Raw genomic sequence first — 57,671 nt, 5'->3', positions numbered from 1 at the left:
ATTTTCCGTAAAGGAGACTGCCGACATTTTACAATGTAGCGAATCGAAAGTAAAAGTGGATTACCATAGAGCCTTGAAAGACCTTAAAAGAAAAATGAATATTGGTATCGAGGAGGTTTTGCCTAATGCAAAATGATAAAGAACTATTTAACATGATTAAAAAAGCATATCCTCAAAATCCAAGTAAAGAATTTATTGCAAAAACTGAAAATAAACTTAGGAGGAAGGCTAGAAGCATGAAAAGTAGAAGAACAGTGAGAAAAGCATCTGCAATATATAGCGGTGTATTACTTTTCACCTTAGCATTCTCATGGTTATTTTTATTCAGCGGCAAAGAAGTAATTACAAATATCTTAAGTAATCATGGAGAAGAATCTTTATCGTCTGCTGCTGCCGATAAGAACAATCCACTAGTGTTTATTTATCAATCGCATAATCAAGAGGCTTATAACGTAAAGAGTTCCAACGAGGCGTATCATGAGACGGATAATGTTACGAAGGTCGGGAAGCAATTAAGTAAAGCATTGAAAGGAAAAAATATATTCGCTATCCATGATGATACCGACATTTTTGTAGTCCTAGAAGAACGAAACCTAACATTTAACGATTCTTATAATATATCGCGGGAAAAATTACAGGAAACGTTAAAGAAACATACGAGTATAGAAATGGTTTTAGATATTCATAGAGACAGCCAGGAAAGAAAGTTTACCACAGTAAACATTAATGGAAAAGACTATGCAAAAATTGGACTTGTTGTATCAAAAAGTAGTGGTCATTATGAAGAAAATAGAGAATTTGCTAACAATCTTCATCAAAAATTGGAAAAGCTGTACCCAGGAATATCAAGAGGGGTAATCGTGAAAGGTGAAAATCCAAGGAACACATATAACCAAGAAATTCAAAAGCAGTCTGTATTATTAGACATTGGTGGTATTGAAAATACATTGGAAGAAGCATTTAGAGCTACGGATGCTTTAGCTGAAGCTATAAAAGAAATTGTAAAGGAGCCATAAAATAATTACTAGGTGTTTGATGAAAAGGCGCGATTCTTCAATAAGGAGATCGCGTTTTTCTGTTTAAGGACCAGATTGTTGTAGATTTCTATTTATAAAAGGTTATTGCCAACCATGTTTGAGGACAGAAATAAGGGAAAGCCAGGGGATTTTTCCTTGACTTTAGCTATTGTTAAATTAAATAGACTTTGAGGAAAAATAAATAATTACATTCTTTGATAATATAAAAGTTCTTTGGACAAAAGGATTTAGAACGTTTATACTGTTTTTTGTTCCTTTATATCTAATTAATAGTAATAATTATAGATTTTATAACAGCTTACTAATTGAAAGGTAAGGACTTAATTGTATTAAAGCATTTTTCAATAGTACAAAGAATAATAAAATAAATGGAATAGCCCTTATTTCATCAGTCGGGTGGGATGGCTATTTCAAGTATAGGAAAATAATTATTTGTTTAATTTACAGCAAAATATGTATTTAATAGTAAGGAAGAGTGTTTTAATATGAAACGTTTTAAATTAAAGCTAATAATAGTGTTATCTATAGTATTAGTCATATTCTTTATTGGAATAAGTATGTATACTTCCTATATAAAGATTGAAGATACAGTGGAAGAGGCGATTGCTAACCAAAATCTTGAAGCCGCCAAATCCATTGCAAAGGCGATTGACCTGGAAACGTATGAGCGATTTTTAAAAGAACGGAATCGTGATGAAGATTATTGGACAATACGACATTATTTGAATGATGCCCGAGAAAAACTAGGTGTATTATACGTCTATACTATGGAAATAGACAATCCTACTACATCGAAAGCTTTAATTGTAGGTGAACCTGAAAACAAGGATAATCCAAATGATTTTCCAATAGGTGAAGCATGTACAGTACCGGAAGCCCAAGTGAAATTAGCGTATGAAGAAGGAAAGCAATTTGTAACAGGGATCCTGGAAGATACGAAATATGGTCATCATTATATAACGGTTGGGACTCCTATTATGAATGGAAATGGGGAAATCATTAGCTACCTTGGCATTGATATTAGTACGGAGACACTTGACGGGATTAAAGAAACCGTTATTAATAGTAATATTTTTCTATTAATACTCAGCGGACTTTTTGTTATTATTGTTATTATTTCTTTCTTACTTTTACAAAAGTGGTATCAAAAAGAAGTTGGAACTACGGAGGATACGTATCAAAAGGAAATTAAAACGTTAATTGCTTCTGTCTCATCATTTAGGCACGATTATATTAATCATATCCAGGTTTTACATGGCTTTCTGCATATAGGTGAGGTAGATCAAGCGACAAAGTATGTAGATTCTTTGTCTAAAGACATACAGACAATTGAATCCATTAAATTGAATCTTGATCACCCAGGATTAGCGATATTACTGCAAACAAAAAAATTAACATGTCAAAATCAACAAATTGATATACAGATAACCGTTGATGACAATCCATTTGATAACATAAAAACGATTGACTTAATCAATATATTATCGAACATAATTGATAATGCGATAGAAGCGACAATGGAGTTGCCAGAGGAACTACGTAAAATTACAGTTAGCTGTAAAGCAGACGAGTTATATTATACGTTCTCGATTACAAACACTGGACAAAAGCTACCAGACAAAAATCAAATTTTTAAACAAGGCTACTCAACGAAAAAAGTAGAGAAAGGAAGAGTTAGAGGACAAGGTTTGTTTATTGTTAAAGAAACAATTAATAAATACAATGGAACGATTACATTTGATAGAATAAATGAAAAAGAGACAATAGCGGTTGTAAAAATCCCTATTAAGTAAATAGTAAAAGGTTATGGTACAAATTCAAAAAACGTGCCATAGCCTTTTTTAGTGGAAAAGAAGTTTTTGCAAAAGATTACGAACTTGATTCTTTCACAAAGCTAAGAGTGTTAGAAGATAAAGTGATTTTATAGGTACTCCATTATAGCGCGCGATTCTTCAATAAGAAGATCGCGTTATTCCGTTTAAGGGCCATATTGTAGAACAACTTTTTGTTATTCTGTTAATAAAAGGAATTGTATATTAAAATTAATATAGGTAATAGAACAACTGGGAGGATCCGTACATTTGAAATTTCTGATGTACAGTAGATTTCTCTAACTATTAGTACTGTTAAAAAGGAGAAAATAATTATGAAGAAATGGCTAATTGCATATGTTTTACTTTTTTGCATTTCAGGATGTAAAAACATAGAAACATTAGAAATACCATATGATAGACAAGAATTAAAAATTGCAATTATAGGTGATACTCCAGATATTCAAAATAAAAATATTACATTTGAACACATTTCTTTAGAGGAGTTAAATAATAAAGTTGACATTCTATCTAGTGAATTTAATGCTATTATGATCACTCCAAGTATGTTTGTGGATGCTTCAAATGATCAATTTTCAGAGGCGTATCATAATGTAGAAATACCGATTGTATTTTGGAATTCTAGTAAAGCACACTATCCCTTTGTAAATAACAAAATAAACTATTTAAATGAAAAAGAAGTTTCTCTAAATAATATTCCACATTCTATGGATAGCATTGAAAAGACACATTCAACTATATTTTTATATGATATTGAGACAGAAAAGGAAAGTGTTTGGTTTTTTCATTTGAATGAACCGAATGAATTGGAAAAGTTATATTCTGAAATATTCAATAAAATTGAAGAGGTCACTATATAATTATTTTATCCATGTTACACAATTATCAACATAAGAAATCTTCTGAAAAGAAAAAGCTCACAAATGCCGATATAACAACGTTTGTGAGCTTAATAAAATAATGGTCCGACTGGTCTCGAATCAGCGCCCCCCACCTTGTACAGGGCAAGTAGTAACTGTGGAGGCAGATCATGCTCCTCCAACCGAGATGGTGAATATTGAACAAGGTCAAGTTATTATAGTTAATCTAACCGACACTGTAAATTTAGAATTTGAAAAAGAACCAACTCAATACGAAATAAGAGTCTGGGACAATAATAATGTGATTGCAACGTATAATACATTTGAAGAAATAAAAGAAAAAGGGAAATATATAGTTGAAATAGTAGGAACATGGGAAGGTAGTACCGCTACTTATGTAACTGCATTAGATATTCAATAAGAAATAGATAATGCTCCACTCCTACCTCAGAATTAACCATTAATATAGACTTAGTTACTCAATTAAAGGGCGCGTTTATTTAGGAACGCGCTTTTGGCATTTTAGGAATGTTAACAAATGATTGGCTTGGGACGACAATGTTGACCGTTTCTTTTTTAGCTTACAAATACTTGTTAAAATCAACCCATTTTGATAGAATCAAGCTAATTAAATGCATTTGCAGGGGGACACATTTGTGTTGAGAAGGTAGAACCTGACCCTTAGAACCTGACCGTTAATACGGACGTAGGGAGCAAAGTACATATTAGTTTTTCTGTACTTACTATGGCTCCGCGTAATTTACGTGGAGCTTTTCTTATGCAAATACTTTAATTGCAGGGGGACACATTCGTGTTGAGAAGGTTAAAACCTGACCCTTAGAACCTGACAGTTAATACTGACGTAGGGAGCAATTATAGGTGTACTATACACTTTTTTGGCGTCTCTATATTAATAGAGACGTTTTTTGCACTTACGTCCATCTAAATCCAGCGAGGAGGAAAACGGATGGAGTTTTGTGAAAAGCTTGAAAATGGCAGATGGCTTTGCTGTTTTCCCATCATTTAATAAAGTCTGGATATTCAAACAATTAAAAAAATTAAGTAGGGGGAAATGATGATGAAATTACATGAACAAACCGTTTTAGTTACAGGCGCAAGTAGAGGCGTTGGAGAAGAACTCGTAAAAGCGTTTGTCAAAGAGGGAGCTAATGTCGTACTGAATTATTATAAGAGTGAGGAAAAAGCGCAAAATTTAGCACAAAGTTTGGGTTCTCAAGTTATCGCTTTACAAGCAGATATCCGCAATCAACAAGAAGTGCAGCAAATGGTTGAAAAGGGAAAGCAATATTTTCATACCCCGATTACAACCATAGTCAATAATGCATTGATTGATTTTGAATTTAATCCACTCACACAAAAAAATGTGTTTGAGCTTCAATGGACCGATTACAATAAGCAATTGGAAGGAACGATAAAGGGTGCTTTAAATAGTATTCAAGCATGCATTGAGGATATGAAAGAACTAGAATTTGGTCGTATTATTAATATTGGGACAAACTTATTTCAGCATCCGGTAGTAGCTTATCATGAATACACAACAGCTAAAGCAGCATTGCTCGGATTTACACGTAACATGGCGAAAGAGTTAGGGGAGTATGGCGTTACAGTCAATATGATGTCTGGTGGACTTTTAAAACAAACGGATGCAAGTAAAGTGACAACAGCAGAAGTATTTCAATTGATTGAAACCACAACCCCTTTACAAAGAGTGACAACACCAAAAGAATTAGCGGAAGTGGCATTATTCTTTGCATCTCCTTGGGGAAGTGCCATCACTGGGCAGAATTTAGTCGTTGATGGCGGTCTTGTAATGGATTAAGAGCAAACTTGTATCTCTCTTTAAGATGAATACTACTGATAGGCATACTGGGATGTGGAGAAAAGCATAATTTTGAAAATATTGATTTACAGTAAGAACTATATATACTACAATGTAAATTATTGAAATACCTGAGTTGTTCAGGAGAGGTTCATAGCTGATACCCTCTATAAAAAACTATGGATACATGTATATTACGCCATGTCCATATTGGATGTGGCTTTTTTTATGCCTCCAATAGTTTGATTAGAGATGTTATAGTTCGCCCTCCTTGGAATACTCCGGTATTAACTTAAGGAGGTTTTTTTATGTCTGGTCGTCACCAAACAGAAGGATTAGAGGATTTAACATTATTAGGAAATCAAAATGTAAAGTACACATTTGCTTATGCACCAGAAGTATTAGAGTCTGTAGACAATTTACATGTAGACCGTGATTATTTTGTGAAGTTTAACTGCCCAGAGTTTACAAGTCTTTGTCCGATTACGCAGCAACCGGATTTTGCAACGATGTATATTTCATACATTCCCGATAAAAAAATTGTGGAGAGTAAGTCGCTGAAATTGTATTTATTTAGTTTCCGCAACCACGGTGATTTCCACGAAGATTGTGTAAATATTATTATGAATGATTTAATTAAACTTTTAGATCCCCGCTATATTGAAGTATGGGGCAAGTTTACGCCACGTGGAGGTATTTCAATCGATCCATGGTGCAACTACGGTCGTCCAGGTACGAAATATGAAGAAATAGCAAACTATCGTTTAATGAATCATGATTTATATCCTGAAAAAATTGATAATAGATAATTTTTTCTCAATACTTTGCTTGCAAAGAGCGGTTATTAACAACCCTCTATAAAAAACTAAGATCAACCAGTACTGCCTCTTAGTGCTGTTTTTGGTTTAAGAAAGAGGAGAAAAAGAATGAAACATGAGAAAGCCGTTGTTGTATTTAGTGGCGGGCAAGATAGTACAACGTGTTTGTTTTGGGCTTTAAAAAACTTTAAAGAGGTTGAAGTCGTTACTTTTGATTATGGACAACGGCATGCACTCGAGATTGAGTGTGCGAAACAGATTGCACAGGAGTTGAACGTACGACATCATATTTTAAATATGTCGCTCTTAAATCAGTTAGCACCGAATGCTTTGACGCGTGACGATATCGAAATACAAGAAGGCGTGGCAGGCGAGCTTCCCTCTACGTTTGTACCAGGTCGTAATTTAGTTTTTTTATCTTTCGCAGGAATTTTAGCAAGCCAAATTGGCGCGAAGCATATTGTGACAGGTGTATGTGAAACCGATTTTAGTGGCTATCCAGATTGTCGCGATGCCTTTGTGAAATCCTTAAATGTCACATTAAATTTATCGATGGACACATCATTTGTTATTCATACGCCACTCATGTGGATTAATAAAGCCGAGACATGGGCTTTAGCAGATCAGCTAGGTGCGTTTGACTTTGTACGTTACAAAACATTGACATGCTATAACGGAATAATTGCGGATGGATGCGGGGGGTGCCCAGCATGTAAGCTTCGTCTGCAAGGAATGGAAGCTTATGAACAATCGTTAAAATAGGAGGATTTTATGATAAGAGTTTTACTTTATTTAGTATCAATTGTTACAGCAAATGTCGTAACCGCGAGATTTATGCCTCTTGAATTCGGGATGTTTCTTGTACCGATGGGCTCCTTCTTTATTGGGGCGACATTTATTTTCCGAGACCTTGTTCAAAATAAATATGGCCGCAAAAAGACATACCTCTTTATTTTCCTAGCGTTAGTCTTATCAGCGGTGGTGTCTTATTCATTAGGAGATACATTAGTCATCGTCGCAGCTTCCGCCTTGTCATTTTTAGTAGCTGAAACGACAGATACAGAAATTTATACACGTTTAAAATTACCGATGGCGTGGCGTGTGTTTTATAGTGGAATTGTAGGCGGCTTGTTAGACTCAGTTATTTTTGTCGTTGTCGGCTTAAGTCCAATGGGTGCAGGCTTTATCCCTTGGGTAGCCGTCCCTGCAGCTATAGTGGGTCAAGTGATTGTAAAAATAGTCATGCAAATGATTGGCGCGGCTTTTTTAGCGCAAGGTTTAGTTTATAAAGAAAAGCGTCTCTCTAAAATGTCCGCCTGATTAATGTAATAATATGCTTAAGTATTTTTACCGTACTTACATTAGTTAAGCTGTACCGTCCCATAAGTAAATAAGGTTTTGAAAAAGCTTAAAGAATACGAATTATTCGTGTTTTTTAAGCTCTTTTGTTATATGCTAACGGTAAAACTTAATGGTTGCAATATTGTTTCTGCGACATCTTCTTTTGAGATTTTTTTGGAAGCATATTGCTGCACGTCATTATCACCTACACATACATCATAAGCTGCTTTTTCGAATAAACATTGGTCGTTGCTATCATTTCCAAACGCAATAAACTCATGGATGTTTAATTTTTCAAGACCCACTACTTTATTAACACCTAACCGCAAAAATGGCCAATACTAAATAAGTAATTTCATAGCTAAAGAGATCAATCGTAATAATAACAATAAGAGGGCCAATTAAATTAGAAATGGAAACACTTTTTAATGGAATATCGCTCATAAGAAAATTAAGGATAATTGTGTTAAAATTTAGGAGTAAATTTAAAGAAATATACTTAAGCGGGACAGGTCTTTAATAAGGGAACATATAGTGAAAGAAGATGGTTTTCTAATTTCAGAAGGGGTAGAAAATGAGGATAAATTTATTTGTTTTAGCATTAATTTCGTTACTTTTGTTAGCTGGTTGTTCACAACAAGAAACATTAAAAAAGACAGAAGATTTAGTTATACCAACCTTTGAATATATTCTAGAGAATGGTTATCCAGTAAATGATAAAGGTGAAACTTATGGACCAGATATGGGAAATATGATGATTATTGATGAACCTGATTTAATACTGGCACAAGGTGAGAACAGTATAATAGGATATGTAAAAAAAGTAGAGATGGATGTTCCAAAGCCAAAAACCCCAGAAGAAGCAGTTAAACTAAATAACCCTCCTCCAAGAGAAGTTACATTATATGATATTGATGGAGAGACTATTATTGGTACGTTTTGGATAGGTAAATAGGGGATGCTCTATTATTGAACAACTTATGGTAAAGGGAATTAGTTATTCAATTAACGAAGGCTTTAGTATAATAACGTCTTCCACAGGAGGGCGCGATTCTTCAATCTAAAATGGCAACTAGGTTATATAGTGAATTATAGAGAAATTTTTGAAGGAGAGAAAAAAGTGTTAAGAAGATATTTGAGTGTTATTTCAATGAAATTACAGGTAGAGAATTGTTGTTGAGTATTGTAAAAAGTCACGCTTCAAATTTTAAATTGGGAATAGATGAAACAATACTCAAATGATGTAAGATTTGAATGATAATTAAAACCGCACTTAGGTCCATTATGAAGAAAACCCCTAAATCCTCTTTGTAGTGACATAGCTTCGTTTGTTATACGAGATCAACGTCCCAACCAGCTTCAAACATGTTTCTACCCCGGCTACCGTTATCATATATCGATATAAAAAATGTTCAAGCAGAAATATTTTCTGGCTGATCTAATAATACGATCGGGCGCGATTCTTCAATAAGAAGATCGCGTTTTTCCGTTATAGGGCCATATTGTTGAATAACCCTTATGACGACAAGAAATGCTATTCAAGTTTTTATGCAAATTTATGAACAAGCTCTGCTAATATAAACGCTACTACTTCAACTGTTTATGCCATATGTATAAAAAACTCTATAATTAATCGTTCAAGCAAAAAGGTACAAATGTTAATTTAACAACATTCGTGCCCTTGTGGTGTATGCCCAAACTTTGATTGAACTGCACCCCATTTGTTAGACACATCTAACAAGGAGGTGCCGTTTTTTTATGGCTAAAATGAGTGCAGAAGAAAAATTAGCAGCGGTTCAAAGATATGTAAATGGAAAAGAAAGTTCAAGGAAAGTAGCGGCTGATATAGGGGTATCCCATCGTTACCTATTAACTTGGGTGAAACAATATGAACATAACGGTGTAGAGGCCTTTGTAAAACGATATACAAATTACACGAAGCAGTTTAAACTAGACGTACTTAACTACATGACTGAACACGGTACGTCCTTATACGAAACCGCTGCTATTTTTAAAATAGCGGCTGCTTCAACGATACGAAATTGGAAAAAACAATTCGAAGCACAAGGAAAGGATGCCCTTCAGCCAAAGAAAAAGGGGCGTCTATCCATGAAAAAAGAAACGGCTAAACAATCTAAGAAAACACCAGTAGAAGGCTCTACTCAAGCACTCCAAGCTCGCATTAAACAGCTTGAAATGGAAAACGAGTATTTAAAAAAGTTGAATGCCTTAGTTCAAGCCAAAGAAAAATCACCACGAAAGACAAAGTAAAAGTCATTTGTGAATTAAGGCATAAATATTCGGTGAAAGCACTTGTGGCATTCGCAGAAATTAAACGCAGTACGTACTACGATATAGTGAAGAAGATGAATCGACCCGATCTGAACGCTGATTTAAAGGTCGAAATTCAAGCGATTTACGATGAACATGAAGGTCGTTATGGTTATCGTCGTATTCGTGATGAGTTAGCGAATCGTGGGCAAAAAGTGAATCATAAGAAGGTTCAACGCATCATGAAAGAGCTAGGTTTAAAGTGCTTAGTACGTATGAAAAAATATAAATCGTATAAAGGCACAGTCGGTAAAATTGCGCCAAATATTTTAAATCGTAATTTTACGGCAGAGGCTCCAAATGAAAAATGGGTAACCGATATTACAGAGTTTAAATTATTCGGAGAAAAGCTTTATTTATCACCTGTTTTAGATCTATTTAATGGTGAAATTATTACCTATACAATTGGTTCAAGGCCGACCTTTTCCCTTGTTTCAGACATGTTAGAAAAGGCGTTAGAATGCTTACCAGAAGACCACCAGCTATTAATGCATTCCGATCAAGGCTGGCATTATCAAATGAAACAATATCGACACAGTCTTGAAACAAGAGGCATTGTGCAAAGTATGTCTCGTAAAGGTAACTGTTACGATAACTCCGTGATGGAGAATTTCTTTGGCATCATGAAATCTGAATTTCTCTATTTAAAGGAATTTGAAAATATCGAGCAATTCAAAAGAGAACTAGAAAAATATATCAACTACTACAATACCAAACGGATTAAGGCAAAATTAAAAGGTATGAGCCCGATACAATATCGAACTCATGCCCAAATGGCTGCCTGAAATTACCGTGTCTAACTTTTAGGGGTCACTTCAACTTTGATTTGGGAACGTTTATTAATTTTAGTTATGTATATGTTATAAATCTTTGTTCCATTAAAGCAACCGTTAATTGAAAAGGAATATTTTTTAGATTGTTTCCAAAATCTCTTTTGCAATCTCATCAAGTTCTTCAGCGAGTTCATTACGTGTAGGTGTTTCAGCAACTCTTGTTAAATACTCTCTAAACTGAACTCTTGAATCTACTGGTAATTCAACAACCAAAAAATGTAAAATAAACCATTTCCAATTTTCGTCATCTGAAGATAAAACATCTTGTACATGGGGGACAATTTCTTCTGGAAAAGTTAAAAGTAATTCTAATACGCTTGGTGCTACAGGCCAATTCATATCTTGAATCCATTCAAGGAGGCTAGGCAGTAAAGGTAATATTTTATCTCTATCCATTTTTTTTATCATTTTTACTCTATCATGATCATGCTTATGTCTTGGTAAAAAATCTTCAAAGTTTTCCATATGCATTTCTCCCTTAGATTTTTATACATGGTAATCTATTTATTGTATCAGTCTTTCTTAAGCTAACCTGTCCTAGCTGCTGGTTCAAACATTCCAAAAGTTTCATTTGGGAACGTTATTTCACCATAGCGTTCTATTACGAAATGAAAATTAAAGAATCCTCTAAATTTTTTTTATAAAATAAGGACCACATTCACTTTCGTGCGTCATAATAAACGTCCAGTTAAAATGCCAATCCATTATGTAGATGTCTCCATAATCCATATGAGAGCTATCATATGTGAAATCGTCTAGATTCAGTGTTCCAGCATTTTGCACAAGATACGCTTCATCTATAAATTGATAAAAGATAGTACATTTAATTTTTGAGTGTTCCTTAAAAGCTGCTATTGCTTCATCTTTCTTTAAACAATTAACTTTTTCCCAACTACATAAATGCCACAGGAATCCGTCCATTCCAATTGATTTCTGTTCCTCATTTGAAAGATGATTTGCAAAATTTATACGCCATTGCTCACGTAAAAAGGTTCCCCATTTCGGTATATCGACTATTCTTAACTCTTTATATCTCAATTTATTACCCCTCTAATATATGGAAATTTTTATTTTTAATTATAACATTAGTTCCCAAAGCGATGTTTGGGCACATTTCGAAATGCTTGTTGCACTAAAATACTTGTTATTTAAATTTAACGAGTATCTTAACATTTACAGCTCGACGTGATTGTTCTTTTAAATTTGGATTTTCTTCAAGGTCAAACGATACTACGTCACCTTTAGTAAGTGATTTAAAACCATCAATTTGAATACTACTAAAGTGTACCCATACGTCATCCTCACCTTCAATTGAAATCCATCCCCAACCCTCTTCTTCGTGATAAATTTTACAGACCCCTTTAATGTTATATCTCATTAAAAAACCTCCATTTTCATAAGTTGAAGTCATTATATAACTAACCGTTAGTTGCGAAGTACAAATATTCCCAAACCGACGTTTGGTAACATTTTTTTGCTTAACAATGTAAATGTAAAAACTGATGCCACCCTTATGCAACAATCGGGCGCGATTCTTCAATAAGAAAAGTGGTCTATTCAATTATAGGGCCATATAGTTGAATAACGTAAATATTAGAATTATTAACAATCAATAACCTGGAATTTTGCTATAATAACAAAGGTGTAGAAAATTTATTTAAGGGTTATAGAAGAATAACCGTATATTAGAACAATCTACAAAATCTAACTTGATAATGATGTTTAAGTTAAAAGTACGAGAGGTTGAATATAAAATTGGACAAACTAACAAAATATATTATTGCAATCGCATTGGTCATTTTAGCTATAAATAGTTTCTTTATATCTGCATATTTAAAGAATATTGTAGAATTAATGGCAGGTCTAGTTAATTCACGCTAAAAAAAACTTACTTGGGGGACACAAACTTCCACAATCGGGCTCTTTCCTTGAATAAGGAGAGGGTCCTTTTCGCCTTTTCCTTTAAATGGCCATATTGTGGAATAAAAGATTTCGTTAAATATTACCAAACGACTGATTGGTAAGGTTATACTTTAATTAATAGAAAAAGTATAGCGTTTTTGATATCGGTGTTTGTCAATATAGTTGTCGCATCGAGCTATTTTACTTTTCTACTAAACTCCTATTCGTTCCAATCAAATCCCCAATTCAATCGAAGCTAGCGCGCTGTGCTTGCTGTCCTGTTGAAGTTCAATGGAAAGAAAATCGCTTTCCATTGAACTTCAACAGGGAAAAGGGGGATTTTTTATTCCTGAACGACTTCTTTTATCGGATTCAGTGCGACTTGTTGTTGCGCTGACCAATTGCGTGTCTGCCCAGCCCAACGTTCTGGATGCTTTTGTTTGGCTTCTTCATACACTAATTTTCTTTTCTCTAAAATTCCGATATGTTTACCAGTATGGCACTGCACCGGCGTCACAAATTTCAAGGCGCTATGTAAATGTACTTCGTTGTACCAGCGGACAAATTTTAATGCCCAAGCACGTGCTTCCACTACGGACTTAAACCCTTTTCGCGGGAAATCAGGGCGGTATTTCAACGTCCGAAACATCGCTTCTGAATAGGGATTATCGTTGCTGACACGTGGTCTTGAATACGAGCTTTGAATGCCCATTTTCTCCAGAAACCCTTGAAAAGTGGAGGCTTTCATCGGGCTGCCATTATCCGAATGAAGGACGAGTGGTGCACCTTGAATTTTTTCATTCAGTACCGCTTTTTGCACCAGTTGCTCCGCATAGTTTGCTTCTTCGGTTTCCCAAACCTCCCAGCCGACAACCTTGCGACTAAATAAATCAATGATTAAATAAAGACGATAAAACATACCTTTCACAGGTCCTGCTAACCACGTAATGTCCCATGTCCATACTTGATTCGGTGCCACAGCAAGATGACTTTCCGGTACCCGCTTCGTCGGTTTTTGACTAAAGCCTCGGTGATTTTGCATCTTTTCTTCGCGTAATACACGGTAAAATGTTGATTCTGAAGCGATGTACGTTCCTTGATCGGCTAACTTTGGGACAATTTGTGTTGGTGGTAAATCGGCATATTCATCCTGCTTCACAACGGTTAAAATCTCTGTTCGTTCTTCTTCGGACAGCTTATTTTTCGGTAGGGGACGCTTAGCGATAGGGCGTTGGTCCCACTGGATTTCCCCGTCCTTTACCCAACGTTCATACGTGCGAACACTAATATGCAATTCTTCACATGCTTTTGCCAATCGCGCCCCGTTTCGGTTCGCTTCTTGAATCAATTCTACTGCGAGTTTGCGATTTGACGGGCAGGTCATTCTTCCTCGTCGTCCCCCCAAATCGCTTGGGCCTTTTTTCGAAGGAGTAATAAGGCTGCCGCTTCTGCCAATGCCTTTTCTTTCTTCTGTAAGTCCTTCTCCAACGCCTTTGCCCGCTGCTTTTCTTCCTTTAATTGCCCATTCAACTGCTTTGCCTGATCAAATGCCTGACCATTTGCCTGAAGACAAACTTCTTTCCACGCTTCGATCTGCTCACGATATAAGCCTTTTCGACGACAATATTCCGCTAACTCAGCTTCATTCATCGAGAAGGTTTCCATTACTACTAAAAATTTATCATGGCTGTTCCATTTGTCGCTTGTTTGACCATTGCCAGGTGTTGCACTACCTGCTGCACGTGCTTCCTTGCGCCATTTATATAGGGTGGCTTCTGTAATGCCTGTTTCCTCATTTATTTTCGCTACCGCTTCGTTTTGTGGTGGCATCATGCGTGCAACAACGGCTTTTTTTTGTTCAGCCGTGTAGCGGATACGTTCTCTTTTCATTGTCATTTGTCTCGACCTCCGTGTTTTTACTTTACTATGCCACGTAAGCTCGGTACGACATCTATCCTAACAGAGGGGGATATGGAGGTATTGATATGTATGTTCAAAAATTAACTTTAACTTTATTTTTATTTATTATTCTTTTAACAGGCTGCGGATTAGAAACGAAAAACTTTACAGAATTTTATAAAAATGACCTTGAAGATGTCACAAAAATTCAAGTAACAGATGGGAGTACAGGTTATTCAAAAATAATAAAAGATAAAAAAGTAATTGGTGAATTTTTGAGTGAAATCAAGGATGTACAGTTTATACCTGAAGAAAACCAAGAAGATAGAGCTGGATTTCGTTATGCCATATCCCTTTATGAAGGTGAACAAATGACTTTTATATTTACGGAAAATGAGGTAACTGACTATTACTATTATACAGAGCCTGATATTTACCCAATAGTAGATAGTCTTTATAAAAACACTAAAATTGAAGAAGAATAAGCATTTTCTTATGCACTAACGATAGAAGTAGAAATATTGGCTGATAACAATCGGGCGCGATTCTTCAATATGAAGATCGCGTTTTTCCGTTATAGGTCCATATTGTTGAATAATATTCTTTTATGAAAGGTCACTTAACGACGCTTAGGGAATGTCTATAAGCAAAATCATTCATAAAATGGTAATATATAAAAATATATAAAGATTGTATAAATTTTTAGGAGAATTTACATATGAAAAAATATATTTTTTTAACAGCCATTTGCGCCCTCCTTATCGTTGGAGCATTTATGGGAGGAAGATTGTATGAAAGCAAACAAAATACCGCTCAAGAAAAAAATGAAAACATATACACCATAAAGGATATTTTAACTGAGGCTGATTTCGATATAGAAGGTACAGAACTGTCTTATCGACCAGATACGTTAGAATCTCATGCGATTGTCATAAATCCAGAGGAAAAGCGCAAACAAATTATTAAGGAATTGCTTGATTTAGAATTTATACCATCTGCTATGATTTACAATTTTAAAGAAGGCGCAACAATGAAATTAAATCTTAACCAAAACTACACTATATATGTGTACGAACACGAAAAAAATATGTACTTCCGTAATGATTCTAATGAACTTCACTCTTACAATATTATTAATCCAGATAAGTTCTTCACCAAATTAAATACGCTTACTAAATTATATTCCGAATAGTAAGTTGATTTCCTAACATATTCCACAATCGGGCGCGATTCTTTAAATAGGAGGATCGCGTTTTTCCGTTATAGGGCCATATTATGAGATAACAATCTAAAAGGAAATTGGATATTTATGTTAGTTTTTAAGTGGGATTGTGAAGAAATATACTTAAAGTAATGGGACAGATTATTCGAACAAACCAGTGGAAAAAGGGGTGTTAATAATGAAGTACATACTAAGATTGGCAAACGAAAATGACTTATCAGGTTTATGCAATATAAGAAATAATAAGGATTTATTTAAAAAATATTTAATGCAATTCGAGAAAAAAGAAGTATATTTGGTGATTGCTGAACAAATTGAACTTATATTAGGTTTTGGAGTTCTTAAATTAAAAGGTACTTTACTCCCCAAATTAAGTGACCTTTATGTAAAAGAAGAGTATCGTGGAAATGGTGTAGGTTCAGATTTAATAAAGTATCGAGAAAATATTGCAAGGGACTTAGGTTATTCTGAAATGTTTGTGAGTGTTGATCCAATTGAGAATCCTAAAATGATAAAGTTAATTAAAAAGCATGGTTATGAAGGAATTTCAGACCCATATTTAAAGGAAGCTGTTTTTTATAATGATGATGGTACTACTTATAATAAAACCTATATAAGAATTGATTTGAAAAAGTTGTTGAACTAACGGAGATTTTAGGTGAAGAACGATCTTCAACAATCGGGCGCAATTCTGTAATAAGAATTGGGCTTTCCTCTTTTTTAAGACCCTTTTATGGGTAGTGAAATACCTATTTATCGCTCTATGTATTGGGAATGTATGGTAGAATTTAAATAATTGTTAGTAAAGGAGGCGGTATATATTATGAAATTCACGAACAAATTAAACGGGGTGAATCAATTTTAAGGGATAAGCGTATAAATCCCCTATAAACTACGTGGTTCCTAAAATCCGGAGGTATATAAGTGATTATTAGAAACTATAGAGTTACTGATGAAACTGGTTGGATAAGATGCCGAACACTTGCATTTTTACAGACAGTTTATTTTGATAATGTACTAAATAAGAAAGAACATTATCAAAATCCGGCAATTGAGCTAGTCGCAGAATTAGATGGTCAAATTGTTGGGCTTATTGATGTAGAGTTTGAAAAAGAAGAAAGAACAGTTTGCTCCAGAGGAGAAGGATTAGGTGGAATGATTTGGCACATTGCTGTTCATCCAGATTTTTCTCGACGAGGAATAGGACAACAACTACTCTATGCTGCCGAAACTAAAGCAAAAGAAATGAATATTAATCGTTTTGAGGCGTGGACAAGAGATGATCTTTGGGTTCAAAACTGGTATGAAAAAATGAAATTTAAAATGGTTGATTCCTATTACCACGTTTATTTTGAGGGAAGCGAAATGAAACATAAAATTCAAAGTAACATACCTAATCTCTATTTAGTTAACACTTTCACTCATTACGTTGGAAACGATATTGACCAATTTAAAAGTAATAACCGTGTTCACAAATGTGTTTGTTTTGAAAGATCATTTTAATAAATATTAAGATTCGAAAGAGATATATCTTATACTATTCAACAATCTGGGCGCGATTCTTCAATAAGGAGATCGCGTTTTTCCGTTATAGGGCCATATTATGAAAAACGTATGAGTAATCAGGGGAATTTTACGATATTAACAATTAAAATAACACATTTAAAAAACGACTATATAAAATAATCTAAAATGGTAATATTAGGATAATAAAGTTGATTGTCAAACTAGTTTAGAAGGAAGTGGATTTTAATTGGATAGCATAATTTTTGATCTTGATGGAACTCTCTGGGATCCAATTGACACAGTACTCAATGCTTGGAACAGCGTTATAAGAAACAATAACCAAATAATAAGTCAATTAACTAGGAAAGACTTTGAAGGTACAATGGGATTACAGATGAATGAAATAAGTAGAAAACTCTTTCCCGCTTTAAGTTATACTGAACGGCAACAACTAGTAAAAGTTTGTTGCGAATTAGAACAATCTTTCTTAGAAAAACACGGCGGAGTCCTCTATCCAAATGTAGAAATTGTCCTAAAAGAGCTTTCTCAAAAATATAACCTATATATTGTTAGTAACTGCCAAGATGGCTATATAGAATCATTTTACAAATATCATAAACTTGAAAAGTATTTTTTGGATTTTGAAAGCCATGGAAGAACCACCATGTCAAAAGGTGAAAATATTAAATTAGTGATTGATAGGAACAATTTATTAAATCCAGTTTATATAGGTGATACGGAAGGGGATTTAAATGCAGCCAGATTAGCTAAAATACCTTTTATATTTGCTAAATACGGATTTGGGCAAGTAAGTCATTATGAGAATGAAATTGAAAGTTTTGATGAACTTTTAAGTATTTTCTAGTGGGAATATTAACAATTTTAAGAAGGATGTTTGGTAACCTAATTAAAGTAAAAAGCAACCAAGACTGTGTCTTAGTCTTAGCTGCTTGTTAAGGTTATTTGGTATGTGATTGTATATTTTTAATCTATGTATTAATAATGCTCGATGTACCTAGAGAGATAATCTAACTCAATACATTCTATAAAACATAACTATTAATGCGGTAACACCTAATAAAAATGGAATTGTAAAGCTAAGTTTTTCACCTTTTTTATAAAACTTGTACGCTAAATTCAAAAATGCAATACCAAAGAAAAAACATAACGGGCTTCGAAGTGTTAGCACATAAACCTTAACAGATTATTAGAAAACTTAGAAAGATATCAAGCGTAAGGTAGGAAATCTCCTGAAAAGAAAAAGCTCACAAACGTTTATATAACAACGTTTGTGAGCGTATGAATTAATGGTCTCGACAGGTCTCGAACCTGCGACCCCCACCTTGTCGAGGTGGTGCTCTCCCAGCTGAGCTACAAGACCGCGATAAGAAACACCTATAACAATGTTCTTACCTGTTATTATAGCATCCACAGTGGGAGCGGTATATAGAAAACTGTTATATTTTTACTTTACTTTTAGAGAAACCTGCAATTTCCCCATAGATCAACGTCTTTTCTTTTTATCGTCTTTTAATAGAGCTTGTTTTTTATTTACTTTTTCCAGGACGACATGGACGTGGTATTTACACTCTTCGATTTGAACAACATTTACAACCTTTCCTTGACGACCTTTTATTTTTAAGTCCTCATCTACTTCAGGAATACGTTCTAAACACTGACTTAGGACAGGCGTATTATTTTCCAAATAATGAACAGCAAACAACATGATTAAGCGCTCCTTGTTAATTCAATTTAAAATTGAGTCAGTTTATGGAGATTCCAAGATATATAGAACCTTCAAAAATTGAGATTGACCAACTTAGTAGAAATGATTTCCGCACTTCAATAATAGGATATGGTAACGACTGAATTGAGGTGTAAAAGGAATGACAAAAAAATGGGGTTTAATGGCTGTTTTTGCATTTGGATTGTATATTGTCGCAATGTATTTGTATTTTTACCATGGACAAAATAGTGGGATTCCATCCGCTCTTCAAGGAACAGCAGCTGATCCAAGCACTTTTCTTACAACACAGGAGTTGTTATTAAGTGAAGAGTTATCAAAAGTAAGAAATTTCCTGTTCTTTATCACAACGCCATTGGAATGGCTGCTTTACTTCGTTATTTTAATTACGGGAATTTCACGTTTATTTGAGAAATGGAGTTCTGAACAATTTAAATGGTCGATATTCAGAACTACAATGTATTTGTTCTTCTTATCCTTGCTATTGTTCATCCTTCAATTCCCACTTGAATATTACCGCTATATGCTTAGCAAAAGCTATGGAATCAGTACGCAAATTTATTCTTCATGGATGCGGGAAAATATAATTGATTTTTGGCTGGAGTTTGGGATGTCGGTAATCATGATAGCAATTCTCTATTGGCTTATTAGAAAAAGCCCGAAAAAATGGTGGCTCTATGCATGGGCTTTAACTGTACCGTTTTCAATCTTTCTAATGTTTATTCAACCTGTCGTCATCGATCCGATCTATAATGATTTTTCTCCTTTAACAGACAAGGAGTTGGAGACGAAAATTCTATCTCTCGCTGAGCAGGCGGATATTCCAACTGACCATGTGTTTGAAGTGAATATGTCGGAGAAAACGAATGCTTTAAATGCTTATGTGACAGGAATCGGCGACAATTCCCGGATAGTGTTGTGGGATACGACTTTAAAACGGTTATCACAAGATGAAATCCTCTTTATCATGGCACACGAGATGGGCCATTATTTACTGAAGGATATTTATATTAACATCGCGGTCTATTTAATTATGACGCTCATTGGACTATGGCTGATCGCAAAAATCATGCCTTGGATGATTCGCCGTTACGGACCGATCCTGAAAATTAAAGAAATGGGCAATTTGAATTCATTGCCATTGTTTTTGTTAATCTCATCATTTTTATTATTCTTTTCAAGCCCATTGTCCAATGCGATTTCCCGTTATCAGGAAATCCGAGCAGATGAATTTGCTATTGAGCTTGTGGAAAACCCTGAAGCAGCGGTCTCATCGTTTCAACAGCTGACGAAAGCAGGTCTTAGTGAAGTAAACCCGCCAGCACTTGTTAAATGGTTCCGCTATACTCATCCGCCAATGTTAGAAAGAATCGATAAAGTTGCCGAAGAAGTTGATGAGGATTAAATAAAAACATGTATAATTAGTTTACTATATCTATAAGCGCTTCAATTTTTTGTAATAAATGTTTGAGGTGTTGAAAGGAACAAGGCTATGGACAAAAATGAATGGATTAAACTTTTCCACAAAGAATTGCGACAAGAAGCTGTAACACCAGGGTTTATAAGAGAAAAAACCGACAATGTTGTTCGACACATTTCAAAGTTTAACGAAAATGGATTTATATTAGCTTCTAATGTAAATGAAAGGTCTGCAAGGGAAGTAATTCGAAATGAGTTAACTTATTTCGGTAACCTTAAGCAAAGTTTTGAATGGAAAGTGTACAGCTATGACAAACCTGATAATTTGACTGAAATACTCAAACAAGAGGGATTTACGATGGATGATCCAGAAGCACTCATGGTCGTGAAATTATCTGAAAGTCATCCTTTCCTTACAAAATTCGATCTGAATGCAGTAAAGGAAATAACAGATGAACAAGGCATCCTGGATGTTATTGCTCTGGAAGATGCTATCTGGAATGGATCTCATACAGAGCTTGGGGAAAGACTTTGGAGAGATAAACAAGATAGTCCTGACTCACTATATATTTATGGGGTTTATGAAGGTGGTCAGCTTGTAAGCGCTGCTTGGATGTACTTAGAGAATAATTCCTCCTTTGCCAGCTTATGGGGAGGGTCAACGCTTCCGCAATACCGAGGCAAAGGTTATTATTCAAAACTATTGGCAGTTCGTGCACAAAAAGCTTTTGAGAAGGGATATTCTTTCCTAACGGTTGATGCCAGTCCAATGAGCAAACCGATCCTTGAAAAGTCTGGTTTTAGTTGTCTAGCATACTCCTATGGTTGCCAATCACCTACTATTCCTGTGGCAGATTAGGATAGTACTATTTACAATAATATGAACAGAAAAGGTGACTGGAAAGTGGAGAATAGGTCAGCATTAAAGAGACATTTATTTCAACTCGAAAACAAATTGTTGTTACCAGAAATTCGAACATCAAAAGAGGAGATAATGAACTTACTTTCAGACAATTTTTTTGAATTTGGAAGCTCAGGGAAAGTATTGTACAAAGATGAGGACATTAGTGAAGCAACTCTTGGAATCGTAAAAATGACAATGAGTGATTTTGAAATACATTCATTGTCTGAAGAAATCGTTCTAGCAACGTATCGAATTTATAATGAGCTAAACAACCAGCATTCATTAAGGAGCTCAATATGGAAAGTAGTCGATGGACAGTGGAAAATGCATTTCCATCAAGGAACAAAAATCCCACTATAGTTTTCAGGCGCTATTCTTTTTAAAGGATTAGCGCTTGATTTTTTTAAACAGTAGGTACAATAGCGGGTACTAAATACATAGATGATTAGGGGATGGAAAAATGAATATTTCCAAAGTTGTAGAGAACATAGAGGATTTGCTTAAACAAGCTGAAATAATCGGAATCGGTTCAACGAGAAAAGTTTATCGTTTCGAAGGCATTGTTATAAAAACATTTTTGCATCCTCTCGGGTATGTCCAAAGTAAAAATGAATATGAAATGTACAAATCATTGGAAAGGCAGGGGCTAGACAAACATATTGCGCCAATTCTTTTTTTAAGTGAGAAATATGTCGTTCAGCCTTTTTATGAGCAACTCCCATTACACAATCACTGCTCTTACGATATCGATTTAGAGAACGACCCAAGAATGATGGAGGATTTAAAAACCGCAATCGAAGTCATCGATCTAGAACTAGACGGATTTGATTTTAAAGATAGTGGAAATTACGGGCTGAATGAAGAGGGGCATCTTGTTTTAATTGACTATGGAATGACTAAAAAACTATATGAAGAACAATGGGTCCCATTAGCAGAAGCTGGTACATTGCCTCAAATACGATTAGAAAAATGTCGTGTCTGTAACCTGGAAAAGGAACTTCGGATGTATGGAGAAAATGATACAGATAATCGCTGTGTGACTTGTGGGAAAGATTATTAATTTCACACTGGATATTTATGTTAAAGTGTAAACAAGTGTTGTTTATAGGAGGAATCTATATTGAATAAAGATCAAGAAACTCCAGAAGAAAGAAGAGAAAGATTAAGACAACAAGAGTTAAAGAGAAATCCAGCAGCGATGCATGGTGGCGGCCTTCAAGATTTAATCGGGGATTTAGGGTGGAAAGGTACAGGCATTCTTTTTCTTATAATCATAATCGCTATTGTAATTTATTTAGCATTTTTTAACTAAAGGGGCATTCTTTAAGGGAGTCGTTTTTATAGAATTGCGGGGAGGCAGAGATATTCTTTTAGGCATATAAAAGAGTGTAGAAGAATTGATTTGGTAAAATTACCTTATATAGATAATACGATTTCTAAAAAGGGGGATTTACCATTTCAATTAAATACTCACCTCGTCTAATTTTATTAGTTCTTGCGGGATTAACGATTATCAGTTTGCCTTTTGTCAGACTAATTTTTCCCGTTTTCTATGTCCAAACATTTTTATATGATCCATCAGCAATCGTCCTTTTTCCGCATCGTTTAAATTTCAACCTGGTTCTAGTTGCAAGTTTGTTATTATTTGTCGGATTCATCATCCCGCTAATCAGACAAAACAAATTCACTTATAGCCTATTAGTTGTTTTTATTGCAGGCGGTTTCTTTGTTTTATATTTATCGGTATTAAGCTATACATATATAGGAAAAGAAAAAGTTGTGTCGCATAATTTATTCGATGGGAAATCGTTTCAATGGACTGAAATTAAAGAAGTAGCGCTTGAATACTACAATGATGGCACGAATAGATATGAAGAATACAATTTTAAATCAGATGACGGTAATTCAATTCGGATACCATTAAACGAGTATTTCCTATATGAAGACAAAAGTGAGATTTATAGAATAGCTAGACAAAACAATGTACTGTTTATTGAACAGGAAAAAAATTAGCGCAGCCACAATAAGTCATAATACCCCTACTTTATTTAATGATATAATAAAAGGATCTATCGAGATGGAGTGATGGAAATGTTGTATGATGGCGGTGGTATAGGCGTGTTTGCTTTATTCGGGTTGTTACCAATTCTAATTAACTTAGTTATCATTATTTTTGTAGTTTATTTTATTGTGAAAGCGATAAAATTTATGGAAATGAAACAAAAATTGGATCAAGAAAAAAATGAAAAAATCGATCAGTTAATTCAACTGATTCATCAAAAGAAAAATGATAACATTTAATTTAAAATGAGGAGCATTACCTTGAGACGGGTAATGCTTTTTTAGTGCCAAAAATGTCGTAAATTTAGCTTGGTAATTTATGTTAATATGAATGGGAGTATAAAATACTTAGTGTGATAAATTTAAAATGTATTCGGAGGAGAGTTATTTGAATAATATGCTGAAAATTAAAGCGTTGAAGTTTCCAGATATACCTCATTATGAATGGGAAGGCGAAATACTAGAAACGACACCTGAATACATACTTGTTTTATGCAAATCAGGGAGGAAGTTAGTGCATCATTCTAAAAATAACGTTTACACAATTAATAATACGTCGATTGAATATTTTCCTTTCAATAAATGGTTTACCGCAGCGTTGGAAGTCGAAGAAGGGGCCGTTGTTTCAGCATATTGTAATGTCGCAATGCCGTCAGTTTTAAATCAAAATGAACTTAGTTTTGTAGATTTGGATTTAGATTTTATAAAAAGGAAAAATCACGATTGGGAAGTTGTGGACGAAGATGAATTTGAAGTGAACAGTATAAAATATCTGTATCCTGAAGAGTTAAAACAAGAAGCAATCATGGCATTAGAACGATTGAAAGCAGAAGTTGATGAAGGGAACTTTCCGTTTATAAAAGAATTTACTTCAATTTTAAATCCATAATAGAACAGATTGTAAATTAGTGAGGATGTGTGAAACAGAATGAAAGATTGTATATTTTGTCATCCAGAATTAGAGCCAACTCAAAAAATTGTTTTAAGCAATGAACATTGTTGGTTTTTACAAGTAGAACAATACCAAAAGAAAGGTATCCAACTTGAAGGTTCTGGCGTAATAGTACCTAAATTACATCGAGAAACGGCGTTTGACTTAACAATAGATGAATGGAATGCCACATATACACTTCTTCAAGATGTGAAAGATTACTTGGATAAGACATACCAACCTCAAGGATATAATCTGGGGTGGAATTGTGGAGAGATTGGCGGACAGCATATTTTTCACGCTCATTTTCATGTTTTACCAAGGTATACAGATGAACCGCTTGCAGGTAAAGGCATCCGGTACATGTTTAAAGGTGAGACGAATAGCAGGGGAAAAGATAATATTCAAGTTTAATAAAAGAGGTTTTAACAATGAAAAGATTAGTAATTATGACAGTGGGCAAAACCCATTCCGGTAAAACTACATTTGCTCATGCTTTAGAAAAACAATTAAGCAATTCTTTTGTAATCGACCAGGACAACCACGCTCAATTTCTTAATACTTATTATAAGAAGTTACAACGAGATGAAGGACCAAATATACTTAAACATTCGCTTTCTGAGTTAATGGTCGATTATGCCAAAGAACATACAGATTTTCATTTTATTATTTGCAACTCGAATCGAAGCCTCAAAGGTCGAAAATATTTACTTGAGGAATTATTCCCAGCTGAAGATTTTGTGCGGATATTGGTTCACTTTGATATATCGCATGATGTACTCCATTCCAGAGTAAAACAAAGTCAAAGAAGTACAAATATATTTAGGGGTCCAATTACAAATTTTGAGGAACTGCTTGTTAGGCAGCATGTAGAATCTCTCAAAGAAGACATAGTGGATCCAACAGAAAAGGAAGCCGACCATTTATTTGTTATTAAGGATAACAATGAGATCGATTTAGTAATACAGAGTATAGTACATATTGCACAAACGAGCTTGTAGGACCAAGCTCGTTTTTTTATAGTAAGCATCTTCAAATTCGATTTGAACTCACCAATTCCAGACCTTCGTCAATTTTCATCATTACTCCATTCGTTAATAAAACCTCAACGGGGAAAACTTCAGCATTCTTATTTGAGAAGAACCATGTGCGCCCCTCATTTACGAATAAAAGATAGGATGCATCTTCACGTGCGCCCATAAATGTTAATTCTTCTGCCGTAATTTCTTTATGGTCTCGTTCAAAAATAGATACTTCATGAAACGCTGATACTGATTTTAATTTATCCTTTACGACAATACTCATCTCCGACATCTTTAGCAGAGATGAAACGGTAAACGGTACCGCACTTTGTTTAGAATCTGAAAGGCGGCAAATAAATTCTACTATATTTCCTGCAGGGTCCTCAAAGTAAATCGATTTCGCATCAATCCCTTCAAAATATACTTCATCTTCGCCTTGTTCTTGCGATAATGTTACTTTTCCTTTAGTCCATTCTTTCGCCTCTTCAAAATGATTTGAAGGGATGTCAAAAGCAAAATGATAGAATGGTTTTTCGTTACAAGGGGCCTCAATGAAAGTGACTGCCGTTTCCCCAACATTCATTGTAAAGCGATCCGGTTCTTCTGATAGTAGAGGGAATTGCAGCTTATTTAAATAAAATTGTTTTGCTGCATCAAAGTTTGAAGCGTACATCGTAACATGTTTAATATTCATACATTTTCCTTCTCTCAATCTGTGATAACTTTAAGTTACCATGTATGCTTCAAATAAGAATCGTTAAATAGACTGAATTTTCGCTTCTCTCGCATGAGAAATTTTATGTTAAAATATGGATATATCATTTGAGCAAGAATTATCAAAAAATTTTTCTCTTCATTCGCTATGATGATGGTGAGGTGAGCAAGTTGTATTACAGTGAAGTAACGCAAAGAGTCATTACATTTATTGAAAGTAATCTAACTGAAGAAATTCAACTGGATACTTTCCCATCAGTCAGAGTGACTTGGTTTAATGTATATAAAATAAGGTTTTTTCTATAATTCTGGTTAAGAAAAGATAATAATGTAAAATAATATAGGGTTGAAAAGGTTTTCTAATATAAAGAAATCCAACTATAAAAGAAAGGAAGCTAGTAAATGAAAAAAAGAATTTTGGCAGCATTCGGTGCACTCATATTTGCATGTAGCTTACCTTTAACGGAAGCATCTGCTGCAAGCACGAAGCAATTTTCAGATGTACCACCTTCAAAATATTTTGCCGAAGCAGTCTATGATTTGGCGGAGCGCAATATTCTGGGAGGCTATCCGGATGGTACTTTCTAAATTTTCAAGCAGGCGTATTTTATATGCCTGCTTTTTTGTGCATACAATAAGAATTTTATGTAAACTAATAATGAAATGAAAAATATAGGGGGTACTCTAACATGCAATATGATGCCAAAAATGCTGAACAATATTTAGAAATGCTCGAAGACGACTGGCGCAAAGAGAAGCTTCTTGCAATAAGGCAAATGATATTATCCTATGGAACTGAATTGGAAGAGTCGATTCGCTATAAGATGCTGAATTTCGGTAGGGATGAACATTATATTTTCGCATTGAACGCGCAAAAACATTACGTCAGCCTCTATGTCGGAACAATCGATAAAATTGAAAACGCTGAGACACTCTTAACTGGCTATAACTATGGCAAAGGATGCATCCGGGTTAAGAAGACAATTAACATGGAAGAGACGGGACTGCGAGACTTTATCCATAAAACAATTGATATGTGGCGTGCCGGGGAAGATACGGATTGTTAAATGAGAGGGACTGTTATAGGCGGTCCTTTTTTATTTGTAGGCTACTATGTTAAAATGAAATTGCCAAGTTTTGTTATTCCGAAAATATTATTCGGGAAATAGTAGTTAACCAGTTTTTATCTGAAATCATTCAAAATTTGAAGGGAAGTAAGATGAAAATGAATATGTTAAATGAAAAAGTACTAGCAGTTATGAATGAAGTTGATTTTTCAGGCAATGTTTTAGTAAAACGAAATAATGATTTATTACAGCAACACAGTATCGGTTTTGCGAATCGTACACATAGCATTTTGAATAATGAGCAAACGCGATTCGGGATTGCTTCCGGTTGCAAAATCTTTACAGCAGTAGCAATTTGCCAGCTTGCAGAGAAGGGAGAGCTTTCATTTGATTCAAAGTTATCCGAGATTTTGGACATTCCGTTTCCACGATTCGATGAGGAAATAACTATCCACCATCTGTTAACACATACAGCCGGGATCCCGGATTACTTTGACGAAGAAGTAATGGAGGATTTTGCGGATTTATGGGTGAGTCAGCCGATGTATTTGATGCGAAACGGCCGTGATTTTTTACCGTTGTTCCAGCATGAACCGATGAAGTTAAAAGTAGGCGAGCGCTTCCATTATAATAATGCGGGCTATATACTTCTTGGTCTAGTCGTTGAACAGGTGAGCGGCAAGGGCTTTGATGATTATGTGACGGAAAATATATTCAAGCGTGCAGGAATGGAGCAATCAGGATACTTTGAACTGGATGCACTTCCTCGAAATACGGCACTGGGCTATATTGAAGAGGAAGACGGCTCATGGAAATCGAATATTTACTCTGTTCCCGTAAAAGGCGGGGCGGACGGTGGAGCTTTTATCACTGTGGAAGACATGCATCGCTTCTGGCAAGCATTGATGAAATTTGAACTTTTAGGCGAAGTGATGACGCAGCAATTGTTAACGCCATATATTCATACGGATGATGACTATGACCGCTTTTACGGCTATGGTGTATGGATTGATAAGAAGGAAGACAGTATCTCGAAATACCATGTGATGGGCTACGACCCCGGGGTGAGCTTTCACTCAGCATATTATCCGGCAAGTGGTTTGGTGAGTGTCGTCTGTTCGAATAAAAGTGAAGGCGCTTTTGACGTCTTTAAGGAAATTGAAAACATCTAGAGTGGAGCCAACTAGCTGAGGCTAGTTGGTTTTTATATTGGGGGTGCGGTTTTCTAATATCCAGCTCGGATCTTCTAATATATCGTGAAAAGTTCTAATAAAATGCCGAACTTCTAATATAATTGTTCGATGTTCTAATAACCCATCAAAATGTTCAAATATCCTCTATAGTTCTTCTAATATCACTCTCAGATTTTCTAATAACCTCAGCATTTGTTCTAATAAAAATAAAATACGATAAGATAGCCCTCAATATTGCCGGGTAATTCACTCGAAATCCTACTCCACACCTGAGTTTTCTAATATCTCTCGGAGAAGTTCTAATAACCAGTTCAACTCTTCTAATATCAGTCGTCAATGTTCTAATAAAAACTAAAACACATTCAGCAAACCCTAATATTGCCGGGAAATTCACTCGAAACCGTACACCACACCCGAGTTTTCTAATATCTCACCGAAAAGTTCTAATAACCCACTCAACTCTTCTAATAACCGAAACAATTGTTCTAATAAAACAAAAAAGCCTTCAGCACCCCGAATATTTCCCGGAAACTAACTTAAAAATCACACCCCTCACCACAGTTTTCAAAACCGCTTCCGAATTCTGCGGCAGATTTCGCAAAAAAAGCGCCCGTACAACCTATGCGAGCACCTCCTATATCAAACGTCTACCGCGTCATCCTCAACCTGATCCCGATCCGCCTTCAACGCTATATAAACCATCATCACCAAGATGAGTGAGGTTCCAAGCCATTGAAATACGCCGAACGGTTCTTTCAGCCATAACACTGTTGCCAGCACGGCAGTCAGCGGTTCAATATTACCAAGCAGGCTCGTTTCCTTAGCAGTAAGAGATTGAAGGCTTTCGATGTAAAACCAGAATGCCAGCATCGTGCCGAAAATAATGACTACAATCAGATAAAATACAGTTGCACCTGTCCATACTGAAACATCCACATCCCATGGAGGCTGCACAAAACTCATTGTCATTCCCGCTATAAACATCGCCCAGCCAACAACGACAAGCGAGTCAAAGCGCTTTAATAGTGGAATGACATAGAGCGTATAAAATGCCAGTGTCACACCGGACAATAACCCCCAAATAATTGCAGGGAGCGGTACGGCAAACGCGGAAAGTGAACCGTTTGTTAATAAAAAGAAGCTTCCGCCAAGAGCTAACACAATTGTTACCGCATCTCTTTTCGTGAATTTGGACAGGCCACGAAACGTCACCCAAATAATGATCATTACCGGTGCCAAGTATTGCAATAAGGTTGCGACCGCTGCATTGCCTTCTTTAATCGAAGCCATATATGTATACTGAACCCCAAGCATTCCAATAATCGCGAAAACGAGTAAGCGGAATGCATCCCGTTTCTCCAGCCAAATCTTGAAAATCTGCCCCCGATCTTTAAATATTGCCTGGGCAATTAAAAGAAGTATACCGGCAATGACAAGGCGTGTTGACACAAGCCAGTTCACTTCAATGCCACAAGAAAACAGTTGTTGTGCCATCGTTCCGCCGATACCCCAGAAAAAACTGCCACACACAACTAATAAAAAGCCAATCATTCGTTTGTTTTTCATGCCAAACCCTCACATTATGTATAATTACTTCATTGTAACGAATTATTATTCTAATTGCTATATCGCTATTAGGGAGATTGCCTTTCACCGTGGTAAAAACCTAACTGCTATTTTAATATAATAAAAAACCGCAATGTCCCTTTTTCGGTACACTAGAGGACATATAGATAGAAAAAGGAGGTGAATTACGATGCTAACAATTAGTGCAGGTCATTACGGAAAGGGGACAGGCGCCTCAGGTTACATGAATGAAGGGGAGGAAACTGTTTCGCTTGTGCAGGAGCTCGGGAAAAAATTGCAGCAAAAAGGTGTGAAGGTCAAAGTAATTATTGACAATCAATCTAAAAGCCAGCAGCAAAATTTGACGTATTTAGTGAAGCAGCATAACGCAACTCAGCGCGAACTTGATGTCAGCATTCATTTTAATTCTGCATCCGCACAGCAAAAAGAAGGAATCGGGACAGAAGTGCTGTATGTAAACCCTACTATGGCAGCATTTGCGCAAAAGATGAGTACCGCAATTGCGAATGCAGGAAAGTTTAAAAACCGCGGGGCAAAACAGCGTACGAACTTGGCATTTTTAAATGGAACAACGAAAAAGGCCATTCTTATAGAAGTATGTTTTGTCAATTCAGAGCAAGATGTAAAGCTATATCGGGCAAATAAAGACCAAATAATTGAAGCAATTGCCGAGACATTGAAAAGCTATTTTCCGAATATAAAAGCACCAACACCAACGCAAGCACCAACACCAGCACAACCAATAAAACCGACACCACCAGCACCAGCACCGGACCCGCAAACGATTACGAGCAAGGCATTACAGCAAAAAGTGGAAGCCATTTTCAACGATAAAGAAGCTGTACGTGAACAGCTTAAGCAAGGTGTTCAAATAGGCGCATTTCAGCCAATATGGTTAGAAAACTTCGATCTTGGCAAATTAACGTTATACGATTATATTGCACTCACGACATTGCAATATCAAAAAAATAACTCGAATATGTAACCTTTTTTTCCTTAAATCGACTAATGTAGTGAAATTACCGAAAGGATGGAACTATATGAAAAAAATTGCACCTTTAGCATTATCTGTACTGCTACTCGGAACCGTTACTGCTTACGCTGATCAGCCAACAACAGAAGGGACTGAAGAAGTGGAAAAAGCAGGTACTTTTATCCAGCACAGAGGGAATATCACTGCAGTCGAACAGAGGGAAAACGCCAAATTATTTACAGCAGAACTTAATGACAATGTGTTCAATTTCTATGTAGATGACAAAACACTTGTTTTTGACGAACACGGCAATGAAGTGAAGCTGAAAATTGGTGATACGATTTCACTTTCAATTTACGCGGATCAGCCAATGATCTTAATTTATCCGCCGCAATATGCACCACCTGTAGTTATTGTGGAAAAAGATGATACTGCCAACTCAGTAAAGGTCGCGCAATTTGACGAAAACTTCTTAAGTGACGACGGAAATTTAAAGCTGAATTTAAATGAGGAATCGGTCATTATTAATACAAAAGGCAAAAAGGTGTCTGCAAAGGAATTGAAAAACTACAGCGCAATTGTATTTTACGGACCAACGACAAAGAGTATTCCAGCACAGACAGCACCAGAAAAAATCATCGTTTTCCCAAAACTTGAAGAAGAAGTAGAAAAACCTGAAATTGCACCAGAATTACAGGAACTAATTGGTGAAGATTATAAAGAAGTCGATGGCAAAATCATGGTACCGTTACGCATTGTCGCAGAAGAACTTGGCTTTAAAGTCACTTCGACAGGAGATGGTGCGGTCATCTCAAAAGATGCTTTGTCGTACACAATTACACGAGGCGAGAAAACTTATGGCCATAATCGTGCACTTAAACATTTTGACGTTGCCCCAGCATTACTGGAAGAAAACAAAACATATGTACAGTATGATTTTGTTAAAGAATTACTGAACTAAAATCAAATATTTTGCCGGGCTAAAATTCATACAACCTATGAATTTTAGTCATTTTTTATATTAAAAAGGTGCTTTGAATTAAAATCAAAGCACCTTGTTTTACTGTATAGAGCGCGGCTGTTTCTTTATTAATATTACAAATAAACTTGCCATGACACAGCAGACACCGGCCATAAAAAATGCCCAAGTATAAGTATTGAAATAAGAATATAACATCCCCCCACCATATGCGGCAGTTGCAGCACCTACTTGGTGAGATGCAAAAATCCACCCGTAAATAATCGCGCTTTTATGTACTCCAAATATTTGTCTTGAAAGATTGATCGTCGGCGGTACAGTTGCCACCCAATCCAATCCGTAAAATACAGTGAAAACAAGAATCCAAGTCAGATTGCCTTCCATTAACGCAAAAGGAAGCAAAACTAGAGAAGCCCCTCTGAACAAATAATACCAAAACAGAAGCCAGCGATTATCAATACGATCGGACAGCCAACCGGAAAGTGTTGTTCCTACCATATTGAAAACGCCCATAAATGATAGCAAGGAAGCCGCAGTCACGATAGGTATGCCGAAGCTGATACAGTATGAAATAAAGTGAGTCCCGACAAGCCCGTTCGTTGAAAAGCCGCAAAAAAAGAAACTTCCTGCCAATAACCAAAATTCTTTAGCGCGTATAGCTTCGGCCAACCCTTTAAATGCCAAAACAATGGGATTGCCTTTTGATTGAACATCCGCGACCTCTAAATCCTCTGTCTGACCATATGGAAGGATGCCGATTTCTTTTGGTGTGTTTCTCATAAACAAAAAGATGAGGAAAAATATTACAGAACTAATCGTTATTATTAAACCGATTGCCCATCGCCACGAGTAATTTTCGATGATTGTGGCTAATACAGGGAGGAGTATTAACTGACCCATTGCCGTACTCGCAGTCAGAATCCCTGTTGCAAGTCCTCTTTTTTCTTTAAACCAGTGATTCGCTACATATGGACTTAAAACCGTTAAAAACAGACTGGAGCCAAGTCCGATAATTACTCCCCATATAATAATCAGTTGCCATGATTGATTCATCAGGAAAATTAATAGAAGACCAATCAATAACGTCCCCATTGAAGCAAGCATCATTTTCTTTAATCCGAATTTTTGAAGTAATGCTGCCATGAATGGACCAGCAAATCCGTAGAAAAACAAGCTGATTCCAAAGGCTAGGGAAATCACTTGACGATCCCAGCCGAATTCTTGTTCAAAAGGAGTCAAGAAAACCCCGGATGATGCCATCGCAATCCCGGCGGCAATAATGGAGCAGAATGATATAGCAAGAATAATCCAGCTACAGTGAATTTTTTTCAACTGAACACCGCCTTTTTTTACTCTATTTTAATTTTAAATAGGATTGTATCATATGTAAAATTATATTTTCAGATTGTTTTGAAATTTATTGTGTGGGGTTTGCTATTTAATGATTCTCTATATGTTTTTATAAATATATTTCTAGGATTGACTGCATATGTTAGGTAACAACACTAGCAAGGATGTGGTTACATTTATGGATAAGGCACTCATTATTATCATTGCTTTAAGAATTATGTCCGGAAGTATAGAATTAACGGCTGCTGCATTAATGTTTAAATTCAATGATTTAGAAAAAGCCTTTTATATTAATACGCTACTAGCCCTAGTCGGTCCGGTTGTTTTAATTGTTACAACAGCACTAGCATTGCTTGGCCTGGCAGAAAAGATTTCACTGACACGTATAATATGTCTTTTCTGCGGGATTTCCCTCATACTTTTCAGTTTAAAATCTGCATGAAACATAAAAAGGACCTATACAGCTATTGCTGTTAGGTCCTTATTTCTATGTTATTTCTTTTGGTACAATATCGTCTACTTTGATGAACTTTATAACGAAAAATAAAAGTATTAACCCTAATATACCTGCAGTAATATAGCTAATATTCAGGTGGTCTTTCATGACAAGTGACATGATAGGCGGACCTGCTGCAACACCGATAAATCTCGCAGAACTATAGAATGAAGATACAGTACCACGTAATTCTTTTCTAATATTATCCGTAATAATGGTGTCAAGCGCAGGCAATAGAGCACCGATCGCTATTCCGACTATACTTGTGACAATCAGCAAAAGGATGAGTTTTTTGCTTGTAAACCCGACAAAGATAATGCTGACAGACATTGCAATCAAGGAAACAATAATAATTTTCTTAATTCTGTTTAAATCTCCTTTAATTTTCCGACCGGAAATAAAAGAAGAAATACAGAGAAGTAAAAGCGGGATGGCCAGTACAAAACCTTTCTTAATCCCTTTAATATCATGAACCTTTTCCAGATTTTCTGATAAGAAGAATAACATGCCGAATAATATGAGCATCACAAGGACCCCGTTAAGGAATACCGTATACAGCCATTTTCCTTCGTCTTTGAAAACTTCTTTTGTATTACGTATAAATTCCTTAAACTTCAAAGGTTCATCCTTATCTTTAGGCACTTTAACAAAGAAGAATATAAGTGCAATGGAAATTAAACTGAGTGCTGATATAGAAAAGAACGGAAGGAACCATAATATAGCAGCAAAAACTGAGCCTAAAATAGGACTCAATACTTTTCCGAATGTATTTGAAGTTTCTATTATCCCTAAAGTTGAACTGATTTTCTCATCATCATCTTGATACAGGTCACCTACAAGAGGTAAAACAATGGGCATCGCTCCGGCGGCACCTATACCTTGAATAATCCTGCCGATAATAATCATTGTGTAAGGGTCATCCATTTTCCATGAAGCAAACCCTGCGATTAGTCCGCCGATTAAAGCTAAGATCAGACTCGGTAATATGACGACTTTCCTGCCAAAGCGATCCGATAAATAGCCTGCTACTGGAATAAGAAAAATTGCTGCGACAGAATAGCTTGTAATAATCATACTTGATTGAAATGATGTAATTCCCACTTTGTCTTCTAGTATTGGGAGCACTGGAATAAGCATTGAATTTCCTAAAGTCATGATGAGAGGAATAGAAGTCAGACTTACAATACACCATATACTTACATGTCCCTTATTTTTGTCCATTACCACACCTCGGCTAATTTTATATTTATTTAGGTATGGTTTCCTTTTGGGATTATTTTATACGCAAGCCTTTTTGTCTATGCTTTCATCAATTAAAATAACAAATGAAAAGCCTGATTTCCAAAGTAGATTCCAAATCCAATCATAAAGATCGATGAAATAACAGTTACAGTTTTCAGCAGCTTAATGGATAATAATTTGCGGGCGACACTGGACAAAAATGAATAGAGAAAATCCACTAAAATAATGCCGAGCAATATGGCGCTGCTAATTATTATGATGTCAAATCCACTAGCGATACCCGCTGTTTTTGCAAGGATTGAGCCATAAATTCCTAACCAAAAAAGGATTGTTATCGGGTTTAACAAAGACATCAATAATCCAGCTAATAATGAATGTCTTAGTCTTACGATCCGGCCGGTTTTTGAATTCATTTCAATTTTATGTAGCGTCAGTAAGCTTTCTATCCCTGTATACAAAAGAACGAAACAACCGAATGACCATAGTATTGTTTGTAAAAGTATTGAATCAATGAATTTTCCAACTCCAAAATAAACAACGAACATATAGACAATGTCAGTAGTCAAAGCACCAAGACTGAAAAACCAGGCATGAAAAAACCCGTTCTTTAAACCTGTATTTAAAAGGACGTTCTTAACAGGTCCAAATGTAGCGGCCATCGTTATGCCTAAAAAGATATAGGTAAATATTGAATTCATAAAATGTCCTCCATTAATTACATATTTGTGCATTTTATTCGATGGTGGGGTTTTTTAGGACTAGTAATAGGCTGAGCTGATTATTTATTTTTGAGGAATTTTTTTCATGGCAATTAAGGAGGAGAAGGTTTATATTCAATAAATAGATTATTAATTGGATTTATTGTTATAATTTTAAAGTATGATGATATTCACAAAATTTAAATTATAGGGAGGCAGTCATTATGCAAATAGATAAAAATATGCAGGAAATGTTTTCGAACTTCATTTTACAACGAGTAAAAGAGGACAAGATGGAGGAAGCAAAAGCTTTACTTGCCGAAAATTTTAAAAAGCAGGATGAAGGTACATTTACTAAAGAGGACGTTGAACAGTTTGTTCCAAAAATGATGGAGTATTTAAAACCGGAAAAAATTGAAGAGATTCGTACAATCGCAAAACAATTTTCTATCAATTTCTAATAAATTAATACGAATTCAAAAAAAATTATAGACTCAAAAAGAATCCATTTGTCCGAAATATTACGGACTGGATTCTTTTTTTTGCTTTTAAAAAAACACCGACAATTCGCTCTATTGCAACAATGTTAAATAGACCATTTACCCTTTATTTCCACTTAACAAACCAAGAATATTATTCCATGTAATCTTTTTGTAACTAGACTGTAACAAGATTTTGACATTAAATATGGATTTACCTCTATTTTTTTCCGGTTTTGTACTATACAATGAGGGGGACAGCTTATGAAAGGATAGGGAACAATGAATCAAAAACTGATTACATTGGTTGTTGCAATCTTCCTCGTTTGTACACTAGCTGTTACACCGACATCAGCTAAAGTAGTATTTGCAGATGTTGCGACAACCGATGCCACTTACGACGAGATCCAGTATTTAATTAGCCTTGGGGCGATTAAAGGATATCAGGAAAAGGGCAAAACGTACTACAAACCCAACATGAGTGTGACGCGTGCACAAGCTGCAAAAATGGCAGTCATTGCTGCAGGTAAAAGTCCACTAAAAGTAAGTAAATCCTCGTACACAGATGTTAAAGTCGGGACTGAACAATCGACATACATCGAACGTGCACGTCAACTTGGATTATTTACTAAAACATCAGGGAATTTTTCTCCTAATGCCACTTTGTCTCGTGAAGAAATGAGTCACGTTTTATCTAAAGCATTTAATTTAAATGTAAGTGACTATAATGATTTACCGGTGTACTTCCCAGATGTATCGAATTCGAATACATATGCTCCGTATATTAAAGCAATCTACTATAATGGGATTACAAAAGGTAGTGACGGCAAATACATGCCAAAAGGCTCGGTAACACGAGCACAATTCGCATCATTTATCGCAAGAGCAAAAAGCGATGAATTCCGACTAGCCTTACCCGAACACCTTGATTCAGTTGATACGACACAAGTAATTGGTCTTGTATCTGTAACAACAGACGGCTTAAATGTTCGTACAAAGCCAACAACATCAAGTGCAGTGATTGGAAGAGTAAATTCGGGCGGTAAGTTATCGGTGTATGCTGTGGAAGGTAATTGGTTAAAAGTTTCTTATCAAGGCTATTACGGTTATATCAGTAAATCATATGCCAAATTCCTTGAACAAGACGGCAATGCCATTGGACCATCAATTAAAGCTGTCAAGACAAATACAATTATAAATCTGTATTACAAACCGACATCGTCATCTAAAAAAATTAAACAAATTTCTGCCGGTTCAACATTGTCAGTCTACAAAGAAATTGACGGTTATTATTTAACAACAGTAGGTGGGATTCCTGGCTATATTGTAAAAAATAGCACGACGGATGTAGGGGGTTCAAATGTAACTCCGCCACCATCAGAAACGGATTCCGATAATAACAATCCTGTCGTAACATCCGGTACAACAGGTAAAGTAACGGTTGCGAGTTTAAACATGCGCAAATCGGCATCAGGATCATCAGCGACAATTAAAAAGTTATCAAAAGGAACAGTAATTGCGGTACATTCCATTAATGGCTATTGGGCAAAAGTAACAGCGGGCAAAGATACAGGCTATGTGCACAAATCGTACATTAAACTAGTGAACGAAAAAGGCAGTCCTATTAAAGACCGTATTATTATTTTAGACCCAGGGCACGGTGGTAAAGATCCAGGTGCTGTTAACTCTGGTAGTACTGAAAAAGCGATCGTTTTAAAGGTAGGCAATCTTGTCAAACAAAAACTTGAAGCGAACGGCGCAACTGTATATACTACACGTTCAGGAGATACGTATCCATCCCTTCAGGACCGCGTGAAATTTACGAAGGACAAGTTTGGTGAAGTTTATGTAAGTATTCACGTAAACTCGGCGACATCTACAAGTGCAAAAGGTACTGAAACGTACTACAGCATTACAACAGGTGACCAGTATGAAGAGGATAAAAAGCTTGCGACGTATATCAACAATGAGATTGTCAAAAATGCGGATATGAAAAACCGTGGTGTAAAAGAAGCACAGTATTATGTGACTCGCAATATGATCATTCCTTCTGTATTAGTAGAACTTGGGTTCATCTCAAATGCTGAAGACCGTAAAAAATTAATCAATGATAAGTATGTAGAAATCTATGCACAATCAATTTATAACGGGATTGTCGATTACTACAGAAAATAAAATATGCTGTTTAATGGCTTAGTTCTTTTAAAAGGACTAAGCCATTTTTATTTAAGCATGATAGAAAAATATGGTAAAATTTATTAAAATTAACTTTTTCATACTGGGGGTTGAAATGAAGCTGTCAATAAAAATAGTCTTATTAATTGGATTTGTTTTAAGTGTTTATTATGTCTGGAATCAATATGAAATGTACCGGCTTTCTAAAGAGTTCGATGAATGGCATACAGTGGACAGTAAAGAATTAACAAAGGGTCACAGTCGCTAAATATCCATCAAATGATTCATCAGTTTCTTACCATATGGATGAAGTGAATGATCTTTACCTTATGCTGGAGACGATGCCATCCGAAAGGGTACGTAAAGCAAAAGAAACCACATCCTATTATACGATTAAATTCTCGGACCAATCGCTCGGGAAGCCGGTCACCTATACGATTTACGATAATGATAGAGTAAAACGGGAAAAAGAGGGAACAAATGTCTGGACAACCGGCTATCTAAAATTAAAAGAACCCTTTGACCGTAATTTGCTGGAAGAGTGGATTAAAAATAATGAATAGTGCGGTGATTTAATTGACATTTAAAATGATAAAAAAAGAATTCAAGTTGGTTGGCTTAAAGGGCAGTGGGGAGTATGAAAACTTTGGAAGTGAAGTACCATTGCTTGCAAAACGGTTATTAAGCCGTTCGAGTGAAATCGACTTCCCGACTGAAAGTGAAATTGCATTGTATGAGCCTAAAAAGAGTGCCGACCATACGACGGGCAATTTCTATGTAGGACTTATCGTTCGCGAGAGAGTGAACAAAATCCCGACAGGAATGGATTATTTAGAGACAGATAACCATTATATCACGACAAGAGGGAACATAATGGAACTGGATAAACTTCATGAAGGTTTGCTGAATTGGGGAACAGCGCAAGGTTATAAAAGAGATCTTGATTCTTATATTATCGAAACTTACCACCCTGTCAACGGAGGGGAAGAAGTAGAAATCTATTTACCAATCATTGCGTAGAACTTAAAAGGGAGAAGAAAAATGGGCGAAAAATTAGTGAGAGTCGGAACAACTTATATACCGGTAACGGATGTGGATCGATCTGCAGAATGGTATGTGAAGAACTTGGAAGCGGCTTTAAGTTACAAAGACACGGATAAAGCCATATTAAACTTTGCAAATCAAAGTTTCTTTCTAGTGAAATCGAATGAAAATGAAAGTGCCAATTTTAAAGATAAATATGGAAACGAACGTTTTTCAATAACATTTGAAGTTGATGGATTTCATGCTTTAGCAAAATTGCATAAAGAATTTCAGCAAAGCGGTGTCGAAGTCGGTGAGATTGAAGACCGCGGGCATGCAGGAAGAAATTTTGTCTTTTATGATTTGGATAAAAATAAATTCGATGTGTGGAGCGAACTGAGCCCTGCTTTTAAAGAAAAATTTAAATAAATTCTCTACGGACTTAGTATGGATGAATTCCTTACTAAGTTTTTTACGTAATAATGAATCTTTTCATGTTCTGTTCCGTACATAAACATAGTGGCGAATGAAATTATTTAGTATTTTTATAAACATTACTTATTACATAATTTTTTACTTATTTTATATTTGGAATAATTGCTATATAATGGAATTCGCTAGTTCTTATAAACAGGAGGTACGCTCATGGTGTTACAACTGAAAGATGTGACGAAACGCTACCGTGATTTCGTTGCAGTAAACCGATTGAACTTTACAATTGAAAAAGGCGAAATATTTGGCTTAATCGGGCAAAATGGTGCAGGTAAAACGACTACATTCCGAATGATTCTGGATTTACAGGATACAACAGAAGGTACCATTACATGGGATGGGCAGCCGATTAAATCGGTAAGCCGTGATTTTTTAGGTTATTTACCGGAGGAGCGCGGTATTTTCCCGCAAATGAAAGTGGAAGAGCAGCTTTACTTTTTCGGCGAGCTGCATGGAATGGATAAAAGCGAGCTGAAAAAAGATATCGACTTTTGGATCGAGCGCTTTGATCTGGAAGAAAAACGAAATGTGAAAGCTGAGACTTTATCAAAAGGTAATAAGCAAAAGGTTCAATTAATCGCCAGCTTTATTCACAAACCGGCATTCTTAATTCTTGATGAACCGTTTAGCGGACTGGACCCGGTTAACATGGAGTTGCTGAAAAATGCAATTCTGTATTTGCGCGATCAAGGAATGACGATTTTATTCTCGAGTCACCAAATGGATAACGTTGAGGAGCTCTGTGATCACTTATGCTTACTTAAACGCGGTGAATCCCTGTTTTCAGGCTCGCTGCTTGATTTGAAAAAGCAGTACGGTAAAACGAAACTGACAGTACGTACTGACAAATCTTTTGAAGTATTAAGCAACTACCCAGGTGTGAATCATGTCAAAATGGAACGGGATTCACAGGCGGTACTGACACTTGAAGATGAAAAATATGCACCTGAAATTTTTGACCTGCTTTCAAACGGCAATTATATCGAAAAATTCAGTTTAGATTATTTATCGCTGCATGAAATTTTCAAAGAGAAAGTAGGTGCCGGCCTTGTCTAAATTTAAAGTGCTTATTAAAAAATTATATAAACAGAAAATTACATCGAAATCCTTTATTTTAACAACATTGCTTTACTTAGTAGTGCTAAGCGGGTTTATGTTCTGGTCTGAAATCAAAGACCTTATATTCTCGGGGGATGCCGATACGATTGCGGTTGTAAATGAAACTGACTTTGATATCGCGCAAGTGCTGCAGGATACAGATGATGTGGAATATGTATATGTTGAATCGGGGGATATCGCGGATAAATTGAAGGACGGAGACTATTATGCGGCCTTTACCTTATCAGATGCAGATGGCAAACTAGCGGCGAAAATTGAATCCTATGATCCGCTTCCGCTAAATGACCAGCAAGATTTCCAAAGTGCGCTAAGTCAAGCAGGTCAGCTGTATGCAATGAGCCAAATGGAATTATCACCAGAGCAGCAACAGCTACTATTATCGTCAGAACCGGTCATCACATTAAATTCTCTGAATGAAGCTGCGGATGACGGTAAATCTGCCGAAGAAAAAATGGCGGGTGTTTGGGTTTCGTATGCGATTGGAATTATCATTTATATTTTTGTTGCATCGTATTTATCAATGATTACAACAGATGTTGCTTCGGAAAAAGGGTCTCGTGCATTGGAAATGTTATTAGTGAGCGTGAAGCCTGAAGTGCATTTCCGTTCAAAAATTGTCGGTGTATTTTTAGTCGCCCTTACACAATTCGTTATTCTTTTCGGAGGCCTCTTATTATTGCTACGCTTCTCGGATGGCGGAAACAAATGGTCCATTGTAACAGATCTGCTTAATTCTCTATCGATCAGTTACTTCTTGTATATTATCGGGTTCTTATTCTTAACGATTTTCATGTATTTAATTATCGGTGCATTATTCGGATCCCTTGTTTCAAAAGTAGAAGAGGCAGGGCAAGTAATGATGCCGGCAATGATGCTGACACTTGTTGGATTCTACGTAATGCTGACAGGTATGGGTAACCCGGATACAATGCTGATTAAAGTATTCTCGTACATTCCATTTACATCAGGTATGGTTATGCCGATGCGTTTAGGTGCAACGGATATGAATGCCATTGAACCAATCATTAGCTTCGTTCTTTTAGTTGTAACAGTACTGACACTTTACTTCCTAAGTCTGTCATTCTACAAACGAAGTGTACTGACATATTCATCAGGCGGTATTATTGAAAAAATGAAAACGGTATTTAAAGTAACAACTTAACTTTTAAATTATGCTCCCCATTATGTGGACAGAAAATCTGTTCATCTTAATGGGGAGCTTTTTCATGCCTTCCATAAAAAATTTCCTTCCTAATATAAGTCAACCTAAATAAAAACATGGTTGACGTAAAAGAATGATTACTTTATATTTACGTTAACCTTATAAAAATATAGGTTAACAAAATGGTTTTATTTTAAATATTGTTTAAACAATTAAAATCTTACTGATCAATAGGGGGAAGTATTAATGAATTGGGTTCAATTAGCTGAAGAAGTTCTCGAAGGAAAAATACTTACGCATGAAGAAGCGTTAGCCATTGTCCATGCACCGGACGATGAATTGCTACTATTAATGCAAGGGGCCTTCCTTATTCGGAAGCACTATTACGGTAAAAAGGTAAAACTAAATATGATTATGAATGCTAAAAGTGGCTACTGTCCTGAAAACTGCGGCTATTGTTCACAATCATCCATTTCTACTGCACCAATTGAAAAATATCCGTTTATAACAAAAGAAGAAATCATTGCCGGAGCTAAAAAAGCATTTGAAAATCAGATTGGAACGTTTTGTATAGTTGCAAGTGGACGCGGACCGACACGGAAAGATGTAAAGGTTGTAAGTGAAGCGGTTCAGGAAATTAAAGAACAATACGGATTAAAAGTATGTGCTTGTTTAGGGCTGCTGAAAGATGAACAGGCAGAACAATTAAAAACAGCTGGAGTCGACCGCTATAATCATAATTTGAATACATCCGAAAAGCATCACGATTATATTACCACTTCACATACATATAAAGATCGGGTCAATACGGTTGAAATTGCTAAAAAATATGGGATGTCACCTTGTTCGGGGGCCATTATTGGAATGCGTGAAACGAAACAGGATGTTGTTGATATTGCCTATGCACTTCATGCGCTGGATGCAGATTCCATTCCAATCAACTTTTTAAATGCAATTGACGGGACAAAGCTGGAAGGTACTAAGGAGCTGGATCCCCGCTATTGCTTAAAAGTACTTGCCTTATTCCGTTATATTAACCCAACAAAGGAAATACGAATCGCTGGAGGACGTGAAATCAACTTAGGTTCGTTACAGCCACTTGGGTTGTATGCTGCAAATAGTATTTTTGTAGGGGATTATTTAACAACAGAAGGTCAAGAGGAAAATGCGGATTATGCATTAATCAGAGATTTAGGCTTTGAAATTGAAATCAATGAGAAGCAGGCAGCACTTCAAATGTAGGCTGGATATGAGAGTTCATCTACCTAATTAATTATAAAAAAGCAATACTAGCAAGCGTCAACTCAACATGCGAGTAGCTATTCGCAAGCATTCGTAGTAAACTGATATTGTACGGAGAGATTTGTATCTAAAACAAGTCTCTCTTTTTTATGAACGAAAAACAGTAGTAAGGATGAAAGCATGAGAAAAAAAACAGAACTACAAGTAGAAAGTAAAGCGATTAAGGATTTGACGAATGGCAATCCATTAATTTTAAAAGATACAGTTGTAATGCCGGAAGTATCGATTGAAGAAGGCAGCCTTCTTCATTTAGTTGATAAAAGCGGCGGCTATATAGCAACTGGCTATTGCGGTATTCAAAACAAGGGAATCGGCTGGGTGCTGACTCGTAAAGAAAAAGAGCAGATTGATGTGAAGTTCTTTACGAAGAAAATCCGTGAAGCTGCTGAAAAACGTGCAGACTTTTTTGCCTCTGAAGATACAACTGCTTTCCGTGTTTTTAATGGTGAAGGTGACGGCATTGGCGGTTTGACAATTGATTTCTTTAACGGCTTTTACATGGTGAGCTGGTACAGTGAAGGAATTTATTCATTCCGCAATGATATCTATGAAGCATTGAATGCGGCAGTGAATACTCGCGGGATTTATGAAAAACTGCGCTTTGATACAAATGGTCAATATATCGATCAGGATGATTATGTATCCGGTGAAAAAGGCGAATTCCCGCTGATCGTTCAGGAAAACGGCATGAACTTTGCGGTTGATCTGAATGATGGGGCAATGACAGGGATTTTCCTAGATCAGCGTAATGTACGTAAAGCATTACGTGACCGCTATTCAACAGATAAGACGGTACTGAATACATTCTCGTATACAGGTGCGTTTTCGGTTGCCGCAGCTTTAGGCGGAGCATCGGGTACGACTAGTGTCGATTTGGCAAAACGCAGCTTACCGAAAACAATTGAGCAATTCAGTGTGAATGGGATTGACTATGAATCACAAGATATTAAAGTGATGAACGTGTTTGACTACTTCAGCTATGCAGCAAGAAAAGGCCTGAAATTTGATGTCGTTGTACTGGATCCGCCAAGTTTTGCCCGTACGAAAAAAATGACGTTCAGTACGTCAAAAGATTATCCGAAATTGCTCAAGGATGCATTAACGATCACAAACAATGGTGGAGTGATTATCGCATCAACAAACAATGCAAGCTTTAATATGAAAAAGTTCAAAACATTCATCGATAAAGCATTTAAAGACAATGGGGCACGCTATAAAATTTTAGAAGAGCACCAATTGCCGGAAGATTTCACTGTGCCGCATAACTTCCCGGAATTCAATTATTTAAAAGTAGTCATCATACAGGTGATGAACTAATCGGAGTGATAAGATATGAAATACAACAAAACAACGATGCTGAAATTAATCAATGAGCATCGCGAACTGCATGACGAACTGAAAAAACTGAAATCGGAAATGGGACTGGAAAAAAACTTCGCGGTTAAAGCGCTGTACCATTCAGCTGTGGCTGAAGATGGCCCATATATGAAAGATTATCAGGACTTGGAACGTTTACGCTAATACAGGCACCGCAACGATTGAATCCAATTGTTGCGGTGTATTTTTTTGAACGTGACCATTAAATTAACTGTAAATAATCATGATACAATACAGCTATAATATGTAAAATTGAGGGGAAGACTATTGAGTATTAGAGAACAAAGAAAACAACAGCGCAGGGAACAAATTATACAGGCAGCAAAGTCTTTGATGTTGGACAGCGGAATTCAGCAAGTTCAATTACAGGACGTTGCAAATGAAGTAGGGATTGGTATTGCAACATTTTATCGTTATTTTGCGAATAAAGAATTACTCGTTTTAGCAATTAATAATGAAATAACTAATGAAATGAAAAATTCTATCAAACAAATTGCAGATGAACCAATGACTGCTTATGAACAAATTGAACGGATATTAACTTATTATATTGAGTTAATCGATGACCCGCAGCATCAGTTTGTGAAGTTTTTTAAAGCATTCGAAGCATATAAACCGATTTCTGAAGAGACATACGAGTACAAGGAATATGTAGATATTCGAAGAGAAATGGCCAATGTTTTGTATTCTATAGCAGAAAAAGGAATGGAAGACAAATCAATACGAGCAGGCATTGATATTCCGGAGTATGTGTTTACTGTCGTACAAAATATAAGTTACTTTACTGTAGAATCCTATTTGACAGAGCATGACCCTAATCTACCCGTGAAATTAGATCCTAAAAAGCAGTTAAAGCTGATTAAAGAGATGTTTTTACAATTCATAGCCACTAAAAATTGACGTACCGATCAAACATTGTTATTGTTAAATCGAGATAGTGATAGTTAACTATCATATTTTTAGGAGGATGATTTTGATGTCTCGATTAACAGGTAAAGTTGCTATTATTACAGGTGCTGCTCAAGGTATGGGTGCCGCCCACGCTAAGGCATTTGTAGAACAAGGTGCAAAAGTAGTTTTAACAGATTTAAATGAAGAAAAAGGGAAAGCATTTGCTGCAGAATTAGGGGAAAATGCAATCTTCGTAAAACAAAACGTTACTTCCGAGGAAGATTGGACAACTGTTATCGCGAAAGCAGAAGAAGCATTTGGTCCTGTAAACGTATTAGTAAATAATGCAGGAATTTCGATGAACAAAAATATGCTGGAAATGTCTTTAGATGAATACATGAAAATCGTCAATATTAACCAAGTATCAGTATTCTTAGGTATGAAAGCAGTAGCGGCTTCAATGATGAAAGCTGGTGGCGGTTCAATTGTCAACATTTCATCAATCAATGGCTTAGTTGGTGGTGCTGTAGGCTATACAGATACTAAATTTGCTGTTCGTGGTATGACGAAAGCAGCTGCATTAAACTTGGCGCCAATGGGTATTCGTGTAAACTCAGTACACCCAGGTGTTATTGCAACACCGATGATCATGCAGGAAGATGCAAAAGCTGCAATCGAAGAATTTGCAAAGCATATCCCGCTGAAACGTGTATCACAACCAGAAGAAGTATCTCAATTAGTAGTCTTCTTAGCATCGGACGAGTCAAGCTACTCAACAGGAGCGGAGTTTGTTGTTGATGGTGGAATAACAGCGCAATAATTTGAAAAAACTGCACTCTAATTGTGTTAGAGTGCAGTTTTTATTTGCTTTATTTTTTCGTTTTCTTCACTAACCATCTCTTATAGCTGTACATCGTTATCACTGCGAGCACAAGCACAATCAGTGTGATGACAATAACAAGCGTCCAAAATGAGCCTTCGTCATTATCATCGGAATTCGTTTCATCCTTTAATGTATCGACAAGTGAATCTACATCGTCGGCAATTTTTTCAGTTGTATCAGCTGCATTATCTTCTTCCTTCTTTGTCTCCGCAGGCGCATTTACTGCAAATGAAAATGAACCTGATAATGGATGTCCATCCTCGCTAATACTATTCCATTCAACTGTATAAGTGTCATTTGGAAGAGGATCAAGCATAATTCCGGATAGGACTCCATCATTTACAGAAATAGAATGAATCTCCATCTCCTTACCATCACTTGCTATTACCTTAAATATACTGCCTTCTTCAATTTTTCCTTCATACGTTAAATCAATATTTTTAATATTTTCGTCAACAGTCTCACCTTCAGCAGGATTAGTTGATACTAAGTGTGTATGTGCGAATGCTCCCGGTACACATAATAAAAATGTAGCAACAAACGATAATAATAATTGTTTCCTCAATGAAAAAACTTCCTTTCGATATTCATTTAGCAGTTCCCATAGCTGCAGAAAAATTAAAAAAATCTGCTGGAAATGGAGTTTTGAATATAGTATGGACAAAAAGATACAGAAATATTGAAAGCGAAAATATAAATGTAAAAACCATTACAAAATCAACAGAGAAAGTTTAATTGAAAAAATAATTCGGAATCCGAAAAAATATTTGTAAAATATATCGGAAAATTAAAATATTTGGTAAAATGGGGGAACTTGAGTAAAAAAGAGGGTGAAAGAATGAAGGTATTTCTTAAATTAGGTTGGTTTTTTAAAGAGCGAAAATACCAATACACAGTCGGGCTTCTAATGCTTGTATTAGTAGCCATCCTGCAGCTCGTGCCGCCGAAAATTATCGGCTTCACTATCGATGAAATCGGTGCACGTACATTAACGAAAGCAGGCTTGTTTAAATGGCTCGCCATCATCATCGGTGTAGCAATTGCCATGTACATACTGCGATATTACTGGCGTCAAATGATTTTTGGATCGTCCAACCTGTTGGCGCGAACATTACGCGAAAAGCTCCACCGCCATTTTACACAAATGTCACCGTCGTTTTATCAAAAAAATCGTGTCGGTGATTTAATGGCACATGCAACAAATGATATTAGTGCAGTGCAGCAAACAGCTGGCGGCGGGGTTTTAACATTATTTGACTCGCTTACAACAGGGGGATTTGTCATTTTGGCAATGGCAATCACAATTGACTGGCGTCTGACATTAATTGCACTCATTCCGATGCCGCTAGTCGCCTTATCGACGAGCTATTACGGCAAGCTTCTGCATGAGCGTTTCCGTCATGCCCAAGCTGCGTTTTCTGATTTAAACGATAAAACACAGGAAAGTATCAGCGGGATGAAAGTGCTGAAAACTTTTGGTCAGCAACAGGAGGACGTTGCGGATTTTACGAAGCTTTCCGATGAAGTTGTGGAAAAAAATATGCGCGTAGCAAAAGTCGATTCATTATTTGACCCGACAATCAGCTTTGTTGTCGGATTAAGTTTTATGTTAAGCCTTGGATTCGGGACGAAATTTATTTTGGAAGATGCGATGACTGTCGGTGATTTAGTTACTTTCACGACGTATTTAAGTATTCTGATCTGGCCGATGCTGGCAATTGGAATGCTGTTCAATATCGTCGAGCGAGGCAGTGTTTCATATGACCGGATCGAACGCATTTTAAATACCCCGATTGAAATCGATGACAAGATTGACGCAATTGAAGAAAATCCTTCAGGAGATCTTATATTCAACGTCACATCATTTACATTCCCTGGAGATGCGGCACCGACATTACACGATGTGCATTTTGAGCTGAAACGCGGCGAAACACTCGGAATCGTCGGTAAAACAGGTGCGGGGAAGACATCGATTTTAAAGCTGCTGCTTCGTGAGTTTGAAGGATATGAAGGAACGATTCAATTTGGTGAACACAACATAAATGACTATAAGAAAAGTTCTCTCCGTCAGGCAATTGGTTATGTACCGCAAGATCATTTTTTATTTTCGGCAACACTTTATTCCAATATTGCCTTTGCCAATCCCCGTGCAATCATGGAGGAAGTTCGTGCGGCGGCAGCATTAGCAAATATTGATGAAGATATAATGAGCTTTACAGATGGTTACGACACGATTGTCGGAGAACGAGGGGTATCTCTTTCAGGTGGACAGAAACAGCGAATTTCCATCGCTAGGGCATTACTGATGAAACCTGAACTGCTAATATTGGATGATTCTTTATCTGCGGTAGATGCGCGTACAGAAGAAGCGATTTTACATGCATTAAAAGAAGAGCGGAAAAATGCGACAACGATTATTACATCACATCGTCTAAGCGCAATCCAGCAGGCACATGTCATTATCGTTGTTGATGAAGGTACAATTATTGAAAAAGGTACCCATGAACAGTTAATGGCACTGGAAGGAAGCTATTATGAAATGTACCAGTTACAGCAACTTGAGCAGTTAGTGGAACAGGGGGGTGACCAAGATGGCGAATGAGACGATTTCAAGTAAAGAACAGCGCCTCGTATTAAAGCGCCTCTTTACGTATTTAAAGCCACATAAAAAGATATTGGCCATTGCGCTGTTTCTGCTTGTTTTAACCGTTCTCGGAGATATTATTGGTCCGTATTTGATCAAAGTGTATATCGACGACCATCTAATGATCGGCAATTTTGATATGACCCCAATCGTCACACTCGGTGTTGGGTACTTTATTATTCAATTGCTGAACGTTATTATCACATATTATCAAAATATTAAATTCCAGGAGCTAGCACTAAAAGTTATTCAGCAACTGCGAATTGATGTGTTTTCAAAAATTCACAGACTTGGCATGCGCTATTTTGATCAGGTTCCGGCCGGTTCAATCGTGTCCAGGGCAACAAATGATACGGAAGCAATTAAAGATATGTTCGTGTCGGTACTCATCAGCTTTGTACAGGCGGCGTTTTTAATTGTCGGTGTGTATTTTGCGATGTTTTTCCTAAATGCAAAGTTAGCATTTTACATGCTTCTTTTGCTGCCTGTTATTATGTACATCATTTGGCTATACCGCAAAATGAGTTCGGTTGTGTATATGCGCATGCGGGAAAAACTGAGTGAGCTTAATGCGAAACTTTCTGAAACATTATCAGGAATGAGCATCGTGCAGGCATTCCGTCAAGAACCTCGTTTCAATGACGAGTTTGACCGTGTTAATGAAGAGCATTTCCAGTCAATGATGGCCAATACGAAAATGAACAGTCTTCTGCTTCGTCCGATTATTGACTTAGTGTACTTTACAGCAATCGTTATTTTACTGTTTTACTTCGGATGGACATCATTTGAAACAGCGGTGGAAGTCGGGGTTGTTTACGCGTTCATAACTTATATGAACCGTTTCTTTGATCCGATTAATCAAGTAATGGAACGTCTCGCACTGTTCCAGCAAGCGATTGTAGCGGCATCCCGTGTATTTGAGCTGATAGATAATGAAGAGCTCGAGCCAGCACAGCAAAACAAGCCGGTTCAAGTTTCAAAAGGCCATATCGAATTTAAAAATGTTTCGTTTAGCTATGACGGCAAGCAAGATGTGCTGAAAAATATTTCGTTCACGGTCAACCCTGGAGAAACGGTTGCGTTAGTCGGGCATACCGGTAGCGGAAAGAGTTCAATTATCAATCTCCTAATGCGTTTCTATGAATTTAAGCGCGGTGAAATTTTAATTGACGGCCAGTCGATCAAAGAATACGAACAGCGGGAACTACGTGAAAAAATGGGGCTCGTGCTTCAAGATCCATTCCTTTTTTACGGAACGATTGATTCGAACATTCGATTGTATAATGAAAATCTCACATTACAGAAGGTGAAGGAAGCGGCAGAGTTTGTGCAGGCAAATGATTTCATTGAATCGCTTCCGGATGGCTATGGAAGTCGTGTGATAGAGCGTGGTTCGACGTTCTCAAGCGGACAGCGCCAACTCGTGGCTTTTGCGCGGACAATTGCGACAAACCCGAAAATCCTAGTACTTGATGAAGCAACGGCAGCGATTGATACTGAAACAGAAGTCGGCATTCAGCAGTCATTGGAAAAAATGCGCAAAGGCCGTACTACGATAGCGATCGCGCACAGACTGTCGACAATTCAGGATGCTGAGCAAATATTAGTATTGCATAAAGGTGAGATCGTCGAACGCGGTACACACCAGCAGCTCATCGCACAAAAAGGGTTATACCACAAAATGTACTTACTGCAAAATGGTATAGTGGAATAATTTAAAAGTGTGCTATTAAGCTACAATTATTTACTTCTCAAATAGGGACATCTATAATGAGAGTATCAAAAATTAGAAGGTGCACCAATGTCAGAACTAAAGAAGGGCGTCATTTTAGCAATCGGCGCCTATTTAATGTGGGGGATCATTCCTCTGTACTGGAAGCAGCTGCAGCATGTCGGCAGTGTAGAAATTTTAGTAGGACGTGTAATTTGGTCCTTTGTATTCACCGTTCTGTTTGTGTTGCTGATCCGTCAGTACAAACAGATGATAGCAGATATAAAAATGCTATGGAAAAATAAGAAACAGTTTTTTTTACTGTTCATAGCATCGGTTTTTGTTTCGCTCAATTGGGGAATCTTTATTTGGGCCGTAAACAATGGACATTTACTACAGACGAGTTTAGGTTATTATATTAACCCGCTTATATCCGTATTGTTCGGGTTGATCTTTTTTAAAGAGAAAATTTCCCGGGCAACTGCAGTAGCCGTCATCATTGCGGCCATCGGGGTAGGGTATCAGGCGATACTAGGTGGAACGATTCCTTGGGTATCACTTGCGCTGGCTCTAACATTTGCTTTTTACGGTGTTATTAAAAAGCAGATTCCGCTCGATGCGACACGCGGACTCGCAATTGAAACATTGTTTGTTTTACCAATTGCCGTTGGGATCTACATTTATTTAATGAATACGTCGGAAATTGCCTTTATGCAAGTGGACTGGAAAACTAATCTATTGTTAATGGGCGGCGGGATCGTAACGGCCTTGCCACTTGTCCTATTTGCAAAAAGTGCGCAAAAAATTCCGCTTTATTTAATGGGTTTCATTCAATTTTTGGCACCAACGATTAGCTTAATGCTCGGCATCTTTTTATACAAGGAGCCTTTTACACTGACGGAATTCATCACTTTCGTATGTATTTGGCTTGCGGTATTCATCTTTTCGGCATCCAAAGTGCTCGAAGCGAGAAAACATCATGCGACGTATAATAAAGAGAATGAAGTTAAAGTATAATCATGCGATCAAAATAAAGAAAGAACGACCATTTTGCAACTTGCAAATGGTCGTTTTTTTATTTATCCGATTATCATTAGGAACGATATCATATTTCTTCTAATACGGAAGTAATAATATATCCTCCGACATTATCACCAGATACTTTGACATTGTTTGATTCAAGCGTGTTCACAGATGTCTTGTTATCTGTATAATGCACGAAATAAGTTGTATCATCTAATTTCATTTTATAAAATTGCTTCTCTTTAAGATAAGCAATATATTCCTCAAAAACGAAGTCATGTTGCTTCATCACCATGCTATGGGGCAAGCCTATGTAACGGAAATGCCAAGGCTCATACTCAATTCCGGTAATGTCGACCTTATGTTTAGGATAGCGTAGAATGTAGCCAAACTCCGCTGCATGTTCTTCCATCCATTTCCCTTCAGCAACATTTTCCATTTTGCCGACAGTTGAACCAATATCAATCGATAAGCCTGTCTGATGTTCACTATAACCAGCAGGCAGGGCATAATCGGCACCGATTTGATCAAAAAGCTGTTTCTGAAGTTTTCCGCTGCGATAGGCACTATTGATTATGAAATGCTCGATTCCATCCTCCGCTGCCGCTTCGAATAATTGCTTGAGAGGTACTATAGCCTGTTCTTCAAGAAAATACTCTGAATTGACGATTACATTTTTAGCAATATCAGCAGGAATAGGGGCTAAATTGCCTGGTTCATTCTGTAATGCGATGTCCCGGTTAACAAGGACGAGATCCCCGTTTGTAACGGAGTTCGATGCTAGTGAAAGCTGCTGAGGTAAGTCGGGAGCACCAACTTGTTCAGTCGTAAAAAATTGAAAGCCAATAACGGCAAAAATAAGTATAAAAATAATCTTTTTCATTAAATAACGCTCCTTCAATCTAAGCATAGCAAATAAAACGGAATTTTGAAGGTTAAAATTGTGGAGATATTCCGAAGAACTTCGAAAATACGGTTGATTGAGCTCCTTTTGAATATTTCCATAAGGAATTATAAACAAAAATAGAAACCGTCTCAAACATTAATGTTAGGAGAGGTTTCTATCATATTTTATAGATATTAATTTTTGGATAATGGCGAGAATTCATTCTTAGTACAAACATTTTGTTTGTTATCTACTATCATCCAAACTAATGTAATACTTGCTGCAATGATTACCATTAAAAATCCGTATAGGGGTGTATTATCCAGTGACTGATAATGAACAATCAAACCGCCGACATATGAACCGAGGAAAATCCCGATATTGAAAGCTGAAATATTTAAAGCGGAAGCCATCGCAGTAGCAGCTGGTACATATTTTTCAGATAGCTGAACGGCATACAGTTGTAAGCCTGGCACATTCATAAACATAAACAGTCCCATTGCTAATACCATTACGAGCCCAATTACTTTGGAATCAAATGAGAAGTATACACCAAGTAACGTTAAGGCTAGTCCAATAAAGAAGATGAATATCGCACGCAGTGGATTAATGTTTGCAAAGTGGCCACCGATTGTATTACCAATAGCGACACAAATTCCGTATACAACTAATATTACGACAATCGCATGAGGAGAGTAGCCCATTTGATTTTCGAGAATAGGGGACACATATGTGTAAACAACAAATACGCCTCCGTAACCCATTGCAGTAATAAACAAAATTAACAGCATACGGAAATTGCTTAATACTTTTCCGATATCACTTAATGAAATCGGTTTACTTTTTGTTAAATTATTTGGTACAAGGAACGCATTGCTGATTAACCCAATTATGCCAATAACGACGATAAAGATGAATGATAGCCGCCAATCCGTTACTTGGCCAATAAATGTTCCTAAAGGTACTCCACTGACAGTTGCCAAAGTTAATCCTGTAAACATAAAGGCGATGGCACTTGCCCGTTTGTTAGGTGCCACAACGTCAGCGGCAATAACCGCCGCAATCGACATAAATACACCATGAGCAAAAGCAGAAATAATGCGTCCGATCAGCAGTAAAGTAAATGTTGGTGCTATCGCTACCCATAAATTACCGACGATAAAAAGTACCATTACGAGCAACAGCAACTTTTTACGGTCAAGCCGGGATGTTAAAACCGTTAAAATTGGTGCTCCGATTGTAACGCCTAATGCATAGATTGATACTGTTAATCCGGCGGTACTTAAAGTAATACCAAATTCATTTGTGATGAGCGGGAGCAATCCAACGCTAATAAATTCTGTAGAACCGATACCAAACGAACTGATCGCTAACGCAAGAAGTGTTAATCTGGCGTTTGGTGTTTTTGATGTAGACATATTAAAAATAACTCCTTTGATTTATTTTATAGGGTATAGTATTATTCATACATACGATAAAAGCATGTACAGTACTTTTAGTTACTTTTGATAATACGGGGGGGTTCAATATGAAAAAAGTTTATAATATTGGTGTTGAAGCAACACTCGAAGTCATTGGGGGTAAATGGAAACCAGTCATTCTATGTCACCTCAATCACCATGGTCAAATCCGGACGAATGAATTTCGCCGGTTAATTCCGGGCATTTCACAGAAAATGCTGACGTCCCAATTACGCGAGCTTGAGCAATGCGGTTTAATTAATCGTAAAGTGTACAACCAAGTGCCGCCGAAAGTGGAATATTCCTTAACCCCATATGGACACGAGATGGAGCCGGTGCTCAACTTACTTTGCACGTGGGGCGAGAAACATATCGATAAATTAAAAGAGAATGGTGAAGAAGTTCTTCTTATGCAGCGTGATGATGATATTGCTGTGCAAAAACTATCCTAATGAAAATAATGAAAGCCTCAAGGTACTAAAAATCTTGAGGCTTTTCGTCTCTTCAAAACTTCATTCAAATTAGAAATCAAAAACTTCCGGATCCGGTCCGACACGTTTATCTAAATTCATCGCATTAATGATCTGCATTTCTTCATCAGTAAGACTAAAATCAAAAATGTCGGCATTTTGCGCCATCCGCTCTTTACGAACGGATTTAGGAATCGTGATAACTCCACTTTGAATATCCCAACGTAAAATAACTTGTGAATTTGATTTTTCATACTTTTCGGCAATCTTTGCGATCGTCGGATCTTCGAGTAGACCGCCTTGCATTAATGGAGCCCAAGCTTCCAATTGAATATTGTGCTCTTTGCAAAATGCACGTAATGATTGTTGTTGTAAGCGCGGGTGAAACTCAACTTGGTTAATGACTGGTGTTACCCGAGCGTTTTTCATTAAATCCTGCAAATGCGAAATATTGAAATTGCAAACACCGATTGCTCTGATTTTACCTTCTATATACAGATCCTCTAAAGCACTCCAAGACTCGGCAAATTTATTTTTACCTGGCCAGTGGATTAAATATAGATCCAAATAGTCCAGCCCTAATTTTTCCAAGCTCTCTTCGTAAGCTGAAACAGTTTCCTCATAATTTAATCCGGCATTCCAAACTTTAGATGTGATGAATAAGTCCTCTCTATTTAAACCGGTAGAGTCCAGTGCTAGTTTAATGCCCTCGCCAACACCCGCTTCGTTTCCGTAAATAGCGGCTGTATCAATGCTGCGGTAACCTAGCTCAATCGCATTTTTAACGATTTCTGCTGTTGTGTCGTTTTCCACCTGAAAGACGCCAAGGCCCATTGCTGGCATTTTTACCTCATTATTTAATTTGATTGTATCCTGTAAACTAGTAATCATTTATTGATCCTCCAATTGAATAAGTATTTCGTTGCTTTTTTATTATGGATCCACTTGAAAATTAAAAAAAGTACGCACTTTTTCGTTTCATAGCAACGTGGAGGTTCCTATTGAGTCAAATCAACCGTTTGAAGAGAAAGTTTTTTAGAAAAATATTATGGAGGGGAATAGGGAAGGGGGATGAATCACTTTTACTAGTAAAGAATTTTTGTTTTCTATCATATAAATACCTAAATAACCTTTAATAATGATAAGAAACAACTATTTAAATACTTTCAATATTAAAAATAATGAAGGGAAATTTTTATTATAAAATACACAAAAATACGCTAAATACATAAAAATAAAATTTTTTTAAATAATAAAATTACAGAATATTCTTGAATTAAGTTTTTCGGTCGTTTATTTCCGTTTTCTAATTGTAACAAACGAATCTTTGTGCTATCGTTGCTTATTGAATGGTATGTGAAAGTTTTTACAATCGGGTATGAAATTTTCGAAAAAAATAATATTAAGTGATGGCAAAGGAGAGTTATTATGTCAGAAATGAATAATCAGCAGGTAGAAAAAGTGGCTGTTACACAAGAGCAATTAGATGTTTTAGATCAGTTACTAAAGCCAGAGGTACAAGCTTCTTTAACTACTTTAGTAGATAACTTACCAAAATTGGCTGAGATGACTACTTTATTAACAAAAACGTATGATTTCGCAACTAGTGTTGCAACTGACGAAACATTAAAAAATGATACAGTTGCTGCTGTAACAGAAATGGCGAGCCCAGTTGTTGGTACTGCTAAATCATTGGCACAAACAGCAATCGAAGCGAAAGACCGTGCTGAAGAAAGCAATGAAACAGTTGGCGTATTCGGCTTATTAAAAATGTTAAAAGACCCACAAGTTCAAGGGGCATTACGTTTTGCTAATGCATTCTTACAAGTAGCATCTGAACGTAAACAAATGAAATAATTTGTACAATCTAATCTTATTGGAGGATTTTTAATATGGTAACTAAAGAAATCGTTATTTTAGGTGCTGGATTTGCTGGTGTATTAGCAGCACAAACAGCTCGTAAATATTTAAATAAAGACGAAGCGCGTATTACAGTTGTAAACCAATTCCCTACACATCAAATCATTACTGAATTACACCGTTTAGCTGGCGGTACAATTGCTGAAGGTGCTGTTTCATTACCACTTGAAAAGATTTTCAAAGGTTTTGACATCAACTTGGAAATCGCAAAAGTAAACAGCTTTGACGTAGAAAGCAAAAATGTAGCACTTTCAAACGGCAAAACATTACAATACGATACATTAGTTGTTGCTTTAGGTAGCCAAACTGGTTTCTTCGGAATCCCAGGCTTAGAGGAAAACTCTTTCGTATTAAAATCAGTTGATGAAGCTAATGCTATCCGCGAGCATATCGAAGCTCGCATTAAAGCATATGCAACAACAAAAGACGAAGCAGATGCTACAATCGTTATCGGCGGTGGCGGTTTAACAGGTGTTGAACTTGTTGGTGAAATCGTAGACCACTTCCCTAAAGTTGCTGCGAAATACGGTGTTAAATTTGAAGATCTTAAAATCAAATTAGTTGAAGCAGGTCCAAAAATCTTACCGGTATTCCCAGAAAACTTAATCGATCGTGCAACAGCGTCTTTATCGAAACGTGGAGTTGAATTCATTACATCAACACCTGTTACTGGCGTTGAAGGCAATGTTATTCAATTAAAAGACCGTGAACCAATCGTTGCAAATACATTAGTATGGACAGGTGGAGTTGCTCCACTTCCATTGGTAGCTGAATCAGGTTTAGCTGCAGATCGCGGTAAAGCAACTATCAATGACTTCTTACAATCTACTTCACATCCTGAAGTATTTGTTAT

General features: G+C 36.4%; 66 protein-coding genes, 1 tRNA gene, 1 pseudogene and 3 riboswitches (2 of these 71 running past the window's edge). Of the genes and pseudogenes, 52 read left to right on the top strand and 16 right to left on the bottom strand.

Features of this window, described 5'->3' with window-relative positions; genetic code table 11:
- From B5473_RS16580 to B5473_RS16540, 9 genes are all read left to right on the top strand, one after another.
- Positions 1-136, top strand: partial view of an RNA polymerase sigma factor gene (locus tag B5473_RS16580; protein ID WP_079527151.1) — the 3' portion only. It extends 404 nt beyond the left edge of the window; 136 of the gene's 540 nt are visible here — the last part of the coding sequence; its start codon lies beyond the left edge, outside the window; its stop codon occupies positions 134-136.
- The gene (spoIIP, locus tag B5473_RS16575) at positions 126-1,016 is read left to right on the top strand and encodes a stage II sporulation protein P (RefSeq protein ID WP_079527149.1); all 891 of its coding nucleotides are present in this window, start codon (positions 126-128) and stop codon (positions 1,014-1,016) included. The genes B5473_RS16580 and spoIIP overlap by 11 nt, the downstream gene beginning before the upstream one ends.
- Positions 1,017-1,522: 506 nt before the next feature.
- Positions 1,523-2,830 (top strand): Spo0B domain-containing protein, encoded by a 1,308-nt coding sequence (locus tag B5473_RS16570; RefSeq protein ID WP_079527147.1) that lies wholly within the window; start codon positions 1,523-1,525, stop codon positions 2,828-2,830.
- Between the two features lie 353 nt (positions 2,831-3,183).
- A complete protein-coding gene (locus B5473_RS16565; protein WP_079527145.1) occupies positions 3,184-3,729 on the top strand; it encodes a hypothetical protein in 546 nt (181 codons plus the stop codon).
- Positions 3,730-3,919: 190 nt separating this feature from the next.
- Positions 3,920-4,150 carry a hypothetical protein gene (locus B5473_RS16560; RefSeq protein WP_176142094.1) on the top strand — a complete coding sequence of 77 codons (231 nt, stop codon included), beginning with the start codon at positions 3,920-3,922 and terminating at the stop codon, positions 4,148-4,150.
- A gap of 211 nt (positions 4,151-4,361) precedes the next feature.
- Positions 4,362-4,459: riboswitch (TPP riboswitch) on the top strand.
- 57 nt (positions 4,460-4,516) lie between these two features.
- Positions 4,517-4,615: riboswitch (TPP riboswitch) on the top strand.
- Between the two features lie 192 nt (positions 4,616-4,807).
- A complete protein-coding gene (locus B5473_RS16555; RefSeq protein WP_079527141.1) occupies positions 4,808-5,569 on the top strand; it encodes a 3-oxoacyl-ACP reductase in 762 nt (253 codons plus the stop codon).
- Between the two features lie 140 nt (positions 5,570-5,709).
- Positions 5,710-5,756, top strand: a riboswitch (PreQ1 riboswitch).
- A gap of 121 nt (positions 5,757-5,877) precedes the next feature.
- A complete protein-coding gene (gene queF / locus B5473_RS16550; RefSeq protein WP_079527139.1) occupies positions 5,878-6,378 on the top strand; it encodes a preQ(1) synthase in 501 nt (166 codons plus the stop codon).
- Positions 6,379-6,495: 117 nt separating this feature from the next.
- A complete protein-coding gene (gene queC / locus B5473_RS16545; protein WP_079527137.1) occupies positions 6,496-7,149 on the top strand; it encodes a 7-cyano-7-deazaguanine synthase QueC in 654 nt (217 codons plus the stop codon).
- Between the two features lie 12 nt (positions 7,150-7,161).
- A complete protein-coding gene (locus tag B5473_RS16540) occupies positions 7,162-7,707 on the top strand; it encodes a VUT family protein (RefSeq protein WP_079528775.1) in 546 nt (181 codons plus the stop codon).
- Between the two features lie 128 nt (positions 7,708-7,835).
- Here B5473_RS16540 and B5473_RS16535 read toward each other — a convergent pair whose 3' ends face one another.
- On the bottom strand, positions 7,836-8,057 hold the full coding sequence (locus B5473_RS16535; protein ID WP_139377753.1) for an HAD hydrolase family protein: 222 nt from the start codon (positions 8,055-8,057) through the stop codon (positions 7,836-7,838).
- 245 nt (positions 8,058-8,302) lie between these two features.
- Between B5473_RS16535 and B5473_RS16530 the strand changes: the two genes are divergently transcribed.
- Entirely contained in the window at positions 8,303-8,683 is a 381-nt protein-coding gene (locus B5473_RS16530; RefSeq protein ID WP_079527133.1) for a metal ABC transporter substrate-binding protein, read from the top strand.
- An 803-nt stretch (positions 8,684-9,486) separates the two neighbouring features.
- A protein-coding gene (locus B5473_RS16525; protein ID WP_139377713.1) for an IS3 family transposase occupies positions 9,487-10,844 on the top strand; the annotation gives its coding sequence in 2 pieces (ribosomal slippage) (positions 9,487-9,940 and positions 9,940-10,844; 1,359 coding nt in all).
- A 126-nt stretch (positions 10,845-10,970) separates the two neighbouring features.
- Here the strand turns inward: B5473_RS16525 and B5473_RS16520 are convergent.
- The 4 genes and pseudogenes from B5473_RS16520 to B5473_RS16505 form a co-directional block, all read right to left on the bottom strand.
- Positions 10,971-11,357, bottom strand: a complete 387-nt coding sequence (locus B5473_RS16520) for a DUF5071 domain-containing protein (RefSeq protein ID WP_079527131.1) — start codon at positions 11,355-11,357, stop codon at positions 10,971-10,973.
- 162 nt (positions 11,358-11,519) lie between these two features.
- A complete protein-coding gene (locus B5473_RS16515) occupies positions 11,520-11,930 on the bottom strand; it encodes a DUF4275 family protein (RefSeq protein WP_079527129.1) in 411 nt (136 codons plus the stop codon).
- A 106-nt stretch (positions 11,931-12,036) separates the two neighbouring features.
- Positions 12,037-12,270, bottom strand: coding sequence for a cold-shock protein (locus B5473_RS16510; RefSeq protein WP_079527127.1), 234 nt, complete (start codon positions 12,268-12,270; stop codon positions 12,037-12,039).
- 867 nt (positions 12,271-13,137) lie between these two features.
- Positions 13,138-14,684 (bottom strand): annotated as a pseudogene (locus B5473_RS16505) (IS3 family transposase).
- A gap of 95 nt (positions 14,685-14,779) precedes the next feature.
- Here B5473_RS16505 and B5473_RS16500 point away from each other — a divergent pair.
- From B5473_RS16500 to B5473_RS16480, 5 genes are all read left to right on the top strand, one after another.
- Positions 14,780-15,178, top strand: a complete 399-nt coding sequence (locus B5473_RS16500; protein WP_079527125.1) for a hypothetical protein — start codon at positions 14,780-14,782, stop codon at positions 15,176-15,178.
- A gap of 233 nt (positions 15,179-15,411) precedes the next feature.
- Positions 15,412-15,885 carry a hypothetical protein gene (locus tag B5473_RS16495; protein ID WP_079527123.1) on the top strand — a complete coding sequence of 158 codons (474 nt, stop codon included), beginning with the start codon at positions 15,412-15,414 and terminating at the stop codon, positions 15,883-15,885.
- A 208-nt stretch (positions 15,886-16,093) separates the two neighbouring features.
- Positions 16,094-16,561, top strand: a complete 468-nt coding sequence (locus B5473_RS16490) for a GNAT family N-acetyltransferase (RefSeq protein WP_079527121.1) — start codon at positions 16,094-16,096, stop codon at positions 16,559-16,561.
- A 278-nt stretch (positions 16,562-16,839) separates the two neighbouring features.
- Positions 16,840-17,418, top strand: a complete 579-nt coding sequence (locus tag B5473_RS16485; RefSeq protein WP_079527119.1) for a GNAT family N-acetyltransferase — start codon at positions 16,840-16,842, stop codon at positions 17,416-17,418.
- A gap of 250 nt (positions 17,419-17,668) precedes the next feature.
- The gene (locus B5473_RS16480; RefSeq protein WP_079527117.1) at positions 17,669-18,286 is read left to right on the top strand and encodes an HAD family hydrolase; all 618 of its coding nucleotides are present in this window, start codon (positions 17,669-17,671) and stop codon (positions 18,284-18,286) included.
- Positions 18,287-18,729: 443 nt separating this feature from the next.
- Here B5473_RS16480 and B5473_RS16475 read toward each other — a convergent pair.
- Positions 18,730-18,802: transfer RNA gene (locus B5473_RS16475), tRNA-Val, on the bottom strand.
- Between the two features lie 123 nt (positions 18,803-18,925).
- The gene (locus tag B5473_RS16470; protein ID WP_079527115.1) at positions 18,926-19,147 is read right to left on the bottom strand and encodes a hypothetical protein; all 222 of its coding nucleotides are present in this window, start codon (positions 19,145-19,147) and stop codon (positions 18,926-18,928) included.
- Positions 19,148-19,307: 160 nt separating this feature from the next.
- Between B5473_RS16470 and B5473_RS16465 the strand changes: the two genes are divergently transcribed.
- From B5473_RS16465 to B5473_RS16420, 10 genes are all read left to right on the top strand, one after another.
- Positions 19,308-20,570, top strand: coding sequence for a M48 family metallopeptidase (locus B5473_RS16465; protein ID WP_079527113.1), 1,263 nt, complete (start codon positions 19,308-19,310; stop codon positions 20,568-20,570).
- Between the two features lie 87 nt (positions 20,571-20,657).
- Positions 20,658-21,443: a GNAT family N-acetyltransferase gene (locus B5473_RS16460; RefSeq protein WP_079527111.1), complete on the top strand. Its 786-nt coding sequence runs from the start codon at positions 20,658-20,660 to the stop codon at positions 21,441-21,443.
- 45 nt (positions 21,444-21,488) lie between these two features.
- Positions 21,489-21,848: a nuclear transport factor 2 family protein gene (locus B5473_RS16455; protein WP_079527109.1), complete on the top strand. Its 360-nt coding sequence runs from the start codon at positions 21,489-21,491 to the stop codon at positions 21,846-21,848.
- A gap of 100 nt (positions 21,849-21,948) precedes the next feature.
- Positions 21,949-22,548 carry a protein kinase gene (locus B5473_RS16450; RefSeq protein WP_079527107.1) on the top strand — a complete coding sequence of 200 codons (600 nt, stop codon included), beginning with the start codon at positions 21,949-21,951 and terminating at the stop codon, positions 22,546-22,548.
- Between the two features lie 60 nt (positions 22,549-22,608).
- Entirely contained in the window at positions 22,609-22,800 is a 192-nt protein-coding gene (locus tag B5473_RS16445; RefSeq protein WP_079527105.1) for a DUF6366 family protein, read from the top strand.
- A 323-nt stretch (positions 22,801-23,123) separates the two neighbouring features.
- Positions 23,124-23,501, top strand: a complete 378-nt coding sequence (locus tag B5473_RS16440; RefSeq protein ID WP_139377752.1) for a hypothetical protein — start codon at positions 23,124-23,126, stop codon at positions 23,499-23,501.
- 78 nt (positions 23,502-23,579) lie between these two features.
- On the top strand, positions 23,580-23,789 hold the full coding sequence (locus B5473_RS16435) for a hypothetical protein (protein WP_079527101.1): 210 nt from the start codon (positions 23,580-23,582) through the stop codon (positions 23,787-23,789).
- A gap of 157 nt (positions 23,790-23,946) precedes the next feature.
- Positions 23,947-24,438: a DUF402 domain-containing protein gene (locus B5473_RS16430; protein WP_079528772.1), complete on the top strand. Its 492-nt coding sequence runs from the start codon at positions 23,947-23,949 to the stop codon at positions 24,436-24,438.
- Positions 24,439-24,477: 39 nt separating this feature from the next.
- Positions 24,478-24,894 carry an HIT family protein gene (locus B5473_RS16425; RefSeq protein ID WP_079527099.1) on the top strand — a complete coding sequence of 139 codons (417 nt, stop codon included), beginning with the start codon at positions 24,478-24,480 and terminating at the stop codon, positions 24,892-24,894.
- Between the two features lie 17 nt (positions 24,895-24,911).
- The gene (locus B5473_RS16420; protein WP_079527097.1) at positions 24,912-25,481 is read left to right on the top strand and encodes an AAA family ATPase; all 570 of its coding nucleotides are present in this window, start codon (positions 24,912-24,914) and stop codon (positions 25,479-25,481) included.
- Between the two features lie 31 nt (positions 25,482-25,512).
- Here B5473_RS16420 and B5473_RS16415 read toward each other — a convergent pair whose 3' ends face one another.
- A complete protein-coding gene (locus tag B5473_RS16415) occupies positions 25,513-26,196 on the bottom strand; it encodes a VOC family protein (RefSeq protein ID WP_079527095.1) in 684 nt (227 codons plus the stop codon).
- Between the two features lie 422 nt (positions 26,197-26,618).
- Here B5473_RS16415 and B5473_RS16405 point away from each other — a divergent pair, with 422 nt between their 5' ends.
- From B5473_RS16405 to B5473_RS16395, 3 genes are all read left to right on the top strand, one after another.
- Complete coding sequence (locus B5473_RS16405; RefSeq protein WP_079527091.1) at positions 26,619-26,804, top strand: S-layer homology domain-containing protein; 186 nt, start codon at positions 26,619-26,621, stop codon at positions 26,802-26,804.
- A 101-nt stretch (positions 26,805-26,905) separates the two neighbouring features.
- Positions 26,906-27,283, top strand: coding sequence for a DUF1801 domain-containing protein (locus tag B5473_RS16400; RefSeq protein ID WP_079527089.1), 378 nt, complete (start codon positions 26,906-26,908; stop codon positions 27,281-27,283).
- 152 nt (positions 27,284-27,435) lie between these two features.
- Complete coding sequence (locus tag B5473_RS16395) at positions 27,436-28,455, top strand: serine hydrolase domain-containing protein (RefSeq protein WP_079527087.1); 1,020 nt, start codon at positions 27,436-27,438, stop codon at positions 28,453-28,455.
- A 660-nt stretch (positions 28,456-29,115) separates the two neighbouring features.
- Here the strand turns inward: B5473_RS16395 and B5473_RS16390 are convergent.
- Positions 29,116-30,042: an EamA family transporter gene (locus B5473_RS16390; protein ID WP_079527085.1), complete on the bottom strand. Its 927-nt coding sequence runs from the start codon at positions 30,040-30,042 to the stop codon at positions 29,116-29,118.
- Positions 30,043-30,232: 190 nt separating this feature from the next.
- Between B5473_RS16390 and B5473_RS16385 the strand changes: the two genes are divergently transcribed.
- Positions 30,233-31,048, top strand: a complete 816-nt coding sequence (locus B5473_RS16385; protein WP_079527083.1) for an N-acetylmuramoyl-L-alanine amidase — start codon at positions 30,233-30,235, stop codon at positions 31,046-31,048.
- 55 nt (positions 31,049-31,103) lie between these two features.
- Complete coding sequence (locus tag B5473_RS16380) at positions 31,104-31,997, top strand: stalk domain-containing protein (protein WP_079527081.1); 894 nt, start codon at positions 31,104-31,106, stop codon at positions 31,995-31,997.
- 99 nt (positions 31,998-32,096) lie between these two features.
- Here the strand turns inward: B5473_RS16380 and B5473_RS16375 are convergent, their stop codons facing one another.
- Complete coding sequence (locus tag B5473_RS16375) at positions 32,097-33,347, bottom strand: MFS transporter (RefSeq protein ID WP_079527079.1); 1,251 nt, start codon at positions 33,345-33,347, stop codon at positions 32,097-32,099.
- A gap of 196 nt (positions 33,348-33,543) precedes the next feature.
- On the opposite strand from B5473_RS16375, the gene B5473_RS16370 reads away from it, so the two are divergent.
- A complete protein-coding gene (locus tag B5473_RS16370; RefSeq protein WP_420820144.1) occupies positions 33,544-33,807 on the top strand; it encodes a YqhV family protein in 264 nt (87 codons plus the stop codon).
- 45 nt (positions 33,808-33,852) lie between these two features.
- Here B5473_RS16370 and B5473_RS16365 read toward each other — a convergent pair whose 3' ends face one another.
- Both B5473_RS16365 and B5473_RS16360 read right to left on the bottom strand, forming a co-directional pair.
- Positions 33,853-35,082, bottom strand: coding sequence for an MFS transporter (locus B5473_RS16365; protein ID WP_079527072.1), 1,230 nt, complete (start codon positions 35,080-35,082; stop codon positions 33,853-33,855).
- A gap of 92 nt (positions 35,083-35,174) precedes the next feature.
- The gene (locus B5473_RS16360) at positions 35,175-35,801 is read right to left on the bottom strand and encodes a LysE family transporter (RefSeq protein WP_079527070.1); all 627 of its coding nucleotides are present in this window, start codon (positions 35,799-35,801) and stop codon (positions 35,175-35,177) included.
- Positions 35,802-36,025: 224 nt separating this feature from the next.
- On the opposite strand from B5473_RS16360, the gene B5473_RS16355 reads away from it, so the two are divergent.
- The 13 genes from B5473_RS16355 to B5473_RS16300 all read left to right on the top strand — a co-directional run bounded on the left by B5473_RS16355 (position 36,026) and on the right by B5473_RS16300 (position 46,641).
- Positions 36,026-36,262 carry a hypothetical protein gene (locus B5473_RS16355; protein WP_079527068.1) on the top strand — a complete coding sequence of 79 codons (237 nt, stop codon included), beginning with the start codon at positions 36,026-36,028 and terminating at the stop codon, positions 36,260-36,262.
- A 300-nt stretch (positions 36,263-36,562) separates the two neighbouring features.
- Complete coding sequence (locus B5473_RS16350; RefSeq protein ID WP_079527066.1) at positions 36,563-38,455, top strand: N-acetylmuramoyl-L-alanine amidase; 1,893 nt, start codon at positions 36,563-36,565, stop codon at positions 38,453-38,455.
- A 115-nt stretch (positions 38,456-38,570) separates the two neighbouring features.
- On the top strand, positions 38,571-38,723 hold the full coding sequence (locus tag B5473_RS20980; RefSeq protein ID WP_254865356.1) for a hypothetical protein: 153 nt from the start codon (positions 38,571-38,573) through the stop codon (positions 38,721-38,723).
- 34 nt (positions 38,724-38,757) lie between these two features.
- Complete coding sequence (locus B5473_RS20975; RefSeq protein WP_254865355.1) at positions 38,758-39,018, top strand: hypothetical protein; 261 nt, start codon at positions 38,758-38,760, stop codon at positions 39,016-39,018.
- A 25-nt stretch (positions 39,019-39,043) separates the two neighbouring features.
- Positions 39,044-39,475 carry a GyrI-like domain-containing protein gene (locus B5473_RS16340; RefSeq protein ID WP_254865354.1) on the top strand — a complete coding sequence of 144 codons (432 nt, stop codon included), beginning with the start codon at positions 39,044-39,046 and terminating at the stop codon, positions 39,473-39,475.
- Between the two features lie 21 nt (positions 39,476-39,496).
- Positions 39,497-39,907: a VOC family protein gene (locus tag B5473_RS16335; RefSeq protein ID WP_079527062.1), complete on the top strand. Its 411-nt coding sequence runs from the start codon at positions 39,497-39,499 to the stop codon at positions 39,905-39,907.
- 216 nt (positions 39,908-40,123) lie between these two features.
- The gene (locus B5473_RS16330) at positions 40,124-41,026 is read left to right on the top strand and encodes an ABC transporter ATP-binding protein (RefSeq protein WP_079527060.1); all 903 of its coding nucleotides are present in this window, start codon (positions 40,124-40,126) and stop codon (positions 41,024-41,026) included.
- Positions 41,010-42,251: an ABC transporter permease gene (locus B5473_RS16325; protein WP_439848473.1), complete on the top strand. Its 1,242-nt coding sequence runs from the start codon at positions 41,010-41,012 to the stop codon at positions 42,249-42,251. The genes B5473_RS16330 and B5473_RS16325 overlap by 17 nt, the downstream gene beginning before the upstream one ends.
- A gap of 246 nt (positions 42,252-42,497) precedes the next feature.
- A complete protein-coding gene (bioB, locus tag B5473_RS16320; protein ID WP_079527056.1) occupies positions 42,498-43,493 on the top strand; it encodes a biotin synthase BioB in 996 nt (331 codons plus the stop codon).
- Positions 43,494-43,673: 180 nt separating this feature from the next.
- Positions 43,674-44,870: a class I SAM-dependent rRNA methyltransferase gene (locus B5473_RS16315; protein WP_079527053.1), complete on the top strand. Its 1,197-nt coding sequence runs from the start codon at positions 43,674-43,676 to the stop codon at positions 44,868-44,870.
- A gap of 15 nt (positions 44,871-44,885) precedes the next feature.
- Positions 44,886-45,074, top strand: coding sequence for a hypothetical protein (locus tag B5473_RS16310; RefSeq protein WP_008403793.1), 189 nt, complete (start codon positions 44,886-44,888; stop codon positions 45,072-45,074).
- Positions 45,075-45,197: 123 nt separating this feature from the next.
- Positions 45,198-45,830, top strand: a complete 633-nt coding sequence (locus B5473_RS16305; protein ID WP_079527051.1) for a TetR/AcrR family transcriptional regulator — start codon at positions 45,198-45,200, stop codon at positions 45,828-45,830.
- 76 nt (positions 45,831-45,906) lie between these two features.
- Positions 45,907-46,641 carry a glucose 1-dehydrogenase gene (locus B5473_RS16300; protein WP_079527049.1) on the top strand — a complete coding sequence of 245 codons (735 nt, stop codon included), beginning with the start codon at positions 45,907-45,909 and terminating at the stop codon, positions 46,639-46,641.
- A 49-nt stretch (positions 46,642-46,690) separates the two neighbouring features.
- Here the strand turns inward: B5473_RS16300 and B5473_RS16295 are convergent, their stop codons facing one another.
- Entirely contained in the window at positions 46,691-47,269 is a 579-nt protein-coding gene (locus B5473_RS16295; protein WP_079527047.1) for a copper resistance CopC family protein, read from the bottom strand.
- Between B5473_RS16295 and B5473_RS20725 the strand changes: the two genes are divergently transcribed.
- The 4 genes from B5473_RS20725 to rarD all read left to right on the top strand — a co-directional run bounded on the left by B5473_RS20725 (position 47,269) and on the right by rarD (position 52,076).
- Entirely contained in the window at positions 47,269-47,439 is a 171-nt protein-coding gene (locus B5473_RS20725) for a hypothetical protein (RefSeq protein WP_176142093.1), read from the top strand. The two genes, B5473_RS16295 and B5473_RS20725, sit on opposite strands and share 1 nt — an antisense overlap.
- 103 nt (positions 47,440-47,542) lie before the next feature.
- Complete coding sequence (locus tag B5473_RS16290) at positions 47,543-49,306, top strand: ABC transporter ATP-binding protein (RefSeq protein ID WP_079527045.1); 1,764 nt, start codon at positions 47,543-47,545, stop codon at positions 49,304-49,306.
- Positions 49,296-51,062 carry an ABC transporter ATP-binding protein gene (locus B5473_RS16285; RefSeq protein WP_079527043.1) on the top strand — a complete coding sequence of 589 codons (1,767 nt, stop codon included), beginning with the start codon at positions 49,296-49,298 and terminating at the stop codon, positions 51,060-51,062. Before B5473_RS16290 ends, B5473_RS16285 begins: the two co-directional genes overlap by 11 nt.
- Before the next feature lie 87 nt (positions 51,063-51,149).
- Positions 51,150-52,076, top strand: a complete 927-nt coding sequence (rarD, locus tag B5473_RS16280; RefSeq protein WP_079527041.1) for an EamA family transporter RarD — start codon at positions 51,150-51,152, stop codon at positions 52,074-52,076.
- Positions 52,077-52,164: 88 nt separating this feature from the next.
- On the opposite strand, the gene B5473_RS16275 is transcribed toward rarD, so the two are convergent.
- On the bottom strand, positions 52,165-52,965 hold the full coding sequence (locus B5473_RS16275; RefSeq protein ID WP_079527039.1) for a M15 family metallopeptidase: 801 nt from the start codon (positions 52,963-52,965) through the stop codon (positions 52,165-52,167).
- Between the two features lie 197 nt (positions 52,966-53,162).
- Positions 53,163-54,386: an MFS transporter gene (locus B5473_RS16270; RefSeq protein ID WP_079527037.1), complete on the bottom strand. Its 1,224-nt coding sequence runs from the start codon at positions 54,384-54,386 to the stop codon at positions 53,163-53,165.
- A 110-nt stretch (positions 54,387-54,496) separates the two neighbouring features.
- Here B5473_RS16270 and B5473_RS16265 point away from each other — a divergent pair, with 110 nt between their 5' ends.
- The gene (locus tag B5473_RS16265; RefSeq protein ID WP_079527035.1) at positions 54,497-54,880 is read left to right on the top strand and encodes a winged helix-turn-helix transcriptional regulator; all 384 of its coding nucleotides are present in this window, start codon (positions 54,497-54,499) and stop codon (positions 54,878-54,880) included.
- A gap of 69 nt (positions 54,881-54,949) precedes the next feature.
- Here B5473_RS16265 and B5473_RS16260 read toward each other — a convergent pair whose 3' ends face one another.
- Complete coding sequence (locus B5473_RS16260) at positions 54,950-55,789, bottom strand: aldo/keto reductase (RefSeq protein WP_079527033.1); 840 nt, start codon at positions 55,787-55,789, stop codon at positions 54,950-54,952.
- 537 nt (positions 55,790-56,326) lie between these two features.
- Between B5473_RS16260 and B5473_RS16255 the strand changes: the two genes are divergently transcribed.
- Complete coding sequence (locus B5473_RS16255) at positions 56,327-56,755, top strand: DUF1641 domain-containing protein (RefSeq protein ID WP_079527031.1); 429 nt, start codon at positions 56,327-56,329, stop codon at positions 56,753-56,755.
- A 35-nt stretch (positions 56,756-56,790) separates the two neighbouring features.
- Positions 56,791-57,671: the 5' portion of an NAD(P)/FAD-dependent oxidoreductase gene (locus tag B5473_RS16250; RefSeq protein WP_079527029.1), read on the top strand. The gene runs 307 nt beyond the window's last position; only the first 881 of its 1,188 coding nucleotides appear in the window; it begins with the start codon at positions 56,791-56,793; its stop codon lies off the right edge, out of view.

Source organism: Solibacillus isronensis (genome assembly GCF_900168685.1).
In the GTDB taxonomy this organism is placed as follows: domain Bacteria; phylum Bacillota; class Bacilli; order Bacillales_A; family Planococcaceae; genus Solibacillus; species Solibacillus isronensis_A.
This window is presented reverse-complemented; position numbering and strand designations above follow the sequence as displayed.

Excerpts from the sequence above, each read along its gene's own strand:
- spoIIP (WP_079527149.1), top strand. The coding sequence starts at position 126 with ATGCAAAATGATAAAGAACTATTTAACATGATTAAAAAAGCATATCCT.
- B5473_RS16570 (WP_079527147.1), top strand. The coding sequence starts at position 1,523 with ATGAAACGTTTTAAATTAAAGCTAATAATAGTGTTATCTATAGTATTA.
- B5473_RS16565 (WP_079527145.1), top strand. The coding sequence starts at position 3,184 with ATGAAGAAATGGCTAATTGCATATGTTTTACTTTTTTGCATTTCAGGA.
- B5473_RS16555 (WP_079527141.1), top strand. The coding sequence starts at position 4,808 with ATGAAATTACATGAACAAACCGTTTTAGTTACAGGCGCAAGTAGAGGC.
- queF (WP_079527139.1), top strand. The coding sequence starts at position 5,878 with ATGTCTGGTCGTCACCAAACAGAAGGATTAGAGGATTTAACATTATTA.
- queC (WP_079527137.1), top strand. The coding sequence starts at position 6,496 with ATGAAACATGAGAAAGCCGTTGTTGTATTTAGTGGCGGGCAAGATAGT.
- B5473_RS16530 (WP_079527133.1), top strand. The coding sequence starts at position 8,303 with ATGAGGATAAATTTATTTGTTTTAGCATTAATTTCGTTACTTTTGTTA.
- B5473_RS16520 (WP_079527131.1), bottom strand. The coding sequence starts at position 11,357 with ATGGAAAACTTTGAAGATTTTTTACCAAGACATAAGCATGATCATGAT.
- B5473_RS16510 (WP_079527127.1), bottom strand. The coding sequence starts at position 12,270 with ATGAGATATAACATTAAAGGGGTCTGTAAAATTTATCACGAAGAAGAG.
- B5473_RS16500 (WP_079527125.1), top strand. The coding sequence starts at position 14,780 with ATGTATGTTCAAAAATTAACTTTAACTTTATTTTTATTTATTATTCTT.
- B5473_RS16495 (WP_079527123.1), top strand. The coding sequence starts at position 15,412 with ATGAAAAAATATATTTTTTTAACAGCCATTTGCGCCCTCCTTATCGTT.
- B5473_RS16490 (WP_079527121.1), top strand. The coding sequence starts at position 16,094 with ATGAAGTACATACTAAGATTGGCAAACGAAAATGACTTATCAGGTTTA.
- B5473_RS16470 (WP_079527115.1), bottom strand. The coding sequence starts at position 19,147 with ATGTTGTTTGCTGTTCATTATTTGGAAAATAATACGCCTGTCCTAAGT.
- B5473_RS16465 (WP_079527113.1), top strand. The coding sequence starts at position 19,308 with ATGACAAAAAAATGGGGTTTAATGGCTGTTTTTGCATTTGGATTGTAT.
- B5473_RS16460 (WP_079527111.1), top strand. The coding sequence starts at position 20,658 with ATGGACAAAAATGAATGGATTAAACTTTTCCACAAAGAATTGCGACAA.
- B5473_RS16450 (WP_079527107.1), top strand. The coding sequence starts at position 21,949 with ATGAATATTTCCAAAGTTGTAGAGAACATAGAGGATTTGCTTAAACAA.
- B5473_RS16435 (WP_079527101.1), top strand. The coding sequence starts at position 23,580 with ATGTTGTATGATGGCGGTGGTATAGGCGTGTTTGCTTTATTCGGGTTG.
- B5473_RS16430 (WP_079528772.1), top strand. The coding sequence starts at position 23,947 with ATGCTGAAAATTAAAGCGTTGAAGTTTCCAGATATACCTCATTATGAA.
- B5473_RS16425 (WP_079527099.1), top strand. The coding sequence starts at position 24,478 with ATGAAAGATTGTATATTTTGTCATCCAGAATTAGAGCCAACTCAAAAA.
- B5473_RS16420 (WP_079527097.1), top strand. The coding sequence starts at position 24,912 with ATGAAAAGATTAGTAATTATGACAGTGGGCAAAACCCATTCCGGTAAA.
- B5473_RS16415 (WP_079527095.1), bottom strand. The coding sequence starts at position 26,196 with ATGAATATTAAACATGTTACGATGTACGCTTCAAACTTTGATGCAGCA.
- B5473_RS16405 (WP_079527091.1), top strand. The coding sequence starts at position 26,619 with ATGAAAAAAAGAATTTTGGCAGCATTCGGTGCACTCATATTTGCATGT.
- B5473_RS16400 (WP_079527089.1), top strand. The coding sequence starts at position 26,906 with ATGCAATATGATGCCAAAAATGCTGAACAATATTTAGAAATGCTCGAA.
- B5473_RS16395 (WP_079527087.1), top strand. The coding sequence starts at position 27,436 with ATGAAAATGAATATGTTAAATGAAAAAGTACTAGCAGTTATGAATGAA.
- B5473_RS16390 (WP_079527085.1), bottom strand. The coding sequence starts at position 30,042 with ATGAAAAACAAACGAATGATTGGCTTTTTATTAGTTGTGTGTGGCAGT.
- B5473_RS16385 (WP_079527083.1), top strand. The coding sequence starts at position 30,233 with ATGCTAACAATTAGTGCAGGTCATTACGGAAAGGGGACAGGCGCCTCA.
- B5473_RS16380 (WP_079527081.1), top strand. The coding sequence starts at position 31,104 with ATGAAAAAAATTGCACCTTTAGCATTATCTGTACTGCTACTCGGAACC.
- B5473_RS16370 (WP_420820144.1), top strand. The coding sequence starts at position 33,544 with ATGGATAAGGCACTCATTATTATCATTGCTTTAAGAATTATGTCCGGA.
- B5473_RS16365 (WP_079527072.1), bottom strand. The coding sequence starts at position 35,082 with ATGGACAAAAATAAGGGACATGTAAGTATATGGTGTATTGTAAGTCTG.
- B5473_RS16360 (WP_079527070.1), bottom strand. The coding sequence starts at position 35,801 with ATGAATTCAATATTTACCTATATCTTTTTAGGCATAACGATGGCCGCT.
- B5473_RS16355 (WP_079527068.1), top strand. The coding sequence starts at position 36,026 with ATGCAAATAGATAAAAATATGCAGGAAATGTTTTCGAACTTCATTTTA.
- B5473_RS16350 (WP_079527066.1), top strand. The coding sequence starts at position 36,563 with ATGAATCAAAAACTGATTACATTGGTTGTTGCAATCTTCCTCGTTTGT.
- B5473_RS20980 (WP_254865356.1), top strand. The coding sequence starts at position 38,571 with ATGAAGCTGTCAATAAAAATAGTCTTATTAATTGGATTTGTTTTAAGT.
- B5473_RS20975 (WP_254865355.1), top strand. The coding sequence starts at position 38,758 with ATGGATGAAGTGAATGATCTTTACCTTATGCTGGAGACGATGCCATCC.
- B5473_RS16340 (WP_254865354.1), top strand. The coding sequence starts at position 39,044 with ATGATAAAAAAAGAATTCAAGTTGGTTGGCTTAAAGGGCAGTGGGGAG.
- B5473_RS16335 (WP_079527062.1), top strand. The coding sequence starts at position 39,497 with ATGGGCGAAAAATTAGTGAGAGTCGGAACAACTTATATACCGGTAACG.
- B5473_RS16330 (WP_079527060.1), top strand. The coding sequence starts at position 40,124 with ATGGTGTTACAACTGAAAGATGTGACGAAACGCTACCGTGATTTCGTT.
- bioB (WP_079527056.1), top strand. The coding sequence starts at position 42,498 with ATGAATTGGGTTCAATTAGCTGAAGAAGTTCTCGAAGGAAAAATACTT.
- B5473_RS16315 (WP_079527053.1), top strand. The coding sequence starts at position 43,674 with ATGAGAAAAAAAACAGAACTACAAGTAGAAAGTAAAGCGATTAAGGAT.
- B5473_RS16310 (WP_008403793.1), top strand. The coding sequence starts at position 44,886 with ATGAAATACAACAAAACAACGATGCTGAAATTAATCAATGAGCATCGC.
- B5473_RS16300 (WP_079527049.1), top strand. The coding sequence starts at position 45,907 with ATGTCTCGATTAACAGGTAAAGTTGCTATTATTACAGGTGCTGCTCAA.
- B5473_RS20725 (WP_176142093.1), top strand. The coding sequence starts at position 47,269 with ATGAAAAAACTTCCTTTCGATATTCATTTAGCAGTTCCCATAGCTGCA.
- B5473_RS16290 (WP_079527045.1), top strand. The coding sequence starts at position 47,543 with ATGAAGGTATTTCTTAAATTAGGTTGGTTTTTTAAAGAGCGAAAATAC.
- B5473_RS16285 (WP_079527043.1), top strand. The coding sequence starts at position 49,296 with ATGGCGAATGAGACGATTTCAAGTAAAGAACAGCGCCTCGTATTAAAG.
- rarD (WP_079527041.1), top strand. The coding sequence starts at position 51,150 with ATGTCAGAACTAAAGAAGGGCGTCATTTTAGCAATCGGCGCCTATTTA.
- B5473_RS16275 (WP_079527039.1), bottom strand. The coding sequence starts at position 52,965 with ATGAAAAAGATTATTTTTATACTTATTTTTGCCGTTATTGGCTTTCAA.
- B5473_RS16270 (WP_079527037.1), bottom strand. The coding sequence starts at position 54,386 with ATGTCTACATCAAAAACACCAAACGCCAGATTAACACTTCTTGCGTTA.
- B5473_RS16265 (WP_079527035.1), top strand. The coding sequence starts at position 54,497 with ATGAAAAAAGTTTATAATATTGGTGTTGAAGCAACACTCGAAGTCATT.
- B5473_RS16260 (WP_079527033.1), bottom strand. The coding sequence starts at position 55,789 with ATGATTACTAGTTTACAGGATACAATCAAATTAAATAATGAGGTAAAA.
- B5473_RS16255 (WP_079527031.1), top strand. The coding sequence starts at position 56,327 with ATGTCAGAAATGAATAATCAGCAGGTAGAAAAAGTGGCTGTTACACAA.